Origin of the sequence: Microseira sp. BLCC-F43 (genome assembly GCF_041929235.1) — a bacterium.
GTDB lineage: Bacteria > Cyanobacteriota > Cyanobacteriia > Cyanobacteriales > Aerosakkonemataceae > Microseira.
The window spans coordinates 1-53,681 of sequence record NZ_JBHFNP010000314.1 but is presented as its reverse complement, the minus strand read 5'-3'; the positions used below and the strand labels follow the sequence as shown (position 1 = coordinate 53,681).

Annotated in this window: 40 protein-coding genes; 17 read left to right on the top strand and 23 right to left on the bottom strand. The window is 45.2% G+C overall.

The annotated features are described in order from the left end of the window. The 3 genes from ACE1CM_RS42265 to ACE1CM_RS42255 form a co-directional block, all read right to left on the bottom strand. On the bottom strand, positions 1-3,027 hold a 3,027-nt coding region (locus ACE1CM_RS42265; RefSeq protein ID WP_374885286.1), incomplete at its 3' end, for an amino acid adenylation domain-containing protein. Between the two features lie 147 nt (positions 3,028-3,174). Beyond that, a complete protein-coding gene (locus tag ACE1CM_RS42260) occupies positions 3,175-4,131 on the bottom strand; it encodes a TauD/TfdA family dioxygenase (protein ID WP_374885285.1) in 957 nt (318 codons plus the stop codon). Positions 4,132-4,147: 16 nt separating this feature from the next. Beyond that, positions 4,148-6,061, bottom strand: coding sequence for a formyltransferase family protein (locus ACE1CM_RS42255; RefSeq protein ID WP_374885284.1), 1,914 nt, complete (start codon positions 6,059-6,061; stop codon positions 4,148-4,150). Positions 6,062-7,651: 1,590 nt separating this feature from the next. Between ACE1CM_RS42255 and ACE1CM_RS42250 the strand changes: the two genes are divergently transcribed. After that, positions 7,652-7,825 (top strand): transposase, encoded by a 174-nt coding sequence (locus ACE1CM_RS42250; protein ID WP_374885288.1) that lies wholly within the window; start codon positions 7,652-7,654, stop codon positions 7,823-7,825. Here ACE1CM_RS42250 and ACE1CM_RS42245 read toward each other — a convergent pair. The 5 genes from ACE1CM_RS42245 to ACE1CM_RS42225 form a co-directional block, all read right to left on the bottom strand. Beyond that, positions 7,743-8,099 (bottom strand): hypothetical protein, encoded by a 357-nt coding sequence (locus ACE1CM_RS42245; RefSeq protein ID WP_374885290.1) that lies wholly within the window; start codon positions 8,097-8,099, stop codon positions 7,743-7,745. The two genes, ACE1CM_RS42250 and ACE1CM_RS42245, sit on opposite strands and share 83 nt — an antisense overlap. A 537-nt stretch (positions 8,100-8,636) precedes the next feature. Continuing rightward, entirely contained in the window at positions 8,637-8,867 is a 231-nt protein-coding gene (locus ACE1CM_RS42240; protein ID WP_374885283.1) for a hypothetical protein, read from the bottom strand. Between the two features lie 248 nt (positions 8,868-9,115). After that, positions 9,116-9,616, bottom strand: a complete 501-nt coding sequence (locus ACE1CM_RS42235; RefSeq protein ID WP_374885282.1) for a DinB family protein — start codon at positions 9,614-9,616, stop codon at positions 9,116-9,118. A 124-nt stretch (positions 9,617-9,740) separates the two neighbouring features. Next, complete coding sequence (locus ACE1CM_RS42230) at positions 9,741-10,157, bottom strand: nuclease A inhibitor family protein (RefSeq protein WP_374885281.1); 417 nt, start codon at positions 10,155-10,157, stop codon at positions 9,741-9,743. Between the two features lie 561 nt (positions 10,158-10,718). After that, positions 10,719-11,453, bottom strand: a complete 735-nt coding sequence (locus ACE1CM_RS42225; protein ID WP_374885279.1) for a serine/threonine protein kinase — start codon at positions 11,451-11,453, stop codon at positions 10,719-10,721. A gap of 720 nt (positions 11,454-12,173) precedes the next feature. Between ACE1CM_RS42225 and recA the strand changes: the two genes are divergently transcribed. Next, complete coding sequence (recA, locus tag ACE1CM_RS42220; RefSeq protein ID WP_374885278.1) at positions 12,174-13,256, top strand: recombinase RecA; 1,083 nt, start codon at positions 12,174-12,176, stop codon at positions 13,254-13,256. A 72-nt stretch (positions 13,257-13,328) separates the two neighbouring features. Here the strand turns inward: recA and ACE1CM_RS42215 are convergent, their stop codons facing one another. The 8 genes from ACE1CM_RS42215 to ACE1CM_RS42180 all read right to left on the bottom strand — a co-directional run bounded on the left by ACE1CM_RS42215 (position 13,329) and on the right by ACE1CM_RS42180 (position 23,408). Then, complete coding sequence (locus tag ACE1CM_RS42215) at positions 13,329-14,090, bottom strand: FHA domain-containing protein (RefSeq protein WP_374885276.1); 762 nt, start codon at positions 14,088-14,090, stop codon at positions 13,329-13,331. A 703-nt stretch (positions 14,091-14,793) separates the two neighbouring features. Next, positions 14,794-15,162 (bottom strand): DUF1815 family protein, encoded by a 369-nt coding sequence (locus ACE1CM_RS42210; RefSeq protein WP_374885274.1) that lies wholly within the window; start codon positions 15,160-15,162, stop codon positions 14,794-14,796. Positions 15,163-15,473: 311 nt separating this feature from the next. Next, positions 15,474-15,686, bottom strand: coding sequence for a DUF2839 domain-containing protein (locus ACE1CM_RS42205; protein WP_374885272.1), 213 nt, complete (start codon positions 15,684-15,686; stop codon positions 15,474-15,476). Positions 15,687-16,221: 535 nt separating this feature from the next. Beyond that, a complete protein-coding gene (locus ACE1CM_RS42200) occupies positions 16,222-17,802 on the bottom strand; it encodes an ATP-dependent DNA helicase (RefSeq protein WP_374885270.1) in 1,581 nt (526 codons plus the stop codon). 157 nt (positions 17,803-17,959) lie between these two features. Continuing rightward, on the bottom strand, positions 17,960-18,853 hold the full coding sequence (locus ACE1CM_RS42195) for a hypothetical protein (RefSeq protein WP_374885268.1): 894 nt from the start codon (positions 18,851-18,853) through the stop codon (positions 17,960-17,962). Positions 18,854-18,927: 74 nt separating this feature from the next. Further along, entirely contained in the window at positions 18,928-19,530 is a 603-nt protein-coding gene (locus ACE1CM_RS42190; RefSeq protein WP_374885266.1) for a DUF1517 domain-containing protein, read from the bottom strand. A gap of 653 nt (positions 19,531-20,183) precedes the next feature. After that, positions 20,184-21,743: a pentapeptide repeat-containing protein gene (locus ACE1CM_RS42185; protein ID WP_374885265.1), complete on the bottom strand. Its 1,560-nt coding sequence runs from the start codon at positions 21,741-21,743 to the stop codon at positions 20,184-20,186. 123 nt (positions 21,744-21,866) lie between these two features. Next, a complete protein-coding gene (locus ACE1CM_RS42180) occupies positions 21,867-23,408 on the bottom strand; it encodes a pentapeptide repeat-containing protein (RefSeq protein WP_374885263.1) in 1,542 nt (513 codons plus the stop codon). A 419-nt stretch (positions 23,409-23,827) separates the two neighbouring features. Between ACE1CM_RS42180 and ACE1CM_RS42175 the strand changes: the two genes are divergently transcribed. The 8 genes from ACE1CM_RS42175 to ACE1CM_RS42140 all read left to right on the top strand — a co-directional run bounded on the left by ACE1CM_RS42175 (position 23,828) and on the right by ACE1CM_RS42140 (position 39,713). Then, positions 23,828-25,666, top strand: a complete 1,839-nt coding sequence (locus ACE1CM_RS42175; RefSeq protein ID WP_374885262.1) for an APC family permease — start codon at positions 23,828-23,830, stop codon at positions 25,664-25,666. 116 nt (positions 25,667-25,782) lie between these two features. Then, positions 25,783-26,622, top strand: coding sequence for a prephenate/arogenate dehydrogenase (locus ACE1CM_RS42170; protein ID WP_374885261.1), 840 nt, complete (start codon positions 25,783-25,785; stop codon positions 26,620-26,622). A gap of 82 nt (positions 26,623-26,704) precedes the next feature. Then, on the top strand, positions 26,705-30,790 hold the full coding sequence (locus tag ACE1CM_RS42165; RefSeq protein WP_374885259.1) for an NB-ARC domain-containing protein: 4,086 nt from the start codon (positions 26,705-26,707) through the stop codon (positions 30,788-30,790). Between the two features lie 395 nt (positions 30,791-31,185). After that, positions 31,186-31,671 carry a response regulator gene (locus ACE1CM_RS42160; protein ID WP_374885258.1) on the top strand — a complete coding sequence of 162 codons (486 nt, stop codon included), beginning with the start codon at positions 31,186-31,188 and terminating at the stop codon, positions 31,669-31,671. Between the two features lie 15 nt (positions 31,672-31,686). Further along, positions 31,687-32,973, top strand: coding sequence for a putative bifunctional diguanylate cyclase/phosphodiesterase (locus ACE1CM_RS42155; protein WP_374885256.1), 1,287 nt, complete (start codon positions 31,687-31,689; stop codon positions 32,971-32,973). Between the two features lie 282 nt (positions 32,974-33,255). Next, a complete protein-coding gene (locus ACE1CM_RS42150; protein ID WP_374885255.1) occupies positions 33,256-36,129 on the top strand; it encodes a response regulator in 2,874 nt (957 codons plus the stop codon). Between the two features lie 143 nt (positions 36,130-36,272). Continuing rightward, positions 36,273-39,170: a response regulator gene (locus ACE1CM_RS42145; protein ID WP_374885253.1), complete on the top strand. Its 2,898-nt coding sequence runs from the start codon at positions 36,273-36,275 to the stop codon at positions 39,168-39,170. 72 nt (positions 39,171-39,242) lie between these two features. Next, positions 39,243-39,713, top strand: coding sequence for a PleD family two-component system response regulator (locus ACE1CM_RS42140; RefSeq protein WP_307731505.1), 471 nt, complete (start codon positions 39,243-39,245; stop codon positions 39,711-39,713). Positions 39,714-39,909: 196 nt separating this feature from the next. Here the strand turns inward: ACE1CM_RS42140 and ACE1CM_RS42135 are convergent, their stop codons facing one another. From ACE1CM_RS42135 to ACE1CM_RS42115, 5 genes are all read right to left on the bottom strand, one after another. Continuing rightward, positions 39,910-40,821: a F0F1 ATP synthase subunit gamma gene (locus tag ACE1CM_RS42135; protein WP_374885252.1), complete on the bottom strand. Its 912-nt coding sequence runs from the start codon at positions 40,819-40,821 to the stop codon at positions 39,910-39,912. Between the two features lie 340 nt (positions 40,822-41,161). Then, a complete protein-coding gene (locus ACE1CM_RS42130) occupies positions 41,162-42,403 on the bottom strand; it encodes a hypothetical protein (RefSeq protein ID WP_374885250.1) in 1,242 nt (413 codons plus the stop codon). Between the two features lie 228 nt (positions 42,404-42,631). Further along, positions 42,632-44,170, bottom strand: coding sequence for an alternate F1F0 ATPase, F1 subunit alpha (locus ACE1CM_RS42125; protein ID WP_374885248.1), 1,539 nt, complete (start codon positions 44,168-44,170; stop codon positions 42,632-42,634). A 147-nt stretch (positions 44,171-44,317) separates the two neighbouring features. Continuing rightward, positions 44,318-44,572, bottom strand: a complete 255-nt coding sequence (locus tag ACE1CM_RS42120; RefSeq protein ID WP_374885247.1) for a type II toxin-antitoxin system VapC family toxin — start codon at positions 44,570-44,572, stop codon at positions 44,318-44,320. Further along, positions 44,569-44,811, bottom strand: a complete 243-nt coding sequence (locus ACE1CM_RS42115; RefSeq protein ID WP_374885245.1) for a type II toxin-antitoxin system Phd/YefM family antitoxin — start codon at positions 44,809-44,811, stop codon at positions 44,569-44,571. Before ACE1CM_RS42115 ends, ACE1CM_RS42120 begins: the two co-directional genes overlap by 4 nt. Positions 44,812-45,136: 325 nt before the next feature. On the opposite strand from ACE1CM_RS42115, the gene ACE1CM_RS42110 reads away from it, so the two are divergent. Then, on the top strand, positions 45,137-45,664 hold the full coding sequence (locus ACE1CM_RS42110; protein WP_374885243.1) for a hypothetical protein: 528 nt from the start codon (positions 45,137-45,139) through the stop codon (positions 45,662-45,664). A gap of 17 nt (positions 45,665-45,681) precedes the next feature. After that, a complete protein-coding gene (locus tag ACE1CM_RS42105; protein ID WP_374885242.1) occupies positions 45,682-45,873 on the top strand; it encodes a hypothetical protein in 192 nt (63 codons plus the stop codon). 123 nt (positions 45,874-45,996) lie between these two features. On the opposite strand, the gene ACE1CM_RS42100 is transcribed toward ACE1CM_RS42105, so the two are convergent. Next, complete coding sequence (locus ACE1CM_RS42100; RefSeq protein ID WP_374885241.1) at positions 45,997-46,182, bottom strand: hypothetical protein; 186 nt, start codon at positions 46,180-46,182, stop codon at positions 45,997-45,999. Positions 46,183-46,233: 51 nt separating this feature from the next. On the opposite strand from ACE1CM_RS42100, the gene ACE1CM_RS42095 reads away from it, so the two are divergent. The 3 genes from ACE1CM_RS42095 to ACE1CM_RS42085 all read left to right on the top strand — a co-directional run bounded on the left by ACE1CM_RS42095 (position 46,234) and on the right by ACE1CM_RS42085 (position 49,514). After that, positions 46,234-47,772: an RNA-guided endonuclease InsQ/TnpB family protein gene (locus ACE1CM_RS42095; protein WP_374885287.1), complete on the top strand. Its 1,539-nt coding sequence runs from the start codon at positions 46,234-46,236 to the stop codon at positions 47,770-47,772. 99 nt (positions 47,773-47,871) lie between these two features. After that, complete coding sequence (locus ACE1CM_RS42090; RefSeq protein ID WP_374885240.1) at positions 47,872-48,120, top strand: hypothetical protein; 249 nt, start codon at positions 47,872-47,874, stop codon at positions 48,118-48,120. A 68-nt stretch (positions 48,121-48,188) separates the two neighbouring features. Then, positions 48,189-49,514 carry a cytochrome P450 gene (locus ACE1CM_RS42085; protein ID WP_374885239.1) on the top strand — a complete coding sequence of 442 codons (1,326 nt, stop codon included), beginning with the start codon at positions 48,189-48,191 and terminating at the stop codon, positions 49,512-49,514. 31 nt (positions 49,515-49,545) lie between these two features. On the opposite strand, the gene ACE1CM_RS42080 is transcribed toward ACE1CM_RS42085, so the two are convergent. Further along, complete coding sequence (locus tag ACE1CM_RS42080; RefSeq protein ID WP_374885238.1) at positions 49,546-50,235, bottom strand: TIGR02466 family protein; 690 nt, start codon at positions 50,233-50,235, stop codon at positions 49,546-49,548. Between the two features lie 258 nt (positions 50,236-50,493). Between ACE1CM_RS42080 and ACE1CM_RS42075 the strand changes: the two genes are divergently transcribed. Together ACE1CM_RS42075 and ACE1CM_RS42070 are read left to right on the top strand one after the other, a co-directional pair. Then, positions 50,494-51,897 carry an MATE family efflux transporter gene (locus ACE1CM_RS42075; RefSeq protein ID WP_374885237.1) on the top strand — a complete coding sequence of 468 codons (1,404 nt, stop codon included), beginning with the start codon at positions 50,494-50,496 and terminating at the stop codon, positions 51,895-51,897. Between the two features lie 617 nt (positions 51,898-52,514). Continuing rightward, entirely contained in the window at positions 52,515-53,579 is a 1,065-nt protein-coding gene (locus ACE1CM_RS42070; RefSeq protein ID WP_374885235.1) for a methyltransferase, read from the top strand. Positions 53,580-53,681: the final 102 nt, after the last annotated feature.

The window sequence follows — 53,681 nt, the reverse complement described above, 5'->3', positions numbered from 1 at the left end:
CAACTCGAAGAAGTTGTCCATCACGCCGATAGGCTGGATGCCTAAAACTTTTTCCCAAATCAAAGTCAGTTGTAGTTCTAAATCGTCTCGCGGCACCACAAAATTTGCTTCTGACTCTGGCCTGGTTTGGTCAGGTGCCGGCAGGGCGCGGCGATCTAATTTTCCGTTGGGGGTTAAGGGCAGGGCATCTAGGAAAACGAAAGCGTTTGGCACCATGTATTCGGGCAGCTTCTGTTTCAGGAACCCGCGCAGTTCGTCAGCTGGAGATGGCTGCTCTTGCTTGGCAACGATATACGCTACTAGACGTTTGTCACCAGCTTCATCCTCCCGCGCCAGGACGACCGCCTGCCGTACAGATGGGTGTTGCTCCAGCACTCTCTCGATTTCCCCTAACTCTATACGATAGCCCCGTACTTTGACCTGATAGTCGATGCGACCGAGAAACTCAATGTTGCCATCGGGCAGGTAGCGGGCTAAATCCCCCGTTTTATACAGTCGCGCCCCTGGTTCTTGGCTAAAGGGGTGATTAATAAACTTCTCACCTGTCAACTCGGGGCGGTTGAGGTAGCCCCGAGCTAAGCCAGCACCGCCAATGTGCAGCTCACCCGGAACACCGATGGGCACGGGCTGAAGATGAGAGTCTAAAATATATATCTGCACGTTGGCAAGGGGACGACCAATTGTCGGCTGTGCTGGCGCTGTTTGTACGTGACACACACTGGCGTTGACCGTACACTCTGTTGGACCATAAACGTTGTAGAAACTGATCTGTGCGGTGTTGGCTAGAAGTTTCCAAGTGGCTTTGTCCAACGGTTCTCCACCTATTAACACCACAGCCGGAACCCGCTCTGGTATCTGGGTTAATCCGGCAGCGAATAAAAGCTTCAAGTGAGAGGGAGTGCAGTCCAAAAGGTCCAGTGCATTACGACTCACGTAAGACAGCAATTCATTGCCGTTGCGCCGTACTTCCTCCGGCACAATGTAGAGAGTATGACCATTGAGTAACTGAAGAATTTGCTTAACTGAAGCATCAAAGCTCAGAGGTGCGTTCAAGCTTACCCGCAGAGGAGAACGCTGGTGGCTGTAGATAGCCTTATTCAGAGCAGTCGCTAAGTTCACGGCGGATCTGTGCTGAATCATGGCTCCCTTAGGTTTACCTGTAGAACCCGATGTGTAGATTACATAGGCCAGGTTCTCAGATGTTACTTCCCTGAGCAAGTTCTCTTCGCTGTTCTCGTTTATCTTTTCCCACTCAGAGTCCAGGCAGATTGTTTGGATTCCGAGAGCGGGTAAGCGATCCTTCAGACGCTTCTGGGTCAAAAGCACTGGTACTTGAGCATCTTCCAACATAAAAGTTAGACGCTCCTGGGGGTCGGCGGAGTTCAAGGGCATATAAGCTCCCCCAGCTTTGAGGATGCCTAGCAGTCCAACCAACATCTCCAGCGAGCGATCCATGTATAGTCCCACAATTACCTCTGGACCTACTCCGAGCGCCCTCAGGTGATGCGCTAGCTGATTCCCACGGCGATTTAGCTCCCCATAGGTTAACTGTTTGTCTTCAAATACCGCTGCTACCGCATCCGGTGTCCGCTCCACTTGAGCCTCGAATAGCTGATGGATACAAGCATCCTGTGGATAATCAGTTTGGGTATTATTCCACTCCACCAGCACTTTTTGCTTTTCGCTCTCGCTGATAATATCTAACTCGCTTACTAGCTTTTCTGGAGCCTTCACAGCGCTTTTTAACAGCGTCTCCAACTCATCTGCAATCCGCTGAATTTGCTCTTTTTCGTACAATGTTTGCTCGTAGTGAACCTCTATATTCAAACACCCATTTGCTTGAATACAGGATAGTTTCAGCTTGAACCAATCTGTACATACGTACTTTTTCTCTATTGAAAATCTCACACCGCCAGCATATTCTTCCCCTGGCCATTGCTCAAAATCAAAGCCTATAGGAAATAACGAACTATTTATGCTCTCTTTTTCCCTTTCTTGAGTTTGTTCCTCTATAAAATATTCTTGCCATGCGTCATGATTATCCATTGAATTACTAATTTTTTCTAAAATTTCGCTAAATCGAATATCATCTTCAAAATTGGTATAAACAGGTATATATTTAGCGAAAAGACCAATTGACTCCTGCAAGTCTTTAGCGCTTCTACAATCAAAGAGAGTATGAACAACCACGTCCGATATTCCTGCTAGCCTCCCGAGCAGAACTTGCCAGCACGCCAGCAAGAATGCTGAAATCGACGTGTTTTGATTTCTAACGATGCTCTCAATTTCCTTAAATAGATTGGGCTTGATCTGTAAAAAAATACAGTTTGGTTGAAATCTATGGGAAACAGAATTTGACGTTTCAACATACTTTTTTTCAAAAGGAAGTAACAAATGAGGTATTTTGTCTACTTGCTGCTTGTTCCAGTACTCTTTGCCTGCTGCTACTTCATCTTCCTCAAGCCACTCATTTTGCCATTCTGAAAATTGAATATATTGCAGGCGTTCATCAATTATTTCATTTCCCTGAAGACATACTTTATAACAGTTGCTAATTTCAAATATTAGATTATTGAGACTCCAAGCATCTGCACAAATTGCTGGCATATCGAGCGTTAAAACATGCCTATTGTTTGACAGAACGAGCAAATGGAAATGCACCAGTGGTCCTTGTTTAAAATCGAAATAAACCTTTCCTTGATCTCGGAAGAAAGCATTAACTTTAGTTTCTTGTTCTCGCTCTCCTAAATCCCTCATATCTAATTCTTGGTATGAGAGTCCCATCCTTTCTAAGATGACTTGAAGCGGCATATCCATGCCTGGTAAGCGACGAAAAACTGTACGCAGAATTTCATGACACGTGATGACTTGATGCAAAGCTTTCTTCAAAATATCTTTTTCCAGCTTTCCTTCTAGGGAAACAGAACACTGGGCACGATAAGCTGAACTATTTTGTTGCAACAGCCAGAGTCGCTTTTGTTGAATAGAAAGGCTAAAACCTTCAAGCTGAAGTACTTCGTTTTTCATGATTACACCTCGTTTTCAAAACGCACTTTTATTTGTCAAGAGTTCTGCCTTCCTGGTTTTGACCAAAAGGCTCAGCCATAGCCACCAGGATATTTCGTTCTCCTACAAATGGCTCACGTCCGTGCGATCCTAACATATTGTCTAACATCAACACATCTCCTGTTTGCCAATTTGGCAAGAAAATGCCAAGGTTTCCTGATGATAAGCTTTACGTATTGCATCTAAAACAGAGGGTTCAATTGGAGAGCCATCTCCGTAGAAGGTGTTGAATGGCAACTCTTCTTGCTTAACTGCTTCCAGCATTTTTTCACGTACCGATAGCTCTAAACTTGATATGTGGAAAAAAACAGCATGATTGAACCAAACTATTTCACCTGTCTTAGGGTGCTGTCTGATAGCTGGACGAACTTGCCATGTCTTTAGACGATTTCTCTCCTGCCACTCAAACTCAATAGAAGCCTTACGACAATGCTCCTCTACTACTGCTTTATCATTAGTTAAGAAAACTTCTTGCCATGGCAGACCTAGTCCATTTCCATAGTTTCTAACATACATCACTTTTTTTTGGCTAAATTTCTCTACAATTTGTTGATCTAGCCGCTGAAAAACTTTCCGACTGTCAGCGAGTGGTGTTCTTCCTCCCTCCTGAGACGGTTGAATGCAGCAAAACCATATCTTCATTGGCCTATTGAGAGTATAGGATTGCTCATTGTGTAAAAGAATATGCTGCTTTGCAGGATGAGCGGTCGATGTATATATTCCGCTGCTTAACTGAGTACGCGGCGATGAGCGTTCACCGTATTCAATCAACTCAGAAGAGATAGATAGGACAAAATTCTTAAATTTAGACCCAGAGTTTATATTGAAATCCCGAAAAAGTATTGCTCCATCTTTAAATAACTGTTTTTCTAAAAAATCACGGTTTTCTTTGATCCACTCTACTACATTAAAATTCTTGACATTTGGCTGAATTACTCCAAGTGAATTCTCTCCTATTTTTAGATAATTACTTTTAATTATCTTTTTCTCTGAACCCCTCATATGTTTGGCTTTGAATGCCGTCAATTTGTTCAAACTGTAATTGGTTTTTTTCTCTCCATTCATATTGTTATCCCTTTGACTAATCCTCTGATTTTAAATAGCTATTCTGACAGACACCCAGTTTCTGCAAGTAGTGCGCCAACTGATTCGCTTTTGCATTCAACTCCCGATAAGTCAACGGCTGCGAATCAAACACCACCGCTACATTATAAGGCGTTCTCTCAACCTGTTCCTCAAACAACTGATGAATGCACTTATCTTTGGGATAATCTGCCTCAGTATCATTCCACTCCACCAGAATTTTGTGACGCTCCTGCTCAGACAGCACAGGCAGATAACCAACTCCCTGGGTAGGTTCAGCAACAATACCCTGTAAAAAAATAGCAAACTGCTCTTGCATCCTGGCAATGCTGTCACCATCCAACACCTCAGTATTATAGAACCAACAGCATTCTTTCCCCTCTGACGGAATTATCAAAGTCAGCTCACTCCCAGACTCACCTTGGCAATCCTCCAGTCTTTCCACCCGCTCTACAACCACCGGAAATATCCGCTCGCCACCCAACTGGGGCAACTCTCGCAAAGCTGGATACCTTGCCACCACATCTCGCGCATAAGTCCAGTGAAGTTTAGTCAACTCCACCTGCTGCCTCAAAGCTGCAAAAACTCCCTCAAAACTTTGAAGGCAATCTATATCTATCCGACAAGGCACATAGGAAGCAAAAACATCTTCCACTCCCACCAATTCCCGTTGCCATTCGATATCTCTAAATCCGATATCAAAACATTCAGTTGAGCCAATTCGAGCCAAATAAGCCACAAAAGCAGCGAACAGGAATTCCCCCGGATTCCAATCCGGATAACCCTGGGCCAAAAAAGCTGTCACCTCATCCGATACAGGCATCTTTACACACCCATACCGCTTCGGTGCCAAAGGCAACGCCATCCGCTGTGCATAAGAAATTGTAATCGGTTGTGGCGCCCCCAGTCTCTTTACCCAAAAAGCCTCGTGTTGAGCAATTAACCCATCCAACCGCTCAATCCGCTCTGCCTTATCCGACTCAATCTCACCAAACCGATAGCCAACTTGCAACCCAAATCTGTCAACTAGATCAAAAAGCGATCGCGTTTGACCATCCATCGTCAGCACCTGACCCAGCGCCATATCGTAACTTGCTGTAGCCACCCTCAAAAAACTAGGTTCAATTGCCGTTACCGTCCCCGGAGGCGACTCTGACTCCTGAGCCAGAACCTCCACCTTAGAGACAACCAACAACTCACTCCCAATCGCCAACTTTGCTAAACCCAATGGATTGGGGTACGAGCCAAAATCCAAACCCATCACAACAGCATCGATATCCCAGGCACAACAATTAAAACAGAGAATACCACCAGCCAACAGCCTTTGCAATCGCGGAAAATAGGTTCGCTCATCTAAATTTTGCTGTTTCGCTAAGACTCGAGCGCTTGCCAGCCGATCAATTAACTCTTCCAACGAACGAATCGCCGCCTCATAACACTTCCCATTCACAGTAAAAGCCGTCTCTCCATCAGCAATATCGATTTGCACCTGCTTCAGGATATCGCCTCCAAGAGCCAGAGCGATCATCACATGCCATGTCACCCCATGCACCTTCTCCTGACTGATTAAAGCCCAGGATGTAGCATTAACTCCCGCATATTTTGGTAAGGGAGCATCATGGAAGTTAATCGCCTGCTGGCGCGGTAATTTCAAAATTTCTTCAGGTAAAAGGTTGTTGTTAACAATGCTAAATAGGTAATCAAAAGGCTGCTGGCTTAAAATTTCTATAATATTCTCTCTTGGCTGTATGTAAAATATATCTTTTTCCTTAGCCCAGTCGCGAATCAAGGCATCAGCGGAGATTATACCCAAGAGCTGATGACTGCGTTTTAAAAGAACTTCAGCACATTGAATGGGTAAACTGCCTTTTCCACTCAGAAAGAAACTAAAATGCGACTTATTCTCTGTCATATCCGTTTCCTACAGCAGCAATGTGCAGCCTTCTACTGATAGAATATTTAGCCTTGGGGCTTCCACTTCACTCAAACTGATGCAGAAACCTCCACTCCTAGTCGAGCGATAGGGAAACACCTTTAGCTCAAAGGCTAAAGTGAAAAATCGGCACTTTCCCTGGGATACATTTGCAGGGTAAATGAGGAACCCGTAGCACTTAACCCTAACTAAATAGCTGTCAGACTAAAAGCCTTGCCATCTCGTAAATAGCTAAGTAATTTCTTGCTATGGTGTTTAAAAAAGTAGTATTAACGTACGAACATTAATTCCTCCTATCAGCAGCGAAGCTGCATCCGCTACAGATGCAGTGTGAAAATCTTGTGTTAATTATCAGTAGAAACAGAGTTATCTTAATTCAAACAAGCACCCTTGTAAATAACTTAAGCCTTTTATTTTTTTCTTGTGTTAAATTAATTAGCGAAAGCCTAAGCTGTGACTTACTCCCCCGTAAACTTGATTTATTTCTGCCCAAATTAACAAATAAACCTTTGAGTGTCTAGTCTAAATTTACAAAATATTACATAGTCAAATTTACTGTTGTAGCGTGTATTTAGCAAATCTTCCGACTGCGAGTTTATACAGAACCTGGTTTTAACCTATATCTTCTAAAACTTGATGCAACTTGTTTGAGCAAAAAGCAACAGAAGGATAAGTTAGAAAATTAAGAGTATAAAAAATTACCTTTCACTCTGATAAGCGACAGATAGTTGTTGTCTAATCGGTTAGAGGAGTTTAGCAGTTCAGGGGGCGACAAGCGCCCCAAAGGCTTATGCTCAAAGGGCAAAGCCCTTCCAGCTTCCCCCTAAAATACCAAGCTTATTAACAATGAAACCGACAGAGATAGGAAAACAACTACCAGTCGTAGCCTGTGTGTGGTAAAAAAGAACGGTCTTATTGTTTGAACAAGACCGGGATTTCAGTTGGGTAGGGCGAAAGCGTTGTCGCTAATTTCCCCTCTCAGAACCGGACTGCTCATCTCCGAATTAAGACAGCCTGCCTTTTGTCAATGAGTCAATGTACTTGAAATCTGTTTTAACTTTCGGTGGGGGTATTTCCGGGATATTACTTTGAGCAGAATGTTCTCCCTAAAGCCAAAAAAGAATATCCTAAATTGTCGGAAGTTCCGTCCCAGGTGCTGCAAACAACAATCAGGCGACTTCATGATGCCTGGGATTTCTTTTTAAAGAGGGGTTATGGTTTTCCCAGATGCAAAAAGTATGGACAATTAAAATCTATCCTGTATCCGCAGGTGAAAGCCAATTGCCTTACAGGATGGCAGATTGCACTCCCAAAACTTGGTTCTATACCGATTAACCTAGATCGACCAATCCCAGAGGGATTTGCGATCAAACAGGTGAGAATAGTCAAGCATAGTGGTGACCTGGGAAGCTGTAATCACGATAGAGTCAGACGGATCGATTCTGGAACCACAACCTCACGGTCATGCTATTGGAGTTGACCTGGGGTTGGAGAAGTTTTTGACAACCTGGGATAAAGAGTTTATCGGTAGACCGCGATGCTTTGTGGATCAGCTTGCGTCGGATCAAAGTGCTACAACGCAGGTTATCTAGGAAGAAGAAACGGTCATCAAACTACGAGAAAGCTCGGCTCAAGGTTGCCAGACATCATAACCACATCACTAACACGAAGAAGAATTTCCATTATAAAACTGCTCATCATCTTTGCGACCAGGCTGGAACGGTAAACCTTCTCGGATATTGATTTCCAGATAATGGGTAAAGGGGTCAGCAACAACAGCCAGTTTTTTAGCAGCAGCGGGGCGGTTTTGCAGTTCTCGGCGTTGAATGGCAACAGTAGAAGCGCAAGCAAGGGTAATAATTTCGTTTTGGATTAATAAAGGCGTGTAAGAATTGGATTCGTTTGTATCTGCCACTCGCCGGGGATTCAAATCCCCGGCTAATAGCTGAATTCGGTTAAAACCGACTGAAAATTGTGGGGAATTAGTTTGTTTTAACGGACTTTCGCTATCAGCCATGAAATTGATTTCCGGGCGGGGTGAGAGGAGAAACGAAAAGCCTTCTGAATCATTGATTTCCCGGTGATATCAATGGGAAACCGACATCTTTATATTCCCAGGAATCCGCAATGCCGCAAAGCGAACATATTGCAATACCCCATCCCCAACAATCAGTAAACGTTTGTTTCCCAATTGATTGGCGACAGGGGCGAGAAGCATCTGACTCAGTGGCAGTCCGCTTGCTAAATTAGCGGCACTATTGGGAGTGAGAGATTGGCGGAAAGTTTGGGCAGCGGCTTCAATTTCGCTGCGTTTAGGAAGTACGTAACTGGTGATGCTTTTTTTGGTGACTGCCCAGAGATAACTGCGCTTTTCGCCAAGGGAATATTCTAAAAGTAGAGTATCGTCATCGAGTACCTGTTGTTGAATCTGTTGTAGGTTTAGGGGTTCGGGATATTTGAGTTCGGCGTAGCGGGGACTGGTAGTGCGAATTTGGGCTTCGAGTTGTTTGATTTGAGCAAGAACGGTGTCAATTTTTTGTTTAATTTCATCTAGTTATTGTTCGGTATGCTGACTGCTAACAAGTTGATATTTGCGATGTTCAAAGGCGTTGAGTTGTTGTGGCAAACTGCGTTCTTGTTCTAACAGTTTGGGGTCAACGCCTTGGCGGATATCTGCCTTAGCTTCCCTGAGGAGTTCGAGGAGACTTCTGGCGCGAGAACTTTCGCTGGCGTGGAGTGCTTGGGCATCATATCCTTTGGATGGGTTTTGTTGATGCAGTTGCATTAAAATATCGATATATGTTTTATAAATATGTTGTTGTAAACAGAAATAGCCAGTACAAAAGTCTGGAATGATTAAATAATCTCGGAACTCTTCGACAATCTCAATGGCTGATTGATATTCAATCAGTGCCTCTTGCAGATTGCCTTGTTTACTCTTTAAAACAGCTATATAGAAATTGTCAGAGTTCTGATAATTCTAACGCCATCCCTCAGAGAACAATTGATAAACTCACAGCCAAACCCTTAATTTTAATCGGACAAACTTGGCAACCAAGGCAGATCCGTAATCCCCGGATCGTAACCCAATTGACTCAACAGAGTCGTTAATTGACCGCGATGATGAATTTGATGGTTAAACATATGCGTCACCAAAACCCAAGTTGGTAGAACGCGAGTTTTGCCATCCACATTGCTGGTATATTCAAACGGTTGAGCCAGCCATTTTGGGGAAAGCGTCTTCGACCATTCAATTATTTGCCGATCCATCAATTCTCGCTCTTTGCGAAGCTCATCGAAATTGGCATATAACTCCTGACCCAATTTAACCGCAAAACTTTGTCCGGTGAAGCGTCCCATCCACGCGCGATCGCCATGAAGTATATGCTCTAATGTCCCGTGAATTGATTTGAAAAACGCACCCAGATTTTCTTTCCGTTTTTCCTCCGGTATTTCTGCACAAATGGCATAGAGTTTTTCATTCATCCATTGGTTATACTCTGCCATTGTTTCGTAGTAGCTGCTTGCATTCATTTTCCTATTGCAGTTTCTCAATTTTGGACTTACCCACGACGATCCTAGAAACCGGGTTTCTTGCGGCGGACTCTAGTGACAAAGCCACGATTTTTCACAGAAACTTTGGTGATGGCGGCGGACTCTAGTGACAAAGCCAGGATTTTTCACAGAAACTTTGGTGTTTGCGTAAGTCCTGAATTATTAGCTTTTGTTTGCCCCTATTTTCCCATAAAAAAAGCTCAAATGGATAGTCTGACTCGCTCATATAAAGCAAGCCATCAGAAACCTGGTTAACTTGCCTCGCCCAATTCCCCAATCGCCATGGGGTGGGGATTGATAGCGACGGGGCGCTTGCCCCCATCTCTATTTGGAATAGGCGAAAGAATTTGGTAAACTTGTATTGGTCGAGTACCCATCTGACTGTCTGGAACAGAAAGGCTAATTCCTTACGTAGCGGTTCTAAGCTTGCCGCAGAAACAGCAGAGATCAGAGAAAGAACTTCTCCCGCTTCTCGCCATTGCAGAAATCCAAGAGAAGTTGTACGGAAAGAAACTAACAACCTGTGGAAGACGGGTTGCTGCCAGTGGTAAAAACAGTTTCTTTCAACCTACCTATTTCTCCTTAAACCTACTCAAAGTAGATGAGATTGATCTGTATTGACAGTGGTAGTAGAATGTAATTACGCTTGATTAATGCGGGTTGTTAAGGCTATGATTTTGGCGTGAAAACCATAAAACACCTGGCACAAATTAATCATCAACTACAATTAAATACTTCATACCTACTGGTCGCAAACTCTAACTGGGGAAAAGTGGTCAAGGCTGATTGTTGAGCTATCATCCGAGCAATCAGCAATCCGCCATTACGCGCTTCTTTTTATCTTGAGGAAGTTACACCTTTGACTTGGACTGGCGCTAAATATATGCGGCATGAGTAGATTTAGGTAGGTTGTTAGAAGCGGTAGTAGAGCAATCTGCTACGGGAGTTAGGTTCGGCGCGAACAAACCTCCTCCGGACAAGTAAGACCACGATCGTACTAGGTACGAACTGCCTCGGAAGTCCCTAACGTGGCATTGACCGATGAAACAGGAAGCCCCATCCGCCTGTGGGGTGGGGTACTTCACTCTCGTCGCAACGGCGGTGCAGCTTCTACAGTTTCAGCTGAATGCTCCCGCTGAATTTCCCCAGTAAAAAACTGCTTCAGGCGTGAAGCAAAGCGACGCCAGCGGCGATAGTTCCTGCGGACAACATCCAGGAGAAAGTAAGGTACCCGCAAGGCCAGTGGCGATAATATGGGACGATACAGCCAGTAATAAGCTTTTTTCAAGTCATCCCACTTTGAGCATTTTTCCTCTTGAAGGAAGTCCGAGATATCTACGACGAGTCCCCTACCTTCGTACATCATGACATTGCGACCGTGAATGTCATGGGGATACAGACCGCGCCTGCGGGCATAATCCAGCGCTTGGTCGATGTCCTCTATAACCTGCTTTGGTATCCGTTTACCAAGGTGGATACAGTCGTAGAGGGTCACTCCATACAACCGCTTGAGGATTAAGAAGCCGTTTTCGGCATAAAAACACTCGGAAAAGGCTGGATGGGAACCCAGACGGCGATAAACCTCTACCTCTTCCTCAAAACCTGGACGGGAGGGGGCATAAATTTTTACTACCTGTTCTGGGTAGTCAGGGTGATACACTACCACAGCGTAGTTCCCCGCTCCCAGGAGCCGCCAGGGTTCGGGAAGGTGGCGGACTATCACCGGGTCATGAGGATCGACGCTTTCGATCCCTAAGCTGGGAAGTAGCTCAGAGCGGACACTTTCGACGAGGCGATTGATATGCGATCTATCCATAGTACTTTTAACTTCAACAATTTAACCCCGATTTCCGACTAAACGGGCGATCGCTCCTTGATCCCAATGCACCAGGAGGAAATTACCCAAGAAATTTTACGGCGCCAGCTACCCTCGTCAGATGCTAAACTCCGATACATCAAAGCAACTCTAAACCAAATATAGATTAGGCGAGGGCCCAGGCAGACTAAATGCCAATTTTCTGGCTTATAGTTATCCATAGTTATTCATGGTGCTGATATTGACAGATTGGTAATTTTATGGTATTTTAGCGAGAGTGCAGGAAAACCAAGGCCAAAAATTTTCGTCTTTTGTAAACCACAGTCGATTAAAACTGACCAGCCTATAAAAAGGTAGATCGTTTTACCACGATTCGTTAAATTGGTTGAAACGGGTTTTACCAACCAATTCTCGGGGGAACACGAAATGTCTCGTTAAACCCGCCCCTACTTCAAAAACAATAGTTTGACAGCACCAAAGATAGGGTGGGCTACACCCGAATTTACGCCTGTGGACAAGAAGGATCCGACTCCCTTGGTGGAAGCAGGAAGCAGACCCTCTAGAAATTACTTCTGGTTGAATGGTGAAGCTTAGATAAGTTTAGCCAAGTTTTGTATAGCACATTCCCGTACTGGGAAATCTAAACTAGAATGGTATATCTGTTCTAGTGCTGACGAAGAGAACATAAAATATTTAAACCTCATACCCTAGAGGCGGATAATGGTTATTGCATCAAACGATACCGCTGGCAAGCAAAAAGCCCTGAACCTGGTACTGAACCAAATTGAGAAGCAATTTGGCAAAGGGTCAATCATGCGCTTGGGAGACGCCACCCGCATGAAGGTGGAAACCATCCCCAGCGGTGCGCTGACTTTAGATATAGCGTTGGGCGGTGGGTTACCCAAAGGGCGCGTAATTGAAATTTATGGTCCGGAAAGTTCGGGGAAAACGACGCTAGCGCTGCACGCAATCGCAGAAATGCAAAAAGCAGGCGGCGTCGCAGCATTTGTAGATGCGGAACACGCCCTCGACCCCACCTATGCCGCAGCATTGGGGGTAGATATTGACAATTTGTTTGTCGCCCAACCAGACAACGGGGAAGCAGCTCTAGAAATTGTCGATCAACTGGTGCGTTCTGCGGCGGTTGACATCGTAGTCATTGACTCGGTGGCGGCGCTAGTCCCCCGCGCTGAAATTGAAGGCGATATGGGCGATGCTCACGTAGGTTTGCAAGCGCGGTTGATGAGCCAAGCATTGCGTAAAATCACGGGTAACATCGGTAAATCCGGCTGTACGGTAATCTTCCTCAACCAACTGCGCCAAAAAATCGGCGTCACCTACGGCAACCCAGAAACGACGACTGGCGGTAACGCGCTCAAGTTCTACGCTTCGGTGCGCCTGGACATTCGTCGGATTCAAACGCTGAAAAAGGGTTCGGAGGAATTTGGCAACCGCGTCAAAGTCAAGGTAGCCAAGAATAAAGTCGCCCCCCCCTTCCGCGTCGCCGAATTTGACATTATCTTTGGCAAAGGCGTTTCCAAGATGGGTTGTATTGTCGATATCGCGGAAGAAACCGGCGTGATTACGCGCAAAGGCGCTTGGTATAGCTGCAACGGTGACAATATTGCCCAAGGGCGGGATAACACCATTAAATACATGGAAGAAAAGCCTGACTTTGCTAAGCAAATCGAACAGCAGATTCGCGAAAAACTAGAGAAGGGAGCCGTCATTTCCGCCAATTCGGTGACTCACGGTGGTGCTGAAGACGAAGAGGAACTATTAGTAGAAGAAGAAGAAGAATAGTCTCAAAGCTTTCTAACCGTAGGGCATTTGCCCTACGGTTAGAAGCAAAGCGCTCTGCTTACCACGAATCCATTAGTTTCGCTCTGCTGGCATCTGTTGGCTGAAAAAGCGGTCTAAAATTTCTGATTGCACCGACGAACTCAACTGCGACAGCGAAGATTCAGAGGGCGGTTCTTCTTTGAGGCTATTGAGCGGCGGCAAAGAGTCTGTGTCTTTAGATTTCTCACCGGGCAGGGGTGGAGTCACATTAGCATCAGATGCAGCCATTGCCTGGATTTTAGCCAGGATTTCTGGCGGTGTCGCTCTTAACGTTTGGGTAGTTTGACAGCTAAAAAAGGAAATCGCCACACTGCCCAAACGAATTTGATCGCCATCTTTGAGCAACTGCCGCTCAAAAACTGGTTCGCTGTTGACAAACGAACCGTTGGTGCTGCCCAGGTCAATTAGGTAGTATCCTTGGTTGGGAACGTACTGAATCGCGGCGTGGACGCGAGACATGCATTGCTCTAGAATCGGTATGTTAGCACGGCGATCGCGACCTAGGATCCACACCCCCTCTGGTTGAAACAGTCCCTGGGTTTTACCATCCAGCAAGTTGGTAATCAGATAGGGTCGCCCATGATGTATTCCTGCCTGCACGTAAGCGGGTGCTGTACCCCTAACAGATGGATTCCCTACGTTTTCTAACCGCAGAATATCATCCAAAAGGCTGCGATGATGGTGGTAGAGCTTTAAAAATACTTGATACAAACCAAGCCTGTTTTCTAATTCCATATCTTGAGACGACTCCAAGAGCGATGATATTAATGCCGTCGTTGAATGCGGGTCAATCATGATAAACCAGCCGTTTATTCTAAAATTGCACGGGAAAATCCAGTTGTTGTTGCTGTTGGTTTGTCATATTTACCAAGGATGGCGTCATTCAATCACCCAGCACTTGACAACATTGCTACAGTAAGTTATTGTAACTATTCGACCGCTTTGCTGACCCACAAAGTGCAGTCGATAAACTAACCACATCTTAGGTTAGAATGTTCCCAGTCTGTGTCCCGCACAACTACTGAATCATCTTAAATTTTTGGCAAAGTTGAGCAAAAAAAAGAGCGGCAAAAAAAAGAGCGAGCTAGGGCTTTTTCGCAATTTACTCAGCGTTTATGTCATAATTTTATTATTAAACAATATGCTGAAAAAAATTATTAAATAATACCCTGAGTTTTGGGCGCGGCTCTAAATAGATCTTAATAAAAACTGAGATGGGGTAGGTTAAACCGAGGGTCGTCTATAAATTTTCACCCAGCCAGCAACTGATGCGTTCCCAGAGCGTGCCCCAGGCATATCGCCAGCAGTCACCAGAACGCATCTTTTGAATGCAGGTAACAACCCCTCAAGAAAAATTTGGCACGCCGAACACAGAATTTAGCGGCTATATCCCCCCTATTGGGTTACTTGCACCTACACCCTATTGCCAGCCAGGATTTGACCCATCTTTAGCTGTTGCCATCGATGGCGTCAACGGTGAGTTGAACTTATTTAAAGTTTATTCTCCTGATACCGCTGCGGGTGCTTTCCCCTGCCAAATAGCAGCATATGGCTTGCTAGGCTCAGTTTTGTATTTGATCAGATTGGCTAGTTCCTGCAACTGAGAGATCGCCTCAGCACCCTCTAGCTTCATCAGTTCTCGGTCGTCGCGCATCTCTGTCCAGGTGATGCCGTAGTCCGACACTAAAAATCGAATCAGATGATTTTCCCCCAAGCTGACCATAAAAGAGGCGCTTGTCATTTGATTCCCGCAGGTATAGCAGGAAGCTGGATATCCTCTCCGCTCTAGCACGATCGCTAGGGCTTGGAGGTTCATCACCAGATCTTGGACAAATTGTCGGTGTTGTTCTGCCAATCTGATAAACACGGTATTCCTCCAAACACCACACCTAATTTTAGACCTTTTTATATTTTTTAAGATTTCTACACTTTAAAATTTGTTATGATCCGCCATAAATCTTGTAACCTATAGGTCTATAACCTTTTTAACTGACTCGCCTACGCAGCAAAGTAGCAAAACGCACATTTCCCTAAATCTACTTGGATCTTAGACCCCAACAACCTAGAGTGGGTTCTGTCTGGCGGGGGAATGTGGGAAAGGCGTCAGCTGCCATAAAACTATGTCTGGCATCAGTTGCGCCAGACTCAGTTAAGTGGGTTGCCCGGTTGTAGCGGGTTTTAATCTACCTGCCACCAGCCGAAGGCAGGCCCAATAAATCGGATCGTTACCCAGTAAACAATTAGAAGAATAATGCCGAGCCAAGTACCACGGTTAGTTAACTTGGCAAACCGTTCCCCTTGGCTTTTGGTGATTGGCAGCCAGGGAAGGATAGTAGATTCTTGACCGTATTTTTCTCCCAGTGCTTCTTTACGACGTTTAGATTCGCCCATGACTCGTTGCGGTGAAAGTTCAACTTTGGCTTGATGATAGCGTTCACTTCAAAATTGTGGCTAGATTTTCACAAAACGACAACAGTGGGGTATATGTAAGTTGCTAGGTACATCCAACGACCCTGGTAATGGGTAATGGGTAATCGGTAATTGTCAAGAGTAGGGGCGGGTTTGACCTGCCATCACCTTTGTTTCTGTGAAAAATTGTTGAGCCAGGAAAGAGATCGTGGTCGAAACCCGGTTTCCGATCAAAGAAACCGGGTTTCTGTGCCAAATTGTTGAGCCAGGAAAGAGATCGTGGTCGAAACCCGGTTTCTTTTCTGGTTAAAGTGTGCCCCTACTGCCAATCAATCCAATTACCAATTACCGAGCCTCAGAAACCCGGTTTCAGCGTCAGAAACCCGGTTGATTCGGAGATTTCTCGCTGTCAAACGCACGATTTTTCCGATCACCTTAGTTTCTTTAGCGTCAAACCCACGATTTTTCCGATCACCTTAGTTTCTTTGCCGCCAAAGCTAATAACTAGCAACTTGAGTTAGGTAGTATTATCCGGATCGCTACCGAACAAGCTCTTGTCTAAATAGTTAATCCGGGCAAAGGGGCTGAGGGCAGCGAGTACAAGATTACCGTAACTGCGGTGGATGGCGCGAGTGTCAAACAGGGCAACGACACCAGCAGATTCTCGCACGGGGGCGATGGCGCGCTGCAAAAAGCTTAAAGCTTCTGGCAATAAATATAAGCGAAACCAATCTAAGCGTTGCTGCTTGTAATAGGCAACGCGACCCGCAACGAGGGGATTTTCTAGGGAGGGAATGGGTAAAGTGGCGATCGCGATCGCTAAGGGGGCGGGCAAAACGCCTTGATGCTGCCGCCAGAATTCCCACCCGGTGACCAGAATACCGTTGTCATCCAAACAAGTTTTTTCCACTTGCACCCGCGAACCAAACTCAGCCGCCAGGGTAGCAGCCACAATCGCCTTCAGCGGTACATCGCCGACTAGCAGCACCGTCAGTCCCCCAACGGGTGCGATCGCCAACAGCAACTTGCGGAATTCTTGCAACAGCGCTGTCTGAAATTGCGGCGTGTTGGGCATGGGTAGCCCATCGGGCAGATACAGTTTAATCAGTTCGCTGTTGCGGTCTGGAGCAAACTTCAGACAAGTTAAATCTCCCAATCCCATCCGTTGACGGTAGATCGGTGCTTCTGCATCTAACTCCAAAGCACCGCCAATTAACACCACCGGTTGCAACTGCCAAATCTTGCTCAACGCGCAAGCGACCTCCAGCGGGCCGCAATACAAGGAAAACTGACCCAAAGGGCGAGCAATTTCTGCCCAGATTAGCTGTCCTGGAGTGGAAAACCGCTGCCAGAAAATTTTCCAGGCATCGGGTAAATGTTCAATAGCTCGATCTTTCCACTCTTCGGCACAGTTGCTTTCCCCATCAGGGGCAGTTGCTTCCTCCCCCAGATTTTCATACAAGCGTTTGATGATATCTTGCTCTGATGTTTCAATCAGACAGCATTCATAGGGGTTAGGGGGATGCTGAAAAACCGCCTTAGTTAGTTGTACCCGCGCTTCTCGGATCGCCTCTGCTTTATCCGGACAAGCTAGCATCAACTGTTCCCAGTCTTGGGGTTGAATGCAGGCAGTCAGGGCGTTTCGCGTCCAATCTTCCAGATCGTCAACGCCATCGAGAATCGTGGGAATGCCAGTGCCAAACCGATTTTGCCCTGTTAAACGATCTTGTAACCAAACTTGGGGAGTCACCAGCAACAGTCCCTGAAAATCGGCATCGGGCAAAGCATCCCCCATGCGAATTGGCTTAGAACTCTGTATCCACTGACGCAACTGGGGAATTTCCACCCTAACGAGACGCTGCTGAACGGCTTCCGCAGCGACTAAGATCGCAGGTCCAGGCCAAATCAGCGCCGGTGTCAAGTAACTCAGGCGATATCTGGCATAGCCGCCATAAACTCCCACCTGCATCAGGGCGCTGCGCCCCAGCCGCAAAGCGCGTGCTACCAGCCTTGCCATCGTCAAATGATGGGGCCAGTGGGGTTCGCCTGCCTCGCGCAGAAAGGCGCGGAGTGAGTTGTGGACTTCTGCCTCTATCACCTGACGACTTTAGCAATTGTTCGACTGTCCTTTATTTTGGCACAGCCAATAAAAAGACCTGCTGGCTTGGGGGGCAGTGGAGACGTGGAGAAATTCCCCGTGTCAGCGCGTCACCGCTTCACCGCGTCGTCTTCCGGATGCCCCATGCCCAAGGATATTAACGCCGCCTGCTGCCGAAGCCGCTGCTCGCAGGACGTCCGCTGCCGAAGCTGCTGGAACCGCGCCCATAACTGCTGGGACGGGATTTATCGGAGGAGCGCAGGGTACTGGAACCGAAACCGGAACCTGTGGGGCGATCGCTTGTATTAACGCGCGGACTTGTCCGCACGGTTGAGTCGCCAGAAGGATAGCTTCTGATCCGACCCGTGGTGCGGAGATAGGCGGGACGATTTCTGACTGCGGGTGGCGGCGTTTGGTAACGGGTTTGATACTGGTTGACGGCTTGGTCATAAGTGCTGCCATATCCGCCAAAGCCAGTCATAACCGTCGCACCGGGTTGATAAACCGGCGGCACGTAGTACTGGGGCCTAAATAACATATTGCCGACCACACTACCCGCCACAGCACCTGCAAACGGTGCCCAAAAGCCGCCAGATTCCTGACGTACAATCACCGTTTGGGGTTGTCCGGTTTGGGGATCGGTTCGGGTTTCGCTCACCGCGCGGACGTACTCGATTTTGAAGTCTTCAGTCAAGTGCAAAGACGCTTGATTGTTGTCAATTTTGAGATAGCTCTTTTTACCGGCAGAAACTTCTTCCGGTGTCAGTCGCGCCATCTGTAAATTGCTGGTGCGATAAGTTGGGGGAGTACCCGCAGGTGTATTGAGTAAAAACAAGGTGTATTCCCCATTGGCATCGCTGTAGCTGGCTTGTTGCACTGCATACTCGCCGCTACTCAGGTTGGAGCGACTCTGGGGCCCTACCGCGACATTTTGGCTCGGGGGTTGTTGTGTGGTTGAGTTAGAACCGCTACAAGCAACGGTTGTCCAACACAAGGTCAGCGTTAGGAATATTACTGCGATTTTACGCATCCGGGATGAGTAAGCAATCATGAGAATTTCACAACAGGTGGCAGATCGGTTAATTATTTACCACGACGAGGGTTCAATTTGACGCCAACTCCCAGTTAGAGCGGAATTAATTCCGGGAAATGCTGTAACAGTTGGTCGCTGGTTAATTCATCTCCCAATTGAGCGGGTGAGAAATGAACTTGAATCGCTCGCAGGGTTTTTTGATAGTGTAAGTTAATCAACGCCTTTAATCCGGCTTTGAGTGCGGCGATATTCGCCAAATCCGTTTCTAATTGCGGCACTTCGCCTTCAACGGCTACTGTTATCATCAGAATTAGGTTGCGAGTCACTGGCAAGGAGAATGTATCTCTCGCTCCTCCAGGTGTTCCCAGGTCTGGTTCGCTGAGGTAGCGTTGCGCCGAGTCGGTAAACAAATCGTTGAAATAGTTGCCCGCTTCGCCTTCGTCCCACAATACATCGCCTTCGTTGGCGGCTGATTGCCAGTAGGTATCGTACTGCAATAGGCTTTCGCAGATTTCGACCAATCCTTCGCCTAAGACTTCTAATTCGCCTTCCGAGTCGATTGCCTGCCTTGCGACTCGATTCATGACGCCCAGGAGGGGCGCTACTTGGTCACCGGCTAGGTGGATAAACAGGCGACACACGACAAAGCGAGTTTTGCCCATCGTTTTCCGCAAGCCATCGCGCCAATCACTCATGATTTTTCCCTCACAAAATACCTCGTTTGGCAGCCCACCCCTATTAGGGGTGGGAGGTTCACAGGCAACTGCTAGTTGCCGTCAAAGAAAAGGCAATTGCTGCCGACTCCCTTGCGGGGTAAAGTTAGCCTCGACAACGTTCAGGGTCGGTAACTCTCCAAACGACACTGACTTAACCGATAAATCTGTTTAATCGTTCGGTTCTAGAGCAAGGGACGGGCTACGCATCCCAAGGTAGGTTCACAGAACGCTTGCCCTAAACGTATTATGCGAGATACTTACAGGACTTAGGCAAAAAAACCCGGTTTCTCGGAAAACTCCTGGGTTTCCAGTGGCGATATTGACGCATCACCTTTGTTTTTGGCCCCGCGTGCGCTGTCGCAAAAAAACCCGGTTTCTCGGAAAATTCCTGGGTTTCCAGTCGCGAGATTGACGCATCACCTTTGTTTTTGGCCCCGCGTGCCTAAGTCCCGACTTAGTCTGGTCAACTGTGGGCTTCACGGCTGTGAAGCCCCACCCCTAATAGGGGTGGGTCGTTGACAACGCGCTACAATTTATTCGCGCTTTTAGTTTACTTCAAATCTATTTTAATTTTATCGATTCGCCAGGGTTGCTTGGGTCTATAATTGGGTTGATTTTTCGCCTCAAACCTGCTATGTTTCCATCGGAAATTTTTTGATAAAATCAATCAGCATACTCAGGGGCGGTAGGGTAAATGCCATCGGCTCGATGGACGTGACTAGATCGGGACTGTTGAAACTCGATGCTTTAACCAGACGTTTGCCAAAATCCGGGTGATGATAAAGGCTAAAAGTCTGGGAAGTCGAGTTGGTTAAAACTGTATGGGTCGGCGCTTTGAAAAACTTCTTTTTTTCCGTCCTTAACTGAGTATTTAACACCTGAATCTCAAAAACTTCGCTGACTGTTTGATTGAGAATTTTACTCAGGCTTTGTATCACTTTAAAATCTTTAATTTCCAATTTTTCCGCTCCAGGGGATTGAAGCATTTGCATTAAAGCGATGATGGTTTTTTTGGTTTGACTTGCATCTTCAAAGGGTAAAATTGCTACGAAAGCGGTAGCAAATAATTGAATTTCGTTGTCGATGGCAAACGTCAGGAGAGTGCGGCGGCGGCCTACTTTAATACTGGGGGGTTGGGAAAGTACCGAGTATTGTTGAGAGAGTTGATAGTAGGTAGCAGCTAAGGTAAAGTGAGCTTCTTGGTCTAAGGGTGCGTCGATAATAATTTGTACTGTGGGTAAGGTTTGATGAAAAAACCTTTTGGCTTCTTCTTCGCTGTTGAAGCGTTGGATTTGGCTGCGATCGCCATTCGCACTTAAATCCACCCACTCGCAGATCATGCCTTCTGTTTTCAGCCCGAAGCGCGCAACGCCATAAATTTTAGACCCGGTGATAATCGCTCCCGATAGATCGGCGTCGGTCATATCTGCCCGGATCAATCGAGTTTGCGTCAGGTCTCCGTAAACCAAACTGGCATTCTGTAAGTTGGCGCTGCTTAAGTCGGCTCCCATTAAGTTGGCACCGCTCAATTTGGCTTCGTTCAAGTCTGCCCATCTCAGCACTCCCCCACTCAAATCCACCCATCTCAGATTTGCGCCACTCAAGTTGGCTCCACTCAAGTTGGCGCAGCTCAGATTTGCTTGTCTGAGATCTGCATCTCTTAAATTAGCTGCGCTGAGGTCTGCTCGGTTGAGATCGGCTCCGTGCAAGTTAGCCCCTTCCAAGTCGGCTTCTGTGAATGAGCTGCCCCTGCCGTTAGCCTGATTCAGGTTAGCCCGAGTTAGGTTAGCCTGTCTTAGCCTTGCTTCTCGGAAATCTGCACCGTTGAGATCTGCACCGCTGAGGTTGGCTTTGCTGAATTCGGCGCGGATCAGTTCCGCTCTGATTAGTGCAGCGCCCGTCATATCGGCGCTGGTAAAGTCAGCCCGAATTAAGTTGGCGACGTTGAGAATTGTTCTCTTTAAGTTGGCTCCGCTCAAGTTTGCTCCGCTCAGTCTGGCGACGTTGAGTTTGGCATCACTTAAGTTAGCTCCGCTTAAGTTGGCGCCGCTTAAGTTTGCTACGCTCAAATTTGCCCTGCTCAAATTTGCGCCGCTCAAGTTGACGCCACTTAGTTTAGCTTCGCTTAGATTGATACCAGCAAAGTTTCTTTCTCCTGCTGCGTATTGGTTTAGCAGTTCTTCTACTTCCATTCGGGCTACCTTGTCAGCAGATAGATAGTTAAAGATTGTCTGTGTTTCTGATTTTAAATCCTATCACTTTATCATAACATTTTTTTAACTTGTCTACCCCCTGGTTAAAACTTTTAATTTTATTCAATGAAAGCTGCTGAGGAAATTCAACAATCCAGGCCTTGTCATCCGGGGGTTTTTTTGTGGTTTGATGGCGGTTTCTTGGGGGTAAGCAATCAATGCCACTGAACCGCTCAAACGTTTGCCAAAGCTAGGATGATCGTATATATTTAAAGCTTGATCGCTAGAATTTGTTAAAATAATCTGCGTTGGCGTTTGAAAAAATTTCTCTTTTCTGGCCTTAGTTAAACCTTCCTCTGTTTTAACTTTTTCTAAAATTTTAACTACTTGTTCTAGAGCGATCGCGATTTTTTCTAACCAATATTGCTCTTGGATGCCAATGGATTCTTCGTCTGCTTTAACTTGGGACAACGTGAGGAGATTTTTCTGAGCGCTCGCAGCATCTTGAAACGGAAATATGGCAAGGTAAGCCGTGGCAAACAATAGCTCGTCGTTGTCAATTTTAAAGGTTAAAGTTGTTCTGCGATCGCTGACTTCAATGCTGGGTGGACGACTGATGACGGGGTAGGCGACTGCGAGTTGATGGTAAGTGAAAGCTAAGGCTAAGTTGGCGTCTTGGTCGAGTGGGGCATCAACGATAATGCGGACTGTGGGTAAAGTTTGAAGAAAAAACTTTTTGGCTTCTCCTTTTGAGAAGCGGTAAATTTGGCTGCGATCCCCATCGGGACTCAAGTCCACCCACTCGCAGATTAATCCTTCTGTCTTGAGACCGAAACGCGAAGCCGCATAAAGTTTGGCTCCGGTGATGGTGGCGCAGGTTAAATCGGCTCCCGCCCAATCTGCCTTAATTAAATTGGCGCTGCTTAAATCCGCGTGAACCAGACTAGCATTCAACAAATTAGCGTGGCTCAAGTCTGCTCCACTCAAGGAGGCGCCGCTCAATTTCGCTTCGCTCAGGTTAGCCCAACTCAAATTTACCCCGCTTAAGTCCGCCCACCTCAAATTCGACCCGCTTAAGTCAGCACCGCTGAGATTGGCTAAACCAAGATTGACTTGTCTGAGTTCCGTCCCTCTGAGGTCGGCTGCGCCCAGATCGGCTCGATTCAGTTCCGCCCCGTGCAAGTTGGCTTCTTGCAAGCTAGCTGCGGTCAACAAAGCACCTCTGAGATTCGCTTCGCTTAAGTTGGCGCCCCTGAGGTTAGCAGTCCTCAGCGTTGCTTCGCCCAGATCGGCTCCTGTGAGGTTAGCGCCGCTGAGGTTAGCGCCGCCCAGATCGGCGCGCATCAGTTCGGCTCTGATCAGGGAAGCACCCATGAGTTCGGCTGCGCGTAAATCGGCTCGAACTAGATTCGCCACGTTGAGAATAGCACCGCTCAGGTTAGCGCCACTCAGGTTAGCGCCGCTGAGTTTGGCAACGTTGAGTTTAGCACCGCTCAAGTTGGCGCCACTCAGGTTGGCACCACTCAGGTTGGCGACGCTCAGGTTGGCGCCACTCAGGTTGACGCCGCTCAGATTAATGCCGCTCAGGTTAGCCTCGCTCAGGTTGATAGATGCAAAGTTTCTGGCCCCCGCCGCGTATTTCTGTAAAAATTCTTCGACTGTCATTATGGCTACCTTGAAAACATCCTCACTGGATGCTCGGGACTAACCCCGACCGGGCCAACAAATTCGAGTACCTCGATTATAGACATAGTGTATGAGGATTACCATTGATGACCCTGACTAAACAGTTGGATAAATATGTTACTTCCTTTTTAAGTATGGGATGTATACAGGGACGCTGTTGATCCGCATCGGGTACTGTGGCAAAAAAGATTAGGTACTCTGGGTAGGGGAAGCGGAACAGAGAACAACAAAGCGTGGCATTCAAGTCCCCGAACAGGAACGCCTCAATCGATACCTGCCGAAGAACTTTAGCACGAGCATGGGTGAAATGCTACAAGTCTTTTCTTGAGCGTCCCTATTTCCTATTGTTAACCACAAGCGGAACAAAGCTACAACTCTTCAATACCCCAGATTAATCTATGTCGTTTTTTTGGCAGCTTAAACAAGTTTTGGTGGGTAAATCGTTGCCTACAAGCGCTCATGCCGAAGAACGATTGACTAACGCCGCCGCACTGGCGGTGCTTTCGTCGGATGCGCTTTCGTCGGTAGCTTACGCGACGGAGGAGATTTTACTGGTGCTGGTGGCTGCTGGTAGCTTAGCACTCGGTTGGTCGATTCCGATTGCGATCGCTATTATCCTGCTACTAGCCATCGTAATTTTCTCCTATCGCCAGACAATTCGCGCCTATCCCAAAGGCGGGGGATCTTATATTGTCGCCCGGGAAAACCTCGGCCTAATTCCAGGGTTAGTTGCAGCGGCTTCGCTGATGATCGACTATATCTTAACCGTCACAGTGAGCGTTTCTGCCGGAACTGCGGCGCTGACTTCCGCAAAACCGGAATTGCAACCCTACACAATTGAGCTTTGCTTAGTTTTTACGCTTTTAATCATGGTGGCAAATTTGCGGGGAGTCCGCGAATCAGGCCAAATTTTTATGATACCAACCTATGGGTTTATCGCTGGTGTTTTTGTCCTGATTGGGATTGGTTGCTATAAAATATTTACCGGCTACGTCCCTCCTATTTATCCCGATGTTCCCATCAAAGAATCCCTGGGTTTATTTTTCATTTTGCGGGCTTTTGCTGCGGGGTGTACGGCGCTTACCGGAGTAGAAGCAATTTCCGATGGAGTTTTGGCGTTTAAACCGCCTGAATGGAAAAATGCTCGCCTTACCTTGCTATTTCTGGGGGAAATTCTAGGAATTATGTTTGTAGGCATTACGTTTTTAGCGAATGCCTATCATATTGTTCCCGAAGCAGGACAAACTGTAGTTTCCCTGTTAGGACGCCAAATTTTTGGCAATAACAGTTGGGCTTACTACTTTCTGCAAGTCGCGACGCTGTTAATTTTACTGTTAGCAGCCAATACCAGTTTTGCCGATTTTCCCAGACTTTGTTACTTTTTAGCCCGCGATGGATTTTTACCTCGACAGTTAGCATTGTTAGGCGATCGCTTGGTCTACGAAAATGGTATTATGGTTCTCAGCTTCTGTGCGGCGGTTTTGTTGGTAATCTTTAAAGGAGAAGTCAGCGCCGTGATTCCGCTTTATGCGGTGGGGGTATTTACTTCATTTACCCTGTCCCAAGCAGGGATGGTACGCCACTGGTTTAAGGAAAAAACTGCCGGGTGGCGAGCTTCTGCTGCGATGAATGGAGTGGGAGCGATCGCAACAAGCGTCGTTCTCGCTGTCATCATATCAACCAAGTTTTTCTTGGGTGCTTGGTTAGTTATCTTAGCGATTCCTTTAGTAGTCGGTTTATTTGTAGCGATTCGCCGTCACTATAAATATGTGGCACAACGTCTCAGTATCAGTGAAATACCGGCGAGGAGTTTCATTCCCAGACCTAAATCGGAAGTCGCTAACCACCCAGCAGTCGTTGTAGTTGGCAATCTCAACCGAGGAACGGTAGAAGCACTTGATTATGCTCGCAGTATTGCCGATGAAATTGTAGCGGTTCACGTCGATATCGGTTCAACTGACCGAGAAAAACTGCAACAGCGATGGCAAGAATTAGAACCCGATATTCCTTTGGTAATTTTGGATTCTCCCTATCGTTCGGTGGTTTCTCCCATTGTGGATTTTATCGGCAAGTTTGAAGCGCAACATCCGGGGGTTTTATCGACTATCATTATCCCGGCTTTTGTGACGCGGAATTGGTGGGAAAATCTTCTCCACAACCAAACTACAATTTTCTTAAAAGCTGCTTTGAGAACGAAGAAAAGCCGCGTTGTTACGACGGTCAGATATTATCTGTAAATTGGTAATAGGTAATGGGTAATTGGGAATTGCTAATTGCTAATTGCTAATTGTATAGTGAATTCAATCCAAAATCGTTTTAAGACTCATTACCCATTACCCATTACCTATTACCTATGAACGTTGGCATTGTTGGATTGGGATTGATTGGTGGTTCGCTGGCGTTAGATTTGCGCCCAAAAGGTTATCGGATACTGGGAGTCAGTCGCAAAGAAGAAACCTGCAGGGCGGCGATCGCTCGCGGCATAGTAGATGATGCCAGCACCAATCTCAGCTTTTTGGCAACAGCTGATGTTATCTTTATTTGTTCTCCAATATCATTAATTGTTCCAATAGTCAAGGAATTAATTCCCCATCTTTCGGTTGAGGCGATTTTGACCGATGTGGGGTCTGTAAAAACGCCAATCGTTCCAGAAGTTAGCGAGATTTGGCCTAATTTTGTCGGCGGACATCCGATGGCGGGAACCGCAGAAAGCGGTTTAGATGCGGCTATATCGAATTTATTCGTGGGCAGACCTTATGTGTTAACACCGATTGAAACAACGCCGCCAGAGGCGGTTAAAACTGTAGAAGAAATCGCGGGAAGTCTTGGTTCCCAAATCTATTTTTGCACGCCAGAAGACCACGACCGCGCCGTTGCTTGGATTTCCCACTTACCAGTAATGATCAGCGCGGGGTTAATAACTGCTTGTATGAACGAAACCGATGGGGCGGTTTTAAAATTAGCCCAAAATTTGGCAAGTTCTGGTTTTAAAGATACTTCGCGGGTAGGAGGTGGAAATCCAGAATTGGGAGTGATGATGGCGCGGTACAATCGCGGGGAGTTGTTGCGAAGTCTGCAACAATATCGCCACACCCTCGACAAATTGATCGATGATATTGAACGGGAAGATTGGGAAGCATTAGAACAGCAACTGAAGCACACCCAACAAGCACGACCTCAATTTTTGGAGTAATTACCGATTCTGTAATCCAAGAGAAGTGTGAGGAAATTGACGAGTAATCTAAAATCTAAACCAGTAGTAGGGATAATATACCGTGAAATCAAAACCACCTTCTCAACCTAAGCGTCATCGCGGTTATGTCCTGACGCCAAAGGGAGCGAAAAAACTGCAAAACCGGATTAGCGAGTTAGAGGATAAAACCGGAGTCAAGTACAATGCTGCCAAAATTTCTGAAAAATCTCAATTGATTAGTATTTCGGGTTTGCATCCGACAACGATCAGGAAAATATTGCGGGGACAAGGAGCGGATGAAAGTTCGTTGCGGTTGATTTTCCAGGTAGTAAACTTGGAATTGCAAGACCAAGATTACACGCAACCGGGAATTGACAATATTGTGAGGATTAATGCTACTCAAGATTGGGGTGAGGCAGTTGATGTTTCGGTTTTTTACGGTCGGGAGTTGGAATTAGAAAGTCTGTCCGAGTGGATGCTTGAAGCAGATTGCCGTCTAGTGGTGCTGTTGGGAATGGGTGGCATTGGTAAAACGGCACTGTCGGTGAAATTGGCGGAGAAAGTTGGGGATAATTTTGAGTTTTTGATTTGGCGCTCGCTCAAAAATGCCCCTGCTCTAGAAGAACTCCTCCCAGACTTAATTCAATTTCTTTCTCAGCAGCAGGAAACTGCTGTTAATTTACCCAAAACTCTCGGCGGTAAAATTTCCCGAATCACCCATTATTTACGCGAATCACGCTGTTTGTTAGTCTTCGATAATATCGAAACCCTGTTAAAACCTGGTAGTCCCGCCGGACGCTATCGGGAAGGTTATGAAGGGTATGGGGAACTTTTTAGACGAGTCGCAGAAACGGTTCACCAAAGTTGCTTGATTTTAACTTCACGAGAAAAACCCCAATGTATTTCGTCTCTCGAAGGCGAAAGCTTGCCGGTGCGTTGTTGGCAATTAAAGGGGTTACCCGATGTAGAAGGGGAAAAAATATTAAGTACTAAAGGACTGAGGGGTTCCCAAGCAAATATCAAGCAACTCGCGCAACTGTATCAAGGAAATCCCCTAGCTTTAAAAATTGTCGCGACTTCGATTCAAGAGTTATTTGCTGGCAATATTGCTGAATTTTTGGATGAAGGGGTAGCGGTTTTTAACGGGATTCGCAGTTTATTAGAACAGCAGTTTGATCGCTTGGCGACGCTAGAAAAGCAAATTCTTTATTGGTTGGCTATTAATCGAGAACCAGTTTCCCTCGCCCAATTACGGGAAGATATTGTGCCTCGGGTTTCAGCGGGTAGAATTATGGAATCTTTGGAGTTTATTGGGTGGCGATCGCTGATAGAAACCCAAACTACCAACGCCGGACAATTGTTTACTTTGCAACCTGTGGTGATGGAGTATTTGAGCGCTCGCTTGCTCGAGCAAGTCTGTGCAGAAGTCCGCACCGCCAGCGAGTCGGGAAACCCAGATAGCCTCAACCTCCTGAAACACCATGCCTTAATCAAAGCCGAGTCTTCTGAATCGGTGCTAGCTGCGCAATTTAATTTGATTTTACAGCCAATTGTTGAAGGTTTATTAACCAGTTTCGGTACCCGGGAAAATTTAATAGCATTCTTCAATAATATTATAGCATCTTTGAAGTCAAATTTACTGACAACTCCCGGTTATCTGGCTGGCAATGTGGTAAATTTACTAATTAAGTTAAAAGTAGATTTGAGCGGGTATGACTTTTCAGGACTAACAATTTGGCAAGGGTATTTCCCTGGAGTTAATTTACGGCGAGTTAACTTGACTGGGGCGAATTTAGCCAAATCGGTTTTTAGCGAAAATTTTGGCAATATTTATGGAATTGCGTTGAGTCCGGATGGAACGCAATTAGCGACGGGACATAAAGATGGGGAAGTGCGTTTGTGGCAAGTAGCAGATGGGAAATTGTTGTTTCGCTTCTTAGGACATAGCAGCACTGTTTGGTGTTTAAGCTTTAGTCCAGACGGAAAAATGCTTGCTAGTGGCAGCTTTGATAACACAATTCGATTGTGGCAGGATGAAACGGAAAATATTGGGGAGGGGGAGAGAAATTTATCGCCGATTCGCAATACTTTATCGTTTATCGGTCATGGGAATTGGGTCTGGGGAATTGCATACAGTCCGGATGGTAAAATATTGGCGAGTGGGAGTAGCGATCGCACGGTCAAACTCTGGGATATTTCCACGGGAAATTGCCTTACAACTTTGCAAGGACATACCGATATCGTCCATACAGTTGCCTTTAGTCCGATCCCCCTCACATCCCCCTTTTTAAGGGGGACGGGAGGGGGATCCCAAGGGGGGGTTATATTAGCCAGCGGCAGTGCGGATCGAACAGTAAGAATATGGAATATAACCACAGGAGATTGCCGTCAAATTCTCACCGGACACAAAAGTCAAATTTCTGCGGTTGCCTTTAGTCCCGATGGACTTTATTTGGCAAGTTGCGACGGACAAAGTATTAAAATTTGGGACATTACAACCGGAGAATGCCACCAAACTATCTGTAAATATCTGACATTTGTTTGGTCAATTGCCTTTAGTCCGGATGGGGAAACCATCGCAGGTGGAGATGACAAAGTTATCAAACTTTGGCATATCAAAACAGGAGAATGCTCTCAAATATTATCGGGATTCACCAGTAAGGTTTGGTCGGTAACATTTAGTAGCAACGGACAAATTATTGCAGGTAGCGATAAGCAAACCTTAAAGTTGTGGCAAATTAACGAAAACGGTGCTGTCAATCCGCTGCAAACTATACAAGGATATGCAAATTCGATTTGGTCGGTTGCGATCCCCCCTGCCCCCCTTGGTAAGGGGGGGCAGGGGGGGATCGTCGCATCTGGCGGTGCAGATCAAACCATCAGTCTCTGGGATATTTCAACCCGTCGCTGTTTAGGGACTCTATCCCAACATCAAAAATCAATCCGCACTCTCGCCTTTAGTCCGATCCCCCCCAACCCCCAATGCCTTGGGGGAAATTCTATCGCCGCCAACCACCCTGACCTTGGGGGAAATTCTATCGCCGCCAACCGCCCTGACCTTGGGGGAAATTCTATCGCCGCCAACCCTGACCTTGGGGGAAATGCTATCGCCGCCAACCCTGACCTTGGGGGAAATTCTATCGCCGCCAACCGCCCTGACCTTGGGGGAAATTCTATCGCCGCCAACCGCCCTGACCTTGGGGGAAATTCTATCGCCGCCAACCCCCCTTGGCAAGGGGGGCATGGGGGGATCTTAGCCAGCGGTAGCGAAGATAAAACCATCTGCCTTTGGCAGCTAAATAAAACAGGAATTGCAGATAAAATTAGTCGAGAAAATTTATCCCCAATTCAACTTTTAGGACATACAGGGTGCGTTTGGTCGCTGGCGTTTAGTCGCAATGGCAAAATTTTAGCTAGCGGTAGTTCCGACCAAACAATTCGACTTTGGGATATTAGTAACCGTCACTGTCTGCGAATACTGTCGGGACACGATAGTTGGGTGTTATCTGTTGCCTTTAGTCCGATCCCCCCTCACCCCCCTTACAAAGGGGGGATTTTAGCTAGCAGCAGTGCCGATCAAACAATTCGACTTTGGGATATCACCACGGGAGAATGCATAAAAACTTTATTTGGACATCAGGGATTAATTTGGTCAATTGCCTTTAGTCTCGATGGGAAAATTCTCGCCAGTGCCAGCGAAGATGGAACCGTTAAACTTTGGAACCTGCAAAACCTCACCCCTAACCCCTCTCCCCATCAAACCCTGCAAGGTCATCAAAGTTTAGTTTGGTCAGTTGCCTTTAGTCCGATCCCCCCATACCCCCCTTACCAAGGGGGGCATGGGGGGATTTTAGCAAGTAGTAGCGTTGACCAAACAATTCGACTTTGGGATGTGAGCGAGGGGCGGTGTATTAAAGTATTAGAAGGGCATAATAGCGCCGTGTGGTCGGTGGCGTTTACTCCCGATGGTAAAACTTTAGTTAGTAGCAGTAACGATGAAACAATAAAGTTTTGGGATGTAGAAACCGGGGTTTGTTTAGACACGCTTAGACCGGAAAGAATTTATGAAGGCACGAATATTACCGGGGTGACGGGATTGACCCCCGCACAGAAATTAACCTTAAAGGCATTAGGAGCAATTGAACATCAAGAAACCCGGTTTTTCTAACAATACCTACGAATCTCTCCAGCAATAATTGGCAATGCTGCGTCAACAAGTTGTCGGACTCCCAGGGTCAAGGGGAGGTGAAATCAGCTGGGGGTTTTTTACATTTTGATAACTCATGGTATTTTTACTCTCAATCTGGTAAAATAGTAACAAATTGGGTTCATTGTTCGTAGTAAGGGCAAAAGTCCTTAAACCTCTGGCATGAGAACGCGCATTCCTCACCTAGGTTCAGATGTGCGCGGACTTTTGCCAGCGCCTTTACTTTTTCTTCTTTTTCTTAAGTTCTTTTTAAAGCCACTATCTTCTCCCATAAAAGCACTTGGGCAAGCTAACACTGGAATTATCAAGACAGTATGCGGAAATCTCCGTCCTATCACTTCAACTAACCTTAAGCGATGAATCAGAATCTGTTGTTTTCTTCAGCAACCATTCTCATTGTTGACGACTTGCCAACGAACTTGCGCTTGCTAGATTCCGTGCTAACTCAACAAGGGTATAACGTTCTCAAAGCCATCAACGGTGAATTGGCGTTGAGGGCGTCAACAACCGTCGATATTGATTTAATTTTACTGGATATTATGATGCCGGGATTGAATGGATATGAGGTTTGTCGTAGATTGAAATCAGAACCAAAAACAGCGAAAATTCCAGTAATTTTCTTGAGCGCTCTCAATGAGGGATTTGACAGGCTAAAAGCCTTTGAAGTCGGCGGAGTTGATTATATTAACAAACCATTAGTCATCGATGAACTTTTAGTCAAAGTTCAGACTTATCTATCGTTGAGGGTAGCAGGAAAAGAAATTATGTTACTAGATCGGCGAATTGAAGAATTAACACAAGCACGGGAAGATCAGATAAAGTATGCTAAAAATCAAATGTAAATTGTCCGTCACGATATGCTGACGGGTTTACCAAATCGGGTGTTGTTTATGGAAGAGTTGAATTCAGCGATAAACCGCTCTAAAATTGAGCATAACTATCGGTTTGGGGTGCTATTTTTAGATGGCGATCGCTTCAAAGTAATCAACAATTCCCTGGGATATTTCGTAGGAGATGAACTGCTCAATGCTATGGGTCGTCGCTTACAAGATAATTTGAGCGAACAAGACACGATCGCGCGGTTAGGAGACGATGAATTTGCCATTCTCCTGACCGAGGCTCAAGATATCACCAGTGCCTCTGAAGTCGCTAATAAAATATTAGCAGCCCTGAAGCAGCCTTTTAACCTGCAAGGACATGAAGTATTTATCAGTGCCAGTATTGGAATATGTTTGGGTGGTCGAGATTATCAACAACCAGAACATATTCTGCGAGATGCAGCGACGGCGATGGGGCGTGCCAAAGAACTGGGAAAATCCCGCTATCAAATTTTTGATATTACCCTGCACCAGGAAGCAAGCCGGTTTTTACAGATAGAAAAAGAACTGCGTAAAGCGATTAAAAAACAAGAATTTATAGTCTACTATCAACCGATTATTTGCCTAAATACGGGTAAAATTGATGGAGTAGAAGCTTTGCTACGCTGGCAGCATCCCACCAGGGGTTTAATTGCTCCAGCCGAGTTTATTCCGGTAGCCGATGAAACTGGTTTGATTGCCCCTATTGGCAATTGGGTATTGCAGGAAGCTTGCCATCAACTTCGCCAGTGGCAAGCAGCAGGAATGGTGAATGATTCTTTCAAAATCAGCATCAATTTGTCCCCGCAACAGTTTAGCCAAGGAGACTTGCTCGACCTGATTGACCAAATTCTGATTCAAACCCAACTCAATCCCTACTGCTTAAAACTGGAAATTACTGAAACTGCGCTGATGGAAAAGTCCCAAGTAACTGTGTCGCTACTGAAGCAATTAAGCAGCAGAAAAATTGAGTTGAGTATTGATGACTTTGGCATCGGGTACTCTTCGTTGAGTTACTTGCATTCTCTACCAGTTAATGCGCTCAAGGTAGACAAATTTTTTGTGCAGAACCTGAATGAAACGCCGATCAATACGGGAATTGTGCCAGCAATTATTCGCCTTGCCAAGACAATGGGAATGAATGCGATCGCTGAAGGAATTGAAACAATTGAACAATTAGAGCGACTGCGAATGTTAGACTGCGACTGCGGTCAAGGATACTTCTTTTCTCAACCTTTACCACCGGAGGAAGTTATCGAACTAATTGCCAGAGAACCTCGGTGCTGAAATGACAAGGAAGACAAGGAGGACAAGGGGGATCGGCGTACTAATGTATTGTATTAAGGGAGGTTCCACCTCCGATAATTCGTTCCCAGGTTAAACCTGGGAACGAGAAAAGGGAGGTTCCACCTCCGATAATTCGTTCCCAGGTTGAACCTGGGAACGAGAAACGAGAAACGAGAACCTGGGAACGAGAAACGAGAAAACCTGGGAACGAGAAAAAACGAGAAATCTAAAATCTCGCGAGTCTTTGGTACAAAATAGGGGGAAAGATGGCTCGATCGCCCTATGTTAGTTAAACTCATCAAACGCAAACTCGCCAAGCTATCGGGTAAAGTCCCGTTGCGAACTGTCCTGATCGTTCCCGTTGTCTTGCAAATTGTTGCGACAGTGGGAATTGTGGGGTATCTTTCGTTTACAAACGGGCAAAGGGCGGTGGAAGAACTTGCGAGTCAGTTGATGAATAAGGTGAGCGATCGCATTGAACAGCAACTGAAACACTACTTGGAAAATCCCCAAGTCATCAATCAAATTAATGCCGAAGCGATTCAACATGGGCAGATAAACCTGCAAGATCCCAATAGCTTGACGCGCCAATTTTGGCAGCAGCGGTTTTTGTTCGATCGCGTGTGCGGATCGGCAATTTTTTTTGGCAGTACCGAAGGGGAATTTACAGGTTTGGGACTGCGAAAAGGCAAAATCTGGCTAATTGGCAGGGCGGGGAAAGCTACCAACAATCGATACTATAGCTATACGGTTGATTCCCTGGGAAATGCGGTAAAGCTAACAGAAACTATGGAAAGTTTCGACCCCAGAAACCGCCCTTGGTATCAAGACGCGATGCGGGCGGGCGATCCGGTTTGGAGTCGAGTTTACCCCGATTTTAGGCAAAAAAGCCCCAAAATTGCGATCGCGCAGCCGGTATACGATTCTTCAGGGCGACTGCGGGGAGCGATTGGGGTAGATTGTTTGCTTTCTTCGGTGGGAGAGTTTCTCAGGCGCGTAGAATTGGGGCAGTCTGGGGAAACTTTTATTATCGAGCGAGAGGGAACCCTGGTAGCTAGTTCATCGGATATATTACCCTTTGATGTGCAAAAACTGCGACAATTGTATGCTAAAGAAAGTAGCAATGCTTTGATTCGATCTACGGCAAATTACCTGCAAGAAAGCTTTGGCAATTTTTATACTATTGACCGCAGCAAGCAACTCAGTTTTAAACTGAATGGCGAACGGCAATTGGTGAAAATAACGCCGTTTTCCGAGCAATTTGGGTTGGATTGGTTAATTGTGGTGGTAGTTCCAGAATCGGATTTCATGGAACAAATTCATGCCAATACCCAAAGAACAATTTTGCTTTGTTTGGGAGCGTTGGGATTGGCAATTATTATTGGCATTTTGACGGCGCGAACTGTAACGCGACCGATTCTTAAGTTAAGCGCAGCGAGTCAAAAAATAGCCAGCGGCGAACTCAATCAGCGGGTGGATGTGGAAGGTAGTGCAGAATTAAAGGTGTTGGCAGATTCGTTTAATCGGATGAGTCGGGAAATTCAGCTATCTCGCGCACAACTGGAAGAGTATGCGCGATCGCTCGAACAAAAAGTGCGCTTACGCACCCAATCCCTCGAACAAGAAATTATCCAGCGCCAGCGCACCCAAGAACAACTAGCAACAGCTTTGGACGCCGCCGAAGCCGCATCCCGCGCCAAAAGCGCCTTCCTCGCCAACATGAGTCACGAGTTACGATCGCCTTTAAATGCCATTCTCGGCTTTGCTCGACTTACAATTAAAAGCAAGGATCTCCCATTAAAACATCGGGAAAATCTTGCCATTATTAACCGCAGCGGCGAACACCTCCTCGACCTGATTAACGATATTTTAGATTTATCCAAAATTGAAGCAAATCGCACAACTTTTAACCCCCAAAACTTCGACCTCTATTCCCTACTCGATGAGTTGGAATCTTTGTTTTGGCTCAAAGCTGAAACCAAGCAGTTACAGCTAATTTTCCAAATCGACCCCCAAGTACCTCGCTACATCCAAACCGACCCCCTCAAACTGCGCCAAGTTTTAATTAACTTACTCAGCAATGCGATTAAATTTACTCAGAAAGGAAGCGTTACTTTAAAAGTGGTAATGGGTAATGGGTCATTGGTAATAGGTCATGAAAAAGACAATTCCCAATTACCCTCGTTCCCTGGATCTGCCTGGGAACGCAATTCCCAATTAAATTTTTCAGTTGCAGACACCGGAGTTGGCATTCCTCCTGAAGAACTCGACAGCATTTTTGCAGCCTTTGTGCAAACCAAAGCCGGACAACAAGCAGAAGGAACGGGTTTGGGATTGCCCATCGCTCGCAAATTCGTGCAGTTGATGGGGGGAGAGATGAGCGTTAAAAGTCAAGTCGGAAGCGGCAGTATTTTAAATTTTTATATTTCGGTAAATGTCGTTGAAAATAGTGAAATAACAACCGATAATTCTGAAAATATTGTTATTGGTTTAGCACCCAATCAACCCCAGTATCGGATATTAGTGGTAGATGACAAAGATTACAATCGTCACCTGTTATTGCAACTATTACAACCCCTGGGTTTTGCAGTTAAAGAAGCGAGTAATGGACTGGAAGCTGTAGAAATTTGCCAAAGTTTTGAGCCGCATTTAATTTGGATGGATATGCGGATGCCGGTGATGGATGGTATTGATGCAACTAAACAAATCAAGGCCACAATTCAAGGTAAAAATACAAAAATTATTGCGCTGACGGCGAGTACCGTTGAAGAAGAGCGATCGATTATTATTGCTGCTGGATGCGACGATTTTTTGCGTAAACCTTTCCGCGAAATGGATATTTTTAACTTAATGAATAAGCATATTGGAGTGCTATATATCTCTGAAAAAAATGAATCGGTCAAAACTGCAAATTTAGGAGATAATAGCGACAAGGCTTTAACGCCTGAAGATTTAGCGGTTTTACCGGAAAGTTGGTTGAATTCCCTTTATCAAGCGGCAGCTTTAGCAGATTCTGAAGCTGCTTTCCGGTTAATTGAACAAATTCGCTCTGAACGCGCAACATTAGCTGCCGCTTTAGCTAAGCTTGTCGATAATTTTGATTTTGAAGCGATTGAAAGTTTAATCGAAAATTTATTTAATAACTCAAGTTGCTAGTTATCTCTTTCAGATCGGCTAATGGCTAATGGCTAATGGCTCAATCAGTAAACCTCCTATATTAGCAATTAGCAATTAGCAATTTAACTAGCAACTTGCGTTAATAGCTAATCGCTCATCCATCCCCATCTAAACAAAACACAATGAACAACCAGTTTATTGCTATCGAAAAAGCCAATATTCTCATCGTTGACGATACCCTAGAAAATTTGCGCCTGCTTTCTAATATGCTGACCCAGGAAGGCTATAAAGTGCGAGGCGTACCCAAAGGTCAAAAAGCGATCGCCACGGCACAGTTAGCACCTCCTGATTTAATTTTGCTCGACATTATGATGCCAGAAATGGACGGCTTTGAGGTTTGTCAACAGCTTAAAGCGGGGGAAACAACTCGCGATATTCCGGTGATTTTCTTAAGTGCTTTGAACGATACTTTAGATAAAATTAAAGCCTTTTCTATTGGGGGAGTGGATTATATCACAAAACCATTTCACGTGGAAGAGGTTTTAGCCCGCGTCGAGAATCAATTGCGCTTGCGATCGCTGCAAAAACAACTGCTCGAACAAAATACTATTCTACAAAAAGAAATTCGCGAACGCCAGGTTCTAGAAAAAAGGTTACGGGATTCTGAGATGGAGATGCGGGGTTTTTTTGAAGCGATGAGCGATATCGTTTTGTTTATCAATGAGGAGGATAACAGTCTTAAAATTGCGCCAACGAATCCGGATCGCTTTTACCCGCCTGATACCGATATCCTTGGTCAAACAATCGAACTTTTTTCTGGGGACAAAGCCGAGATTTTTAACAGTAAAATTAAGCAAACTTTAGAAATACAGCAACCGATTAATTTTGAATACAGCCTAGAACTAGAAAACCGACAAATTTGGTTTATTGCCAGCATTGCGCCCACCTCAGAAAATACAGTAGTTTGGGTAGCGCGGGATATAAGCGATCGCTACTTAGCAGAAGCAGCGCAAAAACGGCGAGGGACAATGGATAACCTACTCTTAAATATTTCCCGCGCTTTCCTCGACCAAGATATCGACACGGCGATTGATTTTACCCTGAGTAAGATTGGGGAATATACTGGGAGCGATCGCAGCTACATTATTCGGTTCTGCGACCAGCAAAAATACTTGAGTATGACTCACGAATGGTGTGCAAAAACAGCCGATCCGCAAACTGAATTATTGCAAGAAATCCCCGTCGAAACTTTCCCTTGGATGTACGAGCAACTCCTGCTTGGTAAAACCGTAATGATTAGCGATGTTGATAATTTACCCCCCGAAGCAGTTGCCGACAAAACAGCACTTACTTGCCTATCTATCCGTTCATTAATCAACATTCCCCTACTGCATCGAAACCAACTCGTAGGCTGTATTGGTTTAGTCACCGTCCATATTGCCAAACAGTGGAATGCAGAAGAAATTAACCTACTCAAACTCGTAGGAGAAATAGTCGCGATTGGTTTAGCCAGAAACGACGCAGAAATAGAGCGGCAACAAGCAGCAGCAGCAGCGTTTGCAGCGAGCCAAGCCAAAAGCGAATTCCTCGCCAACATGAGCCACGAACTCCGCACCCCTCTGACTGCAATTCTCGGACTTTCTGAAGTTTTGCGAGAAGAAACTTTTGGTCCTTTGACTGCCAAACAGCACCAGAAATTAGCCACCATCGAACAAAGCGGTCAACACTTGCTGGAACTGATCAACGATGTTCTCGACCTCTCTAAAATTGAAGCGGGAAAGATGGAATTGCAACTCGCTCCCACGGATATTTCAGGGTTGTGCAATGCCAGTCTCGCCTTTGTCAGACAGCAAGCGCATCAAAAACGAATTCAATTAACTTGTCAGGTTCCACCCCAAATCGGCAAAATCGAAATCGATGAACGGCGGATGCGACAAGTGCTGATTAATTTACTCAGTAATTCGGTTAAATTTACCCCGGAAGGCGGTGAAGTTTGGCTCGAAGTTCAAGCAGATCGAGAACGGGAAATTGTGCAATTTAGTGTCGTCGATACTGGTATCGGGATTGCACCACAAGATATCCATAAACTCTTCCGACCTTTTGTACAGTTAGAGGGTGCTTTAAACCGGCGCTATGCTGGTACTGGGTTGGGACTGGCGTTAGTGCGACAAGTTGTAGAATTACACGGTGGTTCTGTATGTTTAGAAAGCGAAGTCGGAAAGGGAAGTCGCTTCACCGTGTCCGTACCTTGGCGTCAGAAATCAGAAGCGATCCCCCATCCAGAATCTTGCATTTCCTATCCCTACTGTTTCAATTTCAACCAAGTTTTAATCGTCGAAGATTCTGCACCCGCTGCGGAACAAGTTGCCCATTATTTATTAGAATTAGGAGTAAAAAATTACACTATCCATTCTCTGGGAACCGGGACGACTGAAGCCGCTCTGCAATTAAACCCAGATGCGATAATCTTAGATTTACAGCTGCCAGATCGTTCCGGATGGGATGTTTTGGCCCAACTGAGAAGCGAACAGAGGACGCAGCACATTCCCATTTTGATTGTTTCCGTGGTGGATAAACCCGCGCGAACTGGGGACTTGGGTGTGTGCGAGTATCTGGTCAAACCTTTTTCCCGCCATCAGTTTCAGCTAGCGTTACGCAAGCTGATCGCCAAACGCGATGCCACTGACAACCCCAAGCCTACTGCGGCAACAACACCTTTAATTCTACTGGCAGAGGACAGCGAGACAACAATTTATACAATAGTTGAATATTTAGAACTAAAAGGTTATAGAATGGCAACCGCAGTCAACGGCATCCAAGCCGTTCAAATGACAAAACAGCTAAAACCCGACCTGGTGCTAATGGACATCCAGATGCCCGAAATGGACGGCTTAGAAGCAACCAGGCAAATCCGCGCCGATGGGGAAATTGCGGCAACTCCGATTATTGCCCTGACTGCCCTCGCCTTGCCGGGAGATCGGGAAAAATGCTTAGAAGCCGGGGCAAACGAGTATCTTACGAAACCCGTAAGTTTGCCAAAGCTCACCGAAGCGATCGCGCACTTCCTACCAGCTTCGTAGTATGTTCGTAGTAGGCGCTTCAGCGCCGTCAGATGACTAATAGCTAATACCAACAAATAAGAAAAATAACTAATGACTCACCCACAAAATCAACCAGATCATAAAAAACTTCGCATCCTAATTATCGACGACGAAGAAAGCATATTTGAAGTAATTGAAGGATTGCTTCTGCGAGAAGGTTATGACTTAACTTACGTATCCAGCGGCAAAGAAGCATTAAATCAAATTGAGGAAATTCAACCCGATGTTATCTTATTAGATTTAATGATGCCAGAAATGGACGGATTGGAAACCTGCCAGCAAATTAAAGCCAATCAGCGTTGGTGTCACATTCCCATTATTATGGTCACAGCTTTAAGTTCTAAAGAAGATTTAGCCCGCTCTCTCGAAGCAGGTGCAGATGATTTTTTGTCAAAACCCATTAACAGTATCGAAATGCGAGCGAGGGTGAGATCGATGTTAAGAATTAAGCTCCAGTACGATGCTTTAGCAGCTACTCAGCAACTGCGAACGCTTAATCTTTTTAATGCATTTTTGCAGTAATAACGCAAGTTGCTAATTGCTAATTGCTAATTGCTAATCGAAGAACGCGAAGTTATCATAAGCTTCAGCAATATAAGCTGCTAAGCACCTAATTTGAGAGCCAGATTTTCCTTTCTTCTTGTGGGGTGGGCATCTTGCCCGCCACTTTATTGGATTTAAATGCGTAGCAGCTTACTATTTTTCTTGCCATTAGCTATTAGCCATTAGCAATTTCTTCAGATTGAGCTAACGCTTCAGAACCTGCTACAATTTCCAGAATTTCTTCAGTAATTGCAGTTTGACGCAACTGTTGAAATTGAGCGTTAAATTCGGATAATCTTTCTTCAATATTTTGCTCGGCAACTTGCATAGCAGCGAGGCGACTGGCGTTTTCACTCGCTAAAGATTCGGCAAAGGCACGATAGAGAGAAATAAAGAAATATTGCCCGATTAATTCAGAAAATAACCGACTTCGATCCATCGTGAACATAGGTAACGTGCGCGAGTTCCAAGGTTGTTGTTGCAAGTTAGATAGCCACGTTCTATCGAGGGGTAATAAATGCAGCGTATGGGGCGTGTAGGATGTGTTAGAACGGGGTTGATTGTAAAACAAGATAATGCGATTAATTTGTTGCGTTTGACGCCAAGCTTCGATTTGCAGTAACAATTCTTGCACCATTGGCGTGATGCCAGCAAGGGAACTCGGCATATTAAACGAGGATGCAATGGTAACTTTAGCATTTTCCAAAGGTGGGATAACCCTTGCCCCCACGGTTACTATTGTGCGGTTTTCTGATGCTATGGGTAATTGCTCGATTTGATTAATCGCATAATGGGTAATTTGTTCGTTAAATTGACCGCACATTCCTTGGTCAGAGCCAAATATAATCGCAGCCAAACGGTTATTTATAGCGGGTTCTATTCCTGCCAAATTATGCCCTTCGGAACTAGCATAACCCAGCACAATTTGCAACCCCATTTCAATCGTGCGGTTATATTCCGCGAGAGATTCTACTGCCCTTTCGTATTGGCGAATGCTGGCAGCAGCAAGGACTTTCATTGTTTTTACCACCGATTGCAGTTCTTTGGCGGTGGTAATTTGGCGTTGGAGGGAATCAATTGCTGGCATGATTTTGTGAGACAGGACTAAAGCTGCGTGTCACAATCGGTGGTTGGTGCGTGACGTTACAAGTCTCATTGCTACCTTGAAATATTCTCGCAGCGTCACGCACCCTACAGAAAAAATATGCCAGTGCTTACGCAAAGACTCTAAATGTAGGGTGCGTGACGTTACAAGTCTCATTGCTACCTTGAAATATTCTCGCAGCGTCACGCACCCTACAGAAAAAATATGCCAGTGCTTACGCAAAGACTCTAAATGTAGGGTGCGTTAGCGAAGCGTAACGCACCACAACCACTATATATGATGTAAGTGAGTAAGTCCTAATACATAGTTTTGACATCAACAATTACAAATTACTGAGATTTTGAGCCGCTCCACAATCTTTACAGTACGGCAAATGTTTATAAGTAAGATTGTGACAGCTTTGGCATTCAACATATTGATAATAACCGCAGTGGGGACAGTAGGTATCATGTCGCCGAATCTTCTTAGCACACTTAATACAGCGCGATTTTTGCACTCTGTTCGCTGCCTGAATTTTAGGATTCAAGACAACTTTTTGACAAAACTTGATAATGCCAAAACCAACCAGCGGGATGAGCAAAATATAAAAATAGCTGATGAGGAAAAGCAATCCTCCCAACAAGGCGCTAATGATATCAAATAACCATTGAAATATGGCGCCGATTTGCAAAAATTGAAAAACTTTAAGAATGAGCGGTATAAAAAATATCACCAGCAAATGCCAGCTAATTAGCGAGATCAGTCCATATCCTCTTCTTTGGGCGAATTTGTGAACTGATAAAGCGCCGATAATCAGCGGTAGCAGAAACAGCGATTGAAAACCAAGTTGGATACTTGGATACCAAAATGACGCATGTTGATAGCCTTTTTCAACTTGCTTAAATTTATCGTCATTGTTCAGAAAGGCAATAAAATTGGCGGTTTCTGGTTTGGCAAGCAATTCATTTTTAAGATTAGAGATTTCGGTTTTCAGTGTAGAAATTGTGGCGTTATTTTGCTCTAACTGCTGTTTGGCTTTTTCTGCACCGACTTGATTAATAGATTGTTCGCGAGGTTGACCTGCAATTTTTTCCAATAGCGTCGAATCGTATTGGGCACGAATATTGCGATTGACTTGTTCCAACCTGCTGATTTCTGCTTGTTTCCGTTCAATAGTTTTTATAGTTTCCTGATTTTGAGCATTTTTAATTTTGTCTTTCTCACCGGCATACTGCAAGCAGGTAGCAGAAATCTTACCCAAATGTCCTTCTGCTTCTTGTTGATAGGTTTGCTGAAAACTGGGTTGATTGTTCCTGTCATAGGGGAGTGAAACCCTGACAATTTCATAGTTTTTATCTTGAGTGGTTTGTTTCCGGTAATTGTTCCACTCGGAATAACATGGATAAGCTTGGTAAGGACTGATATGCCACCTGCTAATGTCATCCAGTCCGGCAAAAACATTGATTAATATAAAAATATCAATCAAAATAATGACAATCAAACTCACTTGATTTACGGGTTCGTTTTTGATTGTCCTTGTATTCCTAAAAAACTGATTGAAAAGGCGGCGAATTTTGGCAAGCATATTTTTTCATAGGTGGTACTGGATTTAATTTATTCGATTTACTCATTTTCCAACCCAGAATGGGTCAGTTTAATGTTTGGCACAAGAGATGCGATCGCATGAAATTATCCAGCCTATACTGGTTACTGAAACTTGGGGTTACTCCCTTCGCGGCTGGAGAATACCTATTTAACTAACCGCAGAGGCACAGAGAACGCAGAGGTAAGAGAAATGAAGAGGTAGATGGTTTTATAGGGCTAAGGGAGTAATATTTACAATCGCATTCTTGGCTACATTCACAATCGCTGTGAAATCTGCCTCGTTGAGTTTTTCGCCAGATTGGATGGATTTACACACTTGGGGCAATTGTTCTGTCACTGCTTTGGCAACGGCTTTTTCCGCAGCGGCAATATTTTCAATCGCCAAATCATCAAATACTCCCGATGTTACTGCCAGCAATACGGCAATTTGTTCTGCCACTGGCATGGGTTCGTATTGATTTTGTTTCAAAACTTCCCGTACTCGCCTTCCCCTTTCTAGGGTTTTGCGAGTTGCTTCATCTAACCTGGTTCCAAAGCGGGAAAAGACTTCCAATTCTTCAAATTGAGAATAAGATAGACGCAAATCTCCGGCGACGGCACGATAGGCGGGGAGTTGGGTTTTTCCCCCTACCCGCGATACCGATTTTCCCACATCAACCGCAGGGATGACGCCTTTTTGAAATAAGGTAGGAGACAGGTAAATTTGCCCGTCTGTAATCGAGATTAAATTAGTCGGAATGTAGGCGGAAATATGCTGGGATTCTGTATCGATCATCGGCAGTGCTGTTAACGAACCTCCACCTTTTTCTGCATTCAAATGAGTTGAACGTTCTAACAAGCGAGAATGGATATAAAAAATATCGCCTGGAAATGCTTCTCGACCGGGCGGACGGCGCAATAATAAGGATAATTCCCGATAGGCGCGGGCGTGGGCGGTGAGGTCGTCGTAGATAATTAATACATCCCTTCCTTGTTCCATGAAATATTCTGCCATTGCCGTTGCTGCGTAGGGGGCAATAAATTGCAATCCCGGCGGTTCTTCTCCTGCTGCTACGACTACTAAAGAATAGTCCATTGCGCCGTATTTTTGTAAATCGGCAATTAGTTTAGCAACAGAAGAACTGCGCTGTCCGATGGCGCAGTAGACGCAGAGAACGTCTTTATCTTTCTGATTGATGATGGTATCGAGAGCGATCGCGCTTTTTCCAGACGCGCGATCGCCTAATATTAATTCTCGCTGTCCCCGTCCAATTGGAATTAGCGCATCTACCACTTTTAATCCTGTTTGCAATGGCACGGTTACCGGGGCGCGATCCATAATTCCCGGCGCTTCTCTTTCCGCCGCACGGCGTTGCGACACCCGCACCGAACCCCTATTATCCAAAGGACGCCCCAGGGGGTCTACGACTCGTCCCAGCAGCGTTTTTCCCACGGGTACATCTAATACTCTTCCAGTGCGGCGCACTTCGCAACCTGCTTTGAGATGTTCGCTTTTATCTAACAAAATAATGCCCACTTCATCGGGGTCGAGGTTGAATACCATTCCCATTCCATTTCCCCGAAATTGCACCACTTCTTCTGATTTTACCGCCGGTAATCCGGCGACGCGGGCAATCCCTTGACCGATGAATTTAACAATGCCAATTTCCTGGGATTTTAAGTCGGGTTTTTGGGTGGTTAGTACGCGATCGAAGGTCGTGAAGGTGTTGTCTAAAACTGTTTGTAGAACTTGGTTATCTTGGCTCATATTAACGCCTTTGTTTTATGGTGCGATCGCAACTGGGTAGGCGCGAATCGCACCATCCATAGTTGCGATGGTTAGATTGTGTTGCACTGCTTGGCAGATTAGCATACGGTCAAATGGATCGCGGTGCAGCAGTGGCAGTTTCGCCAGTTATGCAACGCTTGCTTCATCTAACGAAAGGCTAGAAATCAAATGCTGTTCTCGCTGTTTTGGCAGATAGATTTCTGGTGGTTCCGGCAATGGTAACTTGCCTAGTTGGTACTTGACGATGGCTTCCCAAATTGACACAACACTCAGATAAACTTCGTTATCGCCGTTGCGAATGTCATCGCGCAAAGCACCTGGCAAACGGTTGTCACCGCTGATGTACCAAAGAAAAATATGCGTGTCTAGCAGCAGCTTCATTTACCCTCAAACTGTCCGATGATTTCTTCTGGCAAAGGTGCATCGAAATCGTCTGGTGTGCGAAATTCTCCCGCACACAAACCAAAAGGTCGAAACTGCTTAGCACTTAGACGAACTTGCTTAATTTCTGCCACAGGTTTATCTGCTTGAAGAATCACAAACGTTTCGCCTGCTTGTACGCGCTGGAGGTAACCCAGCAAATCGCGCTGAATCTCATCAAGGCTGATGGTTATCATCATGTAACTGTATTAGACTCACTGACATTTACAAGATAACGCTTTCAAACTAAAAATACTGATAAAGTTGCGGGAGAGCTTCGGGTAAGGGAGGCATATCGCTTCTTCTCCTTGGAACCGGACAGTTTCGAGAAAGCTAAACATTTGATATCATGTCCCCCTAATTACCCTAAATAAAAATCTCGACCCGTCACCGTTTCACCGTTCTCCCAAGTCATTCTTAACTATGGGTGAAGAACCGAACATGATATGAGCCACTAATTGAGCGCCCCAATTGCTACTCGCGCCTGAAGGGCTGGCGATGCACCTGCTTTGATAGGATCGCTACATGACGGAAAGAGCGAGTTTACCCAAACGCTGGTATCAGCACTTTGCCAACATTCCGATCCGAGTGTTGCTCACCGTTCCATTTATGTTGCAATTGGTGGGAGCGGTGGGGATAGTGGGTTATTTGTCTGCTCAAAATGGACAGCAATCGGTGAGGGAACTTGCAGATCAACTCACGCAACAGGTATCGCTGCGGATTCAAGATCGCCTCACCTCCTACCTACACGCCCCCCAAGAAGTTGTCGCCGCGAACCATCTGGCAGTAGAGCAGGGAACCTTTGACCTCAAAGACTTTGAGCAACTGCGACAGCAATTTTGGCAACAAGTCACCCTCAACCCCTCACTCCAATCTGCCTTCTTTGGCAACGAGTTAGGAGAAGCAATTGGGTATGGACGCTTTCAGAGTGAATGTGCAGGATTCTCGACGCAAGGGCGGGAGTTGAGAGCGAGACACCATAAATTTAAGCCTAGTCTGCTTTTTATCTGTAAACTTGAGTTCGATGTCAAGTTGATAGAAGAAAAAACTTGACATTCCTCTGGACATTCGTGCATAATCAAGCCCAGATGTCGGTAAAAGTAGATTTAACCTCAAAAATTCCCCTAGATTCGGCAATTCAAATTTTTTTGCATCAAGGGGATCGGCACATACTAAGGCGGTATCTTGCTCGCGTCGAACAAGAAAAACTGCTATTAGGCAAGCGGTGTACTTGGGGTGAATCAAGCAATCGACAGGTTTAAACACGTTGAGAAAGGCAGAAAATCATGATTTTTCGAGATCGGGAAGGAAACTTTTACCTAGACTAACCGGGACGTTGAAAGCCCTGTCTCTTTAGAGCAGGAATGAAACGGACACGAGCGAATTTATTCGCTTATCAGCTTTCTGGCATAAGTTTCAATCAATTCGCTGATACTTACACCTTGTAACTGAGATTGCTTAGTTAGCATCTGCCAAGCTGTATCAGTTATTAAAACACAGCGTCGTTTTTTTAACTCATTATACAACACCGGGCTATTTTTTATCCTTTTTTTGCCTTTTCCAGTTGACATATCTAGAAGTGATATCTATACTAGATGTAAGTTAACAAATAAAAGGTGGTGATGCAAGTGCAATGCCGATGGAATTTTAAATTAAAGCCAACTTTAGAACAAGAAAAGCAAATGTCAGAATGGCTAATTACTTTAAGGAAACATCGGAATTATGCACTTAAACAAAGAGAACAAGGGTTTAACACAAACAATTCCCAATGCGATGAGGCGATCGCTTATGCTTGGGGTAGTTACTGCAATCTCTCTTCAAGGATTGAATATGGCTCGTGCTGTCCTTTAACTTGCCCTGTGTTAAAACATGGAGTTATCCCTGATGACTTAGAACTGGCTTTAAAGCGTTCCAAAGGTACGATTAAGTGGGACAATGCCTCTGGCATTCAGATGAAATTAACTACCAGGTTACGCCATAAAAATTCCTTTTTTGCTAGGGTTGATTCAACGGTTTTGCAGCGCAATCTCGCTAAATTGGATACAGCTTTTAACAATTTATGGAAACATGGAAGAGGTTTCCCTAAGTATCTAAGAAGGTTAGATTCCTTTGAGTACACACCTGGAAGAGTAAAATTAATTTCTAGTAGAGAAAGCTATGCTGTTGTTTACATCCCTGGCATTGGAAATGTGAAGATGTACAATAGCAGAGATTTCAGCCTGGTCAAAGACATTAGAACTTGTACTGTTAAACGGACTGGTGGTTACTGGTTTATCTCCATCTTAGTGGAAGTGCCTTTCGAGTTACCAGAGCAACTACCTATTGAGCAAGCTGCATCAGTTGTTGGCATAGATGTAGGCATTAATAAGCTAGTCGCAATATCTGATGGTAGTTTTGTTGAGAATATTAGACCGACTACCAATAATAGGACAGCTAGGCGTTTAACGATGCGTCAACGAGCCATCAGCCGCAAAAGGCAAGGTTCTAAAAACAAGGCTAAAGCATATCAAAAATTGTCGATAACTCAGCACAAACTATCTCAGAAACGAGATGGCTATAACTGGCAAGCTGCTAGCAGGATTGTCAAAGCTGCTGATGTTATGGCGCTTGAAAACCTAAACATTAAAGGAATGGTTAAACGTGCCAAACCATTGCACAATGGCTTTGGTGGTTATCTAAAAAATGGTGCAACGGCTAAATCTGGGTTAAGCAAAGCAATCCTTGATTGTGGATGGGGTGACTTGTTTAAGAAAATTGCTTGGTTGGCTGCCAAGTCAGGTAAACCACTTATCGCTGTTGACCCTAAACATTCAAGCCAAGTTTGCCCAAAATGCGGACATATTGACAAAAAAAATCGCAGTGGTGAGAAATTCATCTGTACCAACTGTGGCTATGCCGATCACGCTGATACGAAGGCTGCAAGAGAAATAGCAAAGCGTGTTGGACTTGTCTTTCCAAAAAATAAAAAGACACTACCTGCGGACTGTGGGAAAGTTACGCCTGTGAAGAAATCAACGCCTAATGGGGTTGAGTCCAGGAACCATGCCTATGAGCAATTGAATATTCAGTTAAGCTTGTTTGATTTAACTAAATACACAATTGCTGACAAACGGATATCCAGAAAATATGGCAGAAAATCTGGAGAATCCCCGTTTCTTTAGAGCGGGGAGTGTCAAAATATTCCAGAAGCTGAACTGAGCAAATTCAGAGTAGAAGCAGAACTCCCAGAGAATGCAGAAGTGGTAGGCAGAGAACCCGAGATGTCAGGTTCTCCAACAAGCGCAGCTTACAACTACGCGGCACCAGAAGCAGCAGCTTACAACTACACGGCACCAGAAGTAGCAGCTTACAACTACGTCGCACCAAAAGCAGCAGCTTACAACTACTTCGTACCAGCAGCAGCAGCTTACAACTACGCGGCACCGACAGATGCCACACCAGTAGCAGCTTACAACTACGCGGCACCAGAAGCAGCAGCTTATAACTACGCGGCACCAGCAGTCGCGTAAATCTATGCCGCTCCAGTACCGCAAAGCAGAAGGGCGCTCTACTGGAGCATTGTAGTTTATAGCTAATTATGTGTCCACATACTAATAGACAAGAAGAGCTAGACGAGGCAGTAAATCTAGAAGAAAAGATTGCTGCCATGAGGGAAGCTTTTAAATTAATGCCAGCAGGAGTTATAAGAGATAAAAAAGACTATGCAGCGTTTTACTTAAATTTGAGCCGGACTGGTGAGGACATAGTATCTTATTTAGTAGATGGTTGGCCAGCTTTCCTGATTAATAAACCAGAACATGTTGAGTACGTCCTGGTAAAAAATCAAGCCAACTACAAAAATCCATATCATCAATACGCGGAGTTGGCAGAACAATATACTCATGAGGGTGTATTTTTACTGAATTTACATAGAAACTCTGGAAATCAAACGGAAACATTTGAGGGGATAGTCAGCGACATAGCTAAAGCGGCGACAGCAACTGTCTGGGAGTGGGAAAAGCGATCAAAAGTAACACGTGTTCAGATAGATATCGAAACGAAGCAGATGCTATTTGGCAGCATGGCAAAAATTCTGTTTAATATAGAGGTTAGCGATTGGAGCGAAGCATTTGTAAGTGCAGTAAATTTTGCAGAAGAATACTCGTTCAATCAATCCTACTTGAAGCGTAGTATTTCAGCAGCCGAACTTATGCCGATAGAGCAAAGCTATCAAAAAGCGATCGCAGTAGAGAACGGAATAGCTGCGGGGATAGCTCGTCGTGCTGGGTTAGTAACACCTAATAGCGAGGTATCGCAGGATCTCAAGACAACAATCGTCCGAACATTGTTAAATAGTTACAATGGGATGGCAACAGCACTGTGCTGGGTAATTTATCAACTAGTGCAGCACCAAGAAGTGCTAGAGAGGGTATATAACGAGGTGGATCGGATTGTTGGCGATCGCGAACCTACAGTTAAAGACATTTCCAAATTATCTTATCTGCGACTGGTGGTAATGGAAGTCTTGCGTTTATACCCACCCGCATGGATATTAAGCAGGCAGGCAATTAAAGCGGAGCGAATAGGGGAAACTCTAATTCCGTCAGGAGCAATTATTTCCTTATCGCCCTATACTATGCAGCGAAAGGCAGACTTATGGGAGAGACCAAAAGATTTTATACCAGAGAGGTTTTTACCAGAGCAATCGGAAGGACGCCCAACTTTTGCTTACTTTCCATTTGGAGGGGGAACACGTAGGTGTCCGACAGGGCGGTTAGTTGTTAGCCAACTGCAAATTATGTTAGCGGCGATGCTACGCTTGTGCAATTTTGAATTAGCCTCAAACGAGGTTGTCAAACCACGCGGTTTGGTATCTCTGCACCCTCACCCAGGAGTATGGATGAGGGTAATGCCTAGGAAATAGAGTACGCAGCTAAGGACGCAATTCTTAGAGTTTAAGAACTAGGGTGCAAGCTAACATCTAAGTTGATTGATATACGTTCACCCGCCGCTTGTACCTGGTTAACTCTATGGGGTAAGAAGCTTGGAAATAGAAGAAACATACCGGGTTTGGGGCGAACGGTATACTGAGCAGTTTCCCAAATAGAGCGAGAAGCAACTCGCCCACTACGTGGATCGATAAGAGTCAAGTTGCCAGACTCTGCTGCCGAAGGTGCTGTAGGAACTTCTACATAGTAGACGCCAACAAGGTCAGTTTTGGTATGAACGTGTTCGTACTGGAAACCTCCCTGTCTCAAAATAACTGCCCAACCTTTATAGCTATAGTGAAAAGTTGAAGGAGTGGACCCGCTAAAACTAGCTTTCCCCCACTCTTTCAAAAAAATTTCGATTTGGTTGTTGATAAAATGCTTAAGCGTTTGGATAGCAGGAACGCCAGAATCTAGGAAATTTAAGCTAGACTGCCAGCCATGGTTAACAGTGCTAAATTGTGAGTAGTCGCGCTCGTTTTGCTCAAGATTGCGAATATAAGCTGCCAAGTCCTGATTGAGAGCTTCGCAACCTGGGAACTCGGTTTCTCCAAGCAGGGTTGGAAACAAAATATTTATTTTTAATCCCTGATAGTTCATCGTTGTAGTTGTAAGCGAGCGTCTAGCCGTCGAGATGATATCATGGTTCGGTAGCATCGTATTAAAAAGGTTCGTAGTCAGCACGCTTAGTGCTTGAAATAACAAGATTTTGGGGCACTCTCTGTACCTACTACAAACAAGAGCAATATAACCGGACATGATATGATAGATTATAAACTGAAGTTTGCCAGAAATCTGTTCTTTTAGCAAACCCAAGTTTGATTGAGGCACAATCACTGGTTTTGATTGCACCCTGTTTTAACCCAAGTCGTATTTTTTTTGAGTTCAGAGAGTTATTAAACTTATATCAAGTTCATGAACCAAATAACCTTAACAGAATTTAAGTCAGAGCTGCAAAAAGAAGCACTCGTTAACCTGGGATTGGCAGCCCCTTTAGCACTTGCTCAACTAGCTGAGGCTGGCATCCCTGTAGTAAATGCGGTAATGATGGGCTTACTTGGTACTCAAAATTTAGCTGCGGGTGCTTTGGGTACAATCACTTTTGTTACCTTATTAGTGGTTGGCGTTGGTATTCTGACAGGAGGAGGAGCGCTTGCAGCTGAGGCTTTTGGAGCTAAGGAAATAGATCGAGTTACCCGTATTAATTGTCAGGGGCTGTGGCTGGCAGTTGCTATCTCCTTACCCGCAATGCTTATAATATGGAACTGTGGCTCTATCTTGCAATTATTAGGTCAAGAAGAAAGCACCATAGTATTGACAACAAGCTATTTACACGCTCTAGTTTGGGGATTGCCTGCTGCCCTCAGCTTTTTACATTTAAAACGAATTGCTGCTGCGATCAATTTTCCCCAATTTGGCATAGTAATTATAGTTACATCTTTAATTTTGAATGTCCCTGTAAATTACGTCCTGATGTTTGGATACATGGGCTTTCCTGCCCTTGGTTTAGCTGGGATCGGCTGGGGAATTACCCTGATTTATTGGGTGAGCTTATGCGCAGCAGTTATGGTGATTTATTTCCATCCAAAAAGTAGAGATTACAAGCTTTTTCACGAGCTGAATCAGTTTGATAAAGAGCTATTTGTGAAAATTTTTAAGACTGGATGGCCGATGGGGATTCAGTTGGGAATGCAACTGGGACTCTTCGCGGCAACGGCTTGGCTGATGGGAACCTTGGGAACGGCAAGTTTAGCAGGCCATGAAATTGCCATTCAGACATCAGACCTTTTTTTAACAATTCCAGTAGGAATTTCTGCGGCAGCTACAGCGAGAGTAGGGCAGATGATGGGAGAGAAGAATGCTTTGGGAGCGATGAGGGCAGCCTTGCTCAATGTGACATTTAATGTACTATTTGCCAGTGTTGTTGCGTTAGGTTTTGAGTTGTTTTCTCAGCCGATTGCCGCAATTTATTTGGATATCAATAATCCCGATAATGCCGTGGCAATTAGTCGAGCAACTTATTTTCTAAAATTAGCAGGAATCTACCAATTTTTTTGTGGAATTCAAATAATTGGAGTGGGGGCTTTGCTCGGATTGCAGGATACCCGCGTCCCCATGCTAATTAACATATTGATATTCTGGGGTATTGGATTAGGTGGAGGATATATAATGGCAATAACTTTAGGTTGGGGAGGGAGTGGTTACTGGTATGGTTTAATTCTGGCTACGGCAATTTCGGGCATAATTTTAATGGTGCGGTTTTATCTTGTGAATTTTCACAAAATACCCGCTCCTGAATTGCAATCATCGGGTACTTAAAGGATTTTACAATAGCTTTGTCTAAAACGGAAGTTACCCGATACACATGTAGGATCGCGACTTCAATCCCTTGCTTAGGAAGGGATTGAACCTGTTCTTTTTTCAATACCCGCAGTCATGTATAGCTAGGGATGCTTCTTCATCAGCTGCTTCGCTAACGCCAAGCAATTTTCTGCAATTGATTTGAGGAAAAAATCGGCTGAAATCAACGCCACAGTAAGTAGGTGGAGGGAAATAAAGTGAAAATAGTTATGTAAGCATAGGGCGGGCAGAATGCCCACCCCACAAGAATTTCAGCTCTCTTGTGGGGTGGGCGGGACGCCCGCCCCATGTTCAGTTTATTTATACTCACCTACTTATTGGTTTCAAGGATTGCAGTCATGTCATCGATTTTCCTTACCCTTGGAAAGTCTTAAGCTGCTACGCATTTAAATCCAATAAAGAGGCGGGCTTTCCGGCCCACCCCACAAGAAGAAGGCAAAATTTGACTCTCAAATTAGGTGCGTAGCAGCTTATCTCCTCATGGTTTTAGTTGCCCCTGGTTGCACCAACCTTCTATTTCAGCCAATTTCCATGATTTAATAGGATATTAAATGCAAAATTCTCAGCTAAATGTTATGAACCGCTCGGCAAATACCCAAGTTGCAAGTGATTTTTCCCCAGAAATGGTGTTCCTACAAATGAGATATGGCAGTTGGATCTTCCAGTCTATCTATGCAGCCGCTAAGCTAGGGATAGCCGATTTGTTAAAGGATGGTTCTAGGAGTTGCAAGGATTTGGCAAGTGCAACGTCAACCCACGAGCGTTCCCTCTATCGACTTTTACGGGCACTCGCCAGTATGAAAGTTTTTGAGGAAACAGAACCCGGTTATTTTACTCTCACACCACTGGCAAATTACTTACGGAGTGATGTCCCTGACTCCCTAAAGGCGAGAGTAATTATGAATGGTGAGGAACAGTATCGAGCTTGGGGTGAGATAATGTACAGCATACAAACTGGGAAGAGTGCATTTGAGCATTTGTATGGGATGAATCTTTTGGATTACTATGCTCAAAATCCCGAAGCCGGAAACAATTTTAATCAGGCAATGACTAGGAGTTCAACCCTTCAAAACCCAGGGATAGTTTTAGATTACGACTTTTCTGATGTCCAAACTTTGGTAGATGTTGGTGGGGGACAGGGGAAGTTATTAACGGACATCCTCAAAGCCTATCCCAAAATGAAGGGAATTTTATTTGACCAACCCGAAGCGATTAAAGGAGCAAAATCACTCATTGAACAAGCCGGAATTTTAGACCGCTGTGAGCTAATAGCAGGTAACTTTTTTGAATCTGTGCCAGCAGGAGGGGATGCTTATATACTCAAGTATGTCATTCATGATTGGGATGATGAAAGGGCGATCGCTATCCTCAAGCGTTGTTATGAGGCAATGCCAGAGCATGGGAAACTCTTACTTGTAGAGCAAGTCATTCCATCCGGAAATCAACCCTCTTTTAGCAAGATGCTTGACCTACAGATGTTAGTGCTTTGTCCGGGTGGGTGCGAACGTACAGAAGCAGAGTATCGTATCCTCATGGAGAAGTCAAAATTCCAGCTGATCAAGATTGTTCCTACGCAGTCCTCTCTGAGTGTGATTGAGGGAGTAAAAACAGTTAGAAAAAATCTACCTATTTCTCCCTAAATCTCCCTAAAGACTGAGCATAATGTGAAGAATTGAGAAGATTTTGACCAGATCAAACTCTTCTCAAATTAAGATCGCACTCACAACAGGTACTTCCATCGC

What these genes read in the sequence shown, in the direction of transcription:
- ACE1CM_RS42260 (WP_374885285.1), bottom strand. Translation starts at nt 4,131, where the DNA reads ATGAATGGAGAGAAAAAAACCAATTACAGTTTGAACAAATTGACGGCA.
- ACE1CM_RS42255 (WP_374885284.1), bottom strand. Translation starts at nt 6,061, where the DNA reads ATGACAGAGAATAAGTCGCATTTTAGTTTCTTTCTGAGTGGAAAAGGC.
- ACE1CM_RS42245 (WP_374885290.1), bottom strand. Translation starts at nt 8,099, where the DNA reads ATGGCTGATAGCGAAAGTCCGTTAAAACAAACTAATTCCCCACAATTT.
- ACE1CM_RS42240 (WP_374885283.1), bottom strand. Translation starts at nt 8,867, where the DNA reads ATGCAACTGCATCAACAAAACCCATCCAAAGGATATGATGCCCAAGCA.
- ACE1CM_RS42235 (WP_374885282.1), bottom strand. Translation starts at nt 9,616, where the DNA reads ATGAATGCAAGCAGCTACTACGAAACAATGGCAGAGTATAACCAATGG.
- ACE1CM_RS42225 (WP_374885279.1), bottom strand. Translation starts at nt 11,453, where the DNA reads ATGGATAGATCGCATATCAATCGCCTCGTCGAAAGTGTCCGCTCTGAG.
- recA (WP_374885278.1), top strand. Translation starts at nt 12,174, where the DNA reads ATGGTTATTGCATCAAACGATACCGCTGGCAAGCAAAAAGCCCTGAAC.
- ACE1CM_RS42215 (WP_374885276.1), bottom strand. Translation starts at nt 14,090, where the DNA reads ATGATTGACCCGCATTCAACGACGGCATTAATATCATCGCTCTTGGAG.
- ACE1CM_RS42205 (WP_374885272.1), bottom strand. Translation starts at nt 15,686, where the DNA reads ATGGGCGAATCTAAACGTCGTAAAGAAGCACTGGGAGAAAAATACGGT.
- ACE1CM_RS42195 (WP_374885268.1), bottom strand. Translation starts at nt 18,853, where the DNA reads ATGATTGCTTACTCATCCCGGATGCGTAAAATCGCAGTAATATTCCTA.
- ACE1CM_RS42190 (WP_374885266.1), bottom strand. Translation starts at nt 19,530, where the DNA reads ATGAGTGATTGGCGCGATGGCTTGCGGAAAACGATGGGCAAAACTCGC.
- ACE1CM_RS42185 (WP_374885265.1), bottom strand. Translation starts at nt 21,743, where the DNA reads ATGGAAGTAGAAGAACTGCTAAACCAATACGCAGCAGGAGAAAGAAAC.
- ACE1CM_RS42180 (WP_374885263.1), bottom strand. Translation starts at nt 23,408, where the DNA reads ATGACAGTCGAAGAATTTTTACAGAAATACGCGGCGGGGGCCAGAAAC.
- ACE1CM_RS42175 (WP_374885262.1), top strand. Translation starts at nt 23,828, where the DNA reads ATGTCGTTTTTTTGGCAGCTTAAACAAGTTTTGGTGGGTAAATCGTTG.
- ACE1CM_RS42170 (WP_374885261.1), top strand. Translation starts at nt 25,783, where the DNA reads ATGAACGTTGGCATTGTTGGATTGGGATTGATTGGTGGTTCGCTGGCG.
- ACE1CM_RS42160 (WP_374885258.1), top strand. Translation starts at nt 31,186, where the DNA reads ATGAATCAGAATCTGTTGTTTTCTTCAGCAACCATTCTCATTGTTGAC.
- ACE1CM_RS42155 (WP_374885256.1), top strand. Translation starts at nt 31,687, where the DNA reads ATGCTGACGGGTTTACCAAATCGGGTGTTGTTTATGGAAGAGTTGAAT.
- ACE1CM_RS42150 (WP_374885255.1), top strand. Translation starts at nt 33,256, where the DNA reads ATGTTAGTTAAACTCATCAAACGCAAACTCGCCAAGCTATCGGGTAAA.
- ACE1CM_RS42145 (WP_374885253.1), top strand. Translation starts at nt 36,273, where the DNA reads ATGAACAACCAGTTTATTGCTATCGAAAAAGCCAATATTCTCATCGTT.
- ACE1CM_RS42140 (WP_307731505.1), top strand. Translation starts at nt 39,243, where the DNA reads ATGACTCACCCACAAAATCAACCAGATCATAAAAAACTTCGCATCCTA.
- ACE1CM_RS42135 (WP_374885252.1), bottom strand. Translation starts at nt 40,821, where the DNA reads ATGCCAGCAATTGATTCCCTCCAACGCCAAATTACCACCGCCAAAGAA.
- ACE1CM_RS42130 (WP_374885250.1), bottom strand. Translation starts at nt 42,403, where the DNA reads ATGCTTGCCAAAATTCGCCGCCTTTTCAATCAGTTTTTTAGGAATACA.
- ACE1CM_RS42125 (WP_374885248.1), bottom strand. Translation starts at nt 44,170, where the DNA reads ATGAGCCAAGATAACCAAGTTCTACAAACAGTTTTAGACAACACCTTC.
- ACE1CM_RS42120 (WP_374885247.1), bottom strand. Translation starts at nt 44,572, where the DNA reads ATGAAGCTGCTGCTAGACACGCATATTTTTCTTTGGTACATCAGCGGT.
- ACE1CM_RS42115 (WP_374885245.1), bottom strand. Translation starts at nt 44,811, where the DNA reads ATGATGATAACCATCAGCCTTGATGAGATTCAGCGCGATTTGCTGGGT.
- ACE1CM_RS42110 (WP_374885243.1), top strand. Translation starts at nt 45,137, where the DNA reads ATGACGGAAAGAGCGAGTTTACCCAAACGCTGGTATCAGCACTTTGCC.
- ACE1CM_RS42100 (WP_374885241.1), bottom strand. Translation starts at nt 46,182, where the DNA reads ATGTCAACTGGAAAAGGCAAAAAAAGGATAAAAAATAGCCCGGTGTTG.
- ACE1CM_RS42095 (WP_374885287.1), top strand. Translation starts at nt 46,234, where the DNA reads ATGCAAGTGCAATGCCGATGGAATTTTAAATTAAAGCCAACTTTAGAA.
- ACE1CM_RS42090 (WP_374885240.1), top strand. Translation starts at nt 47,872, where the DNA reads ATGTCAGGTTCTCCAACAAGCGCAGCTTACAACTACGCGGCACCAGAA.
- ACE1CM_RS42085 (WP_374885239.1), top strand. Translation starts at nt 48,189, where the DNA reads ATGTGTCCACATACTAATAGACAAGAAGAGCTAGACGAGGCAGTAAAT.
- ACE1CM_RS42080 (WP_374885238.1), bottom strand. Translation starts at nt 50,235, where the DNA reads ATGCTACCGAACCATGATATCATCTCGACGGCTAGACGCTCGCTTACA.
- ACE1CM_RS42075 (WP_374885237.1), top strand. Translation starts at nt 50,494, where the DNA reads ATGAACCAAATAACCTTAACAGAATTTAAGTCAGAGCTGCAAAAAGAA.
- ACE1CM_RS42070 (WP_374885235.1), top strand. Translation starts at nt 52,515, where the DNA reads ATGAACCGCTCGGCAAATACCCAAGTTGCAAGTGATTTTTCCCCAGAA.